Below are 57,260 nucleotides of genomic sequence, written 5' to 3'. Positions count from 1 at the left end.
GGGGCTAAGTAACAGGAACAACGCGCCAAGAACGACGGCGCGGATGAGTAGATCGATACTGAAGGCCATGGCCCTGGAAACAAGGCCGGCGGGGCGCAGCAGCAGGTCGATGCCTTCTGGGGTTTCCATGCGAATGCGAGTGTCCAGCGGCGCAGGTTGCGCAGTCTTGCCGGGCATGGCGTGCGAAGAGTGCATTGTCGGGAGAGGGACACTAGAAAATTAAAGGGTGATGCTAGCCAGCAAGGTCCAGCTAAGCAACCGGACACTTTGCACGCAGGTTGTAAGAAAATGCTTCTTTACTCTAAAACAGGTCCTTTTTCCGGGCGCGAAGCCGGGTTAGTCCTACAGAGGTCGTTCAGGGTGATCTGATAGACTTCGCGCGACTTCTGTTCAGGATCAGACCGTGACCTCAAGCATCTTCTGGTACGACTACGAAACCACTGGGATCAATCCACGCAATGATCGACCGCTTCAGGTAGCCGGCATTCGTACGGACGATCAGCTCAATGAGATTGCCGCCCCCATCAATCTTTACTGTCAACCCAGTGACGATATCCTGCCGCACCCTGCGGCATGTCTGGTGACTGGCATCACGCCTGAGCGTTTGGCCGAGAAGGGGCTGTGCGAAGCAGATTTCATGACCCGCGTGCATGCTGAACTGGCAGCACCCGGAACGTGTGGCGCAGGCTACAACACGCTGCGCTTTGATGATGAGATGACCCGTTACAGTCTGTACCGTAACTTTTTCGACCCATACGGGCGTGAATGGCAAGGTGGCAACAGTCGCTGGGATTTGATCGATGTGGTTCGCACCGCTTATGCATTGCGCCCGGAGGGCTTTGTATGGCCAGAGGAAGAGGGGCGAGTAACGCTTAAGTTAGAGCGGCTTACGGCGGCCAATGGGATTGATCATGGTCAGGCCCACGATGCCTTGTCAGACGTGCGCGCGACTATCGCGTTGGGCCGCTTGATTCGCGATAAACAGCCCAAGCTTTATGACTATCTTTTTCAGTTACGCAGTAAGCACAAGGTGCAGGAGCAAATCCGTCTGATGCAACCGCTGGTGCATATATCAGGGCGTTTTTCGGCGGCACGCAGTTATTTGGGTGTGGTATTGCCGCTGGCGTGGCACCCAACAAACAAAAATGCGTTGATTGTGTGTGACCTTCATCTTGATCATGAACCCCTGTTGCAAGAAACCCACGATACCTTGCGCCGACGCTTATATACCCGCCGCGAAGAGCTGGCCGACGGTGAATTACCGGTGCCGCTCAAATTGCTGCATATAAATAAATGTCCGGTTATTGCGCCCTTAAGCGTACTGCGTGAGGAGGATCGCCAGCGTTTACAGTTGGACATGGGGCTCTATAAAGAGCGTGTTCAGCGTCTCAATGAAGGACAGGCGTTGTGGCAGGACAAGTTGAAATCGGTTTATGCCAGTGAGGATTTTTCGTCTAGCGAAGACCCCGAGCAGCAGTTATATGCTGGCTTTATTAACGACCGTGACCGTCGCCTTTGTGAGCAGGTGCGAGTTGCAGAACCTCAGCAATTAGCCCGCGACCCATGGCCGTTCGATGACGAGCGATTGCCGGAGTTATTGTTTCGGTACCGTGCGCGTAACTTTGCCGAAACCCTGAGCGTCGCCGAGCAGCAACGCTGGCTGAGTTTTTGTCAGACTCGCCTGACCGACCCGCTGGCCGGAGCCCCCAATACGCTTAAAGACTTTACCAAGGCACTGATTGAGTTATCGCTGAATGCGACACCTGCTCAGCTCAAGGTCTTGGGCCAATGGCAAGACTACGCTCAGCAATTACGTTTGCGTCTTGGCTTGTAAAGCGGGATGACAAAAGACTTATGCAATAAAAAACGCCAGCAAGCTGGCGTTTTTTAGAGTCGTACGTTACTGCACAACTGCGATCCCTGATACTTGGTAATCAGTCCAGCAGGGTCGCCCAGCTTTCAACCTCGTCACCGCCCCACTTGGCTTTCCACTCTTTCAGAGTCTTGTGGTTGCCACCTTTGGTTTCGATGATTTCGCCATTGTGCGGGTTCTTGTACTGCTTTACTTTGCGAGCGCGTTTGGTGCCGGTAGTTTTCACGACAGCGCCGCGAGGTGCCTTGTTAATTTTGGACTCTGGGTCCAGCAACGCGATGATGTCGCGAAGGGACTTCTGATATTCGCCCATCAAGGTACGCAGTTTGCCTTCGAACTCGAGTTCGGTCTGCAGTTTGCCGTCTTGTTTCAGGTTTTGCAGACGGGTTTGCAGTTCTTTGATGGCTTCTTCTGTCGCACGGTATTCGTTGATCAGGGACATGAGGGGTACCTTATGTTGTGATGTGCAGGGTGCATGAGCGCAATAATAGTCACAGACTTTGTGCAAGTAAACATTTAAGGAAAGTTTTATTTTTAGCATCTTGAAATACCTGCCGACCTGCTGAATCCGACAAACTAATAGCAGTGCTACACGCGATCAGCACATCTTGCATATTTAGTGCGGGTGCCACATTTTTTTGATGGCGTCATCAATCAGGCGTCTGTTTTGCCGCGCATTGCCGTTGAATGGTGTGGCCGTTTCGTCGCAAGCCAAATCAAGCGCATTCGAATACTGCACAGTCCTTGCGTAATCGCTAGAATGGCCGCCTTTGCGAAGTTATGGAGTTTCCCTCATGCGCACTTTTCGTCTGGTGATTGCTTGCCCGGACCGTGTTGGTATCGTTGCCAAAGTCAGTAACTTTCTGGCGTCCTACAACGGCTGGATTACCGAAGCGAGTCATCACTCGGATACCCACAGTGGCTGGTTCTTTATGCGTCACGAGATTCGTGCCGACACCTTGCCGCTGGAATTGGAGGCTCTGCGAGAGGCGTTCAAGCCCATCGCCGAAGAGTTCTCGATGAACTGGCGTATCACCGATTCTGATCAGAAAAAGCGCGTAGTACTGATGGCCAGTCGCGAATCCCACTGTCTGGCAGACTTGCTGCATCGCTGGCACAGTGATGAACTTGATTGTGAAATCGCTTGCGTCATTTCAAACCACGAAGACCTGCGCAGTATGGTTGAGTGGCACAACATTCCCTATCACCACGTACCGGTCGACCCAAAAGACAAGGAACCAGCATTTGCTGAGGTTTCACGCCTGGTCAAACAGCATGCAGCCGATGTTGTAGTGCTTGCGCGTTACATGCAGATTCTGCCACCACAGTTGTGCCGTGAGTATGCGCACAAGGTCATTAATATCCATCACAGCTTCCTGCCCTCGTTCGTGGGCGCCAAGCCTTATCATCAGGCTTCGCTGCGCGGGGTGAAACTGATCGGGGCGACTTGCCATTATGTGACTGAAGAGCTGGACGCGGGTCCGATCATCGAACAGGACGTTGTCCGTGTCAGCCATCGGGACAGCATTGAAAACATGGTTCGCTTCGGGCGTGACGTCGAGAAAATGGTGCTGGCGCGTGGTCTGCGGGCGCATCTGGAAGACCGCGTGCTGGTGCATGACAACAAGACGGTCGTGTTCGACTAGGCTCGTGATGGTGTGAGTGGTATAGCCATGGATGTTGGCGCGAGGCTTACCTGTGCGAAGAAGTCACTCATTCGACGGGTTCGAATGGGGGCCACTGTCTTTGCGGGCGAGCCTCTAACAGAGCATGTGCATAGGGGATTCTCAGGAGGCTTACATGACCAACCCACTCGATAAAGCCGTATCCCATGCTCCGCCAACGCTTGGTGAAGGTTGCCTGAGCCGTTACGACGTCGATGCCCTAACCCCTGAAGACGGTGCCGAATTTGAAGGCGCGGCCGAGCTCTGGAAACAACTGCAGGAAACGTCTGGCGTCACCCCAAACCCTCTGCCAGACAACCAGAACAACTGATCAGGCTTGTTTCACGCGCATCAGTTTGTTCAGCAATGGGCGGCCGACCATTAACAGAAACACCGGGCCGCCAGCCACCAGATAGAAGTAGTAAGTCACTGCCCGCCAGATCAGAATCGCCGCGGCTGCGGTCGATTTCCCAACCATGGGCGCCAACAAGGCTGCTGAGGTCAACTCTGCCGTCCCGGCCCCCCCTGGTGATAGGCTGAATTGTCCCGCGCTCAGGGACAGCATTTGCACCAGAAACGTCCACGCCCATTGGATATCTGCGCCCAAGCCTTGCAGTGTCAGGTACAGCACGCTATAGCGCAGCCCCCAGTGCAGGCAGGTGAGCACGAACACTTTGAACAGTGTGCGATGCGGCATTTTCCAGGTTTCGGCCAGCGCATCGCGAAAGTGCAGCAGTTTGCGCGCCCATCGCAAGCGGGTGCTGGCTTTGGTGTTGAAGCGCTTGAGCAGCATGCCGTTGAACAGGATGAATCGCCGGTGATAGCGCGCGAAACCTGCGCACATCACTAGTGCTGCAACGATTAGCAACGCACTGACGATCAGCATCCACTCCAGTCGTTCGCTCAGGTTATGAAACAGCGCGTAGATCAGGATACCGATCAGGGCCACGAGGAAAAACACTAAATCCATGAGTTGATCGGTTGCAAAAGCAGCTGTGCTTTTTGCCGGGCCGATGCCATTGCGCGACAGCAAAGCCACAAGCGTCAACGGAGCACCACTGCCGCCCGGTGTCGCGCTGTAGGCAAATTCGGTTGCCATGACCACGCCCAGGCTCTTGCGAATACTCAGGCCATTGGCGCTGTCGCCGAGCAGCAGGCGCAAGCGTGCGGTGTTACAACACCAGCCGACCAGCACCATGGCGAACATGATTAACAACAGGTTCAAAGGAAAGGTGCGCAGGCGCTGAAACATTTCCGTGCCGCCCATGAACAGCGGGATCAGCAACGCTACGATCAGCCCGGCCGAGAGCCATGCAAGTCGCTTCACGCGACGGACCTTAAGCTTGGCGCTTGCGTCGAGAGCCAGGCAAATTTGGTCATGGGTTTGCGGCCTTTCTCAATCAATCGTTGCAAAGTATTCAACCAGTAATCGCGGGAAAATTCATGGCGCATGTCCACCGGATGCAGCCCCAAGCGAATAGTCGCGGCGTTCTCAAGGCGTACTTCGCGGTGATCGCTGATCACCTTGGACAGGCCGCGACGCCACGCACTGCGTGCGCTCCATACGATTCCCGGTGCATCGAGGGCGGTGAAGTCCGGCAGCGTAAAAAGGTGCTGTGGATCGCTGGTGTAAGCCAGTGGCAACGTGCGCAAGGCTGCGCGCGTGCCCTGGCTCATCAGCCAGGCGGGTGCAACGAAGCCGTGTAGCGGCCAATCGTTATGCCTGAACACCTCGATCCCTGCATGCAGTCGGTGCAGTGCCTGCTGTTGACCAAGGGAATAAAACTCACCCTCCCACGTATAGATTCTGCGCATGAAGTACTCATGTGGATTGCGGGGTTTCGGTCCGTCGTCGCAGTGATAATAACCGTGCAACGCCAGTTCATCACCCCGTTCTAGCCGATGATGCATCCTGCGCTGAAAATCGATATCGGTAGCGACGACGTTGCGTCTGTGAAAGTCCGGAACCACCAGCCAGGTGATAGGGATATTTCCCAGGTGATCAACGGCCTGCACGAACGTACGATAGTCCTCCCACGTTTGTGGCGCTACGTCGTGCAGTACCAGCATGACGCTGTGCTGCGCGGGTTCTGTCAAAACCCCTTTCTGCGATTCAACCATGGGCAAGCACCGGCATCGATCCACCAAGAACGGCTCGATAATGTTCAAGCAAGCTGCACACGACGGTGTCCCACCCGTAATAACGTTCAACGTAATCGCGAGCCGCGAAACCTTTTTGGACAACGTCACCGCTGAACAGCTCACGCACCGCTGCGGCCATGGCCTGCCCGTTATTGCGTTCGCACAACAGACCGCAGGTCTGGGGCACGATTTCGGTGAACGCCCCTGCGGCAACTGCCACCACGGGGGTGCCACTGGCCATCGCTTCCAGAATGACCAGGCCGAAGGTCTCTTGATCGCCGGCATGCAAAAGCGCGTCGGCGCTGGCCAGTAGGCGGGCCACTTCATGGGTTGGGCAAAAATGATCAATCACCGACACGTTATCCGGGACCGCGGCGGGCATGTGCGAGCCTACCAGTAGCAGATGATAGTGGTGTCCGAGGTTGCGCATGCAATCGAGCAGCACGGGCAGATTCTTTTCCCGCGAACCGCGACCGGCAAATATCAGCAGTCGGGTGTCATCGCTGATGCCCAGTTCGGCCCTTAACCCTGAGTCACGTTTGCTGGGGTCAAACATCAGCAGATCAACACCCAGCGGCTGCACGTAGACATTTTCAACGCCCAGACGCATGAGCTTTTGCGCCATCACGGTGCTGGGCGCCAATACCCGATCAAAGTTGTTGTAGAGTTTGGCGACGTAGCTTTCAACGTTTGTGCCCATCCAGGTGCCAATGCGGTTGCGGACCAGTAGCGGCAGGTCGGAATGATAAAAACCTATGACCGGAACATTCAGTTGGCGGCGCGCGTCAATGGCAGCCCATGCGGTCAGGTAAGGGTCGCCGACTTCGATCAGGTCGGGCTGCAGATCTTTGATTACGTTTCGCCAAGGTGCCAGGCGTAACGGAAACCGATAACCATTGCCGAAAGGCAGCGCCGGGGCGGGGACTTTGTAGATGCCGTCTGCGTTGCTCAGGCTGGCGCCAGGGATCAGCAGGCTGTGGCGAACACCAGGATAACGTCCCAGGCGACGGTGCTTGGCGTCAAGGTAGGTGCGTACGCCGCCGCTGGCCGGTGCGTAAAACATGGTCATGTCAGCTATATGCACGATGTGCGTCCCTCCGGTATCTCGTCGTCCCTTTGATTGACCACTCACAAGAATAGTTGTTCGGTCGTAAGTGCGTGGCAGCGCACTGGATTAACCGGCTCAAGGATGTGTCGGCTAAAGTGAAGGAACGCTGGCTCGTGTTGGCGTTATCTTACGTGGCAGCGTGAGCGGTTTTTTCTCATCGGCTGTCGGCGTGCTATGAATAACAATCTTTAATCGGCGGGGGATGACATGCCTGATTCTCAACAAATTGTCTTTGGCGCCAGTCTCGACGGGCAGCCGGTCGGGCAAGCGCTACGTCTGTCGAACCGTCATGGCTTGATCGCCGGAGCGACAGGCACCGGCAAAACCGTGACCCTTCAGCGTTTGGCCGAAGCCTTCAGCGATGCCGGGGTTGCGGTGTTCGCGGCTGATATCAAGGGTGATCTGTGCGGGCTCGGTGCGGCAGGCAATCCACAAGGCAAAATTGCTGAGCGAATCGCCGGGATGCCATGGCTGAATCATCGGCCCCAAGGCTACCCCGTTACGTTGTGGGATGTGCATGGTCAGTCTGGACATCCGTTGCGCACAACACTATCGGAAATGGGACCGTTGCTGCTGGGGAGCTTGTTAGAGCTGACCGACAGCCAGCAATCCACCTTGTACGCGGCATTCAAGGTAGCGGACCGCGAAGGGCTGTTGCTGCTGGACATCAAGGATCTCAAGGCGCTGCTTAATCACCTTCGCGAACAGCCGGAGCTATTGGGCGAAGACAGCGCCCTGATGACTACCGGGTCGAGCCAGGCACTGCTTCGTCGTCTGGCGGTACTTGAGCAGCAAGGCGCCGAAGCCCTGTTCGGCGAGCCGGCGTTGCAGCTTGAAGACATCTTGCAACCTGCCAGCGATGGGCGAGGGCGAATTCACTTACTCGACGCCAGTCGTCTGGTGCATGAGGCGCCCAAGGTGTATGCGACGTTCCTGTTGTGGTTGCTGGCAGAGCTGTTCGAGCAATTGCCTGAGCGCGGTGACGCGGACAAACCGCTACTGGCGCTGTTTTTCGATGAGGCCCATTTACTGTTTGCCGATACGCCCAAAGCGTTGCAAGAGCGCTTGGAACAGGTGGTGCGGTTGATTCGTTCAAAAGGCGTTGGCGTGTACTTCGTCACCCAATCACCAAGCGATTTACCGGACGACATCCTTGCTCAACTGGGCTTGCGCATTCAGCATGGTTTGCGTGCATTCACCAGCAAAGAGCAAAAGTCTTTGCGCGCCGTGGCGGACGGTTTTCGTCCCAATCCAGAGTTCGACACGTTGGCGGTGCTGACCGAACTGGGCACAGGTGAGGCATTGGTCGGGACATTACAGGACAAAGGCACGCCGGAAATGGTCAGGCGTGTATTGATCGCGCCGCCGCAGTCGCGCATCGGGCCGTTGAGCGAAGCAGAGCGTGCCAGCTTGATTGCCAAATCGCCATTGGCCGGGCGCTATGACAAGCCGGTGGACCGTGAATCTGCATACGAAATGCTGCTGGCGCGCAAAGTCGCAGCCCCTGAAGGCAGTACCACGCCGACCCAGGAAGCGCAGGGTGGTAGTTTTGCCGATATGGCGGGAGGTTTTCTGGGCGGTTTGGCAGGTCAGGCGATGAAAAACGCGATGCGTACAGCGGCCAATCAGATCGGGCGAGAATTGGTACGCGGTTTGATGGGGTCTTTGTTGGGTACCGGCAAGAAAAGGAAGTAAGACTGGAAGCGGCCCTAAACAACTGAGGGAGCAGATTTTTCTGCTCCCTCAGTTTTGTATACCGTTCGTTGAATCAAGCCAACGCTTTGGACGCTAGCCAGAACAAACCAGCCGACAGCAGGACAGTCGCCGGAAGGGTCAATATCCAAGCCAGCAGGATATTACGCACGGTACCGCCTTGCAGGCCGCTTTTGTTGGCGACCATGGTTCCGGCGACGCCGGAAGACAGAATATGCGTCGTCGACACCGGCAGGCTGAATACATTGGCCGCAGCGATGGCGCAAGCGGTAGTGATTTGGGCCGACATGCCTTGAGCGTACGTCATGCCTTGTTTGCCGATTTTCTCGCCGATGGTCAGCACGACGCGTTTCCAGCCGACCATGGTCCCGACCCCCAGTGCCAGCGCCACAGCGAGGATCACCCAGAATGGCGCGTATTCGGTGGTCGTGGTCAGGTCTTTGCGCAGTTTGTCCAGATCCGATTTTTCACGGGCGTCGAGGTTTGGCAGCTTGCCTACCTTGCGCGCGGTGTCATCCAGGCAAAGCAGGTAACGACGGACTTCGATGCGATGTTCTGGGGCGATTGAGTGGTAATCGGACACGCCTTTCAGGTTGGTGAGCAGGGCGTCGATGGTCGGTTCTGTTTGCTCCGGATTGCAGCTAAACCGCTCGGGCAGATCGCCTTTCTGCGACTTGCCCAATGCCAGGTATTCACCCAGCGTGGCGTTGTTGCGCTGGTAGAACTGGCTCAAGTGCAGCGTGGCATCGCGTGTGCGCTCAATCTGGTAAGTGGTGCTGCTCAGGTCGAGCACGAACTGCGCAGGCACGATACCAATCAACACCAGCATGATCAGACCGATGCCTTTTTGGCCATCGTTGGAGCCGTGTACGAAGCTGACCGCCATGGCGGAAATCACCAGCACCAAACGGTTCCAGAACGGAGGATGCTTTTTGTCGTCGAGTTTGCGGCGTTGTTCAGGTGTCTTGTGCATCTTCGACAGCGGGCGCCAGGTCTTTAGTGCGATCAGCACCAGCGCCGCGACGAAGAAGCCCGCCAGTGGCGAAAACACCAAAGATGCGCCGATATCGATCGCTTTCTGCCAGTTAACGCCTTCACCCAGCGGAATGTCGTTGAGCAGTGCGTTCGCAAGACCCACACCCAGAATCGAGCCGATCAGTGTATGAGAGCTGGAGGCGGGAATACCGAAGTACCAAGTGCCGAGGTTCCAGGTGATGGCGGCTGCCAATAACGAGAACACCATCGCCAAGCCATGACCTGTGTTGACGTTGATCAACAATTCGACCGGCAGTAGGTGAACAATGGCGTAGGCAACACCGACGCCCCCGAGCAACACCCCGAGGAAGTTGAACATACCGGAAAAGAACACAGCCAGATGTGGCGGCATGGCCTTGGTGTAGATGACTGTCGCCACCGCGTTGGCGGTGTCATGAAAGCCGTTGATGAACTCGAAGGTGAGGACAAATGCCAAGGCAAGCACGAGGCTCACAATTACCCAAGCATCCAGTCCGCTGAATAAATCGATCATGGAAGGTTTTCTGACCCGGTATTAAGGGGGCGGGATTATGACAGAAAAAAAACTAATCGATAGGCAAGCTGCTAATTGGTAGCAACCTGCAACGAAATTTCATGTCCGCACACCTGTTGACTTCCTGTCTGAAAACGAAATGCAAGCGTTAACGCCTCAGCCCCAGACGAAACGAGAGGCCTTGGCTGAAACCGGGTAAGAATCGTGCCAACCATTAAGATAAGACGCGCAAAAAAAATCATGGGCGTCGAAGATCAGGACCTTCAGGGTTCTTCTTTAAGCTCTTTTTCCATCTTTTGCAGTTCTTGCTGGAACGCTTGATCCAGCAGGCTCGCTCTTTTGCGCCACGGCTTGCGTTCGGGCTCGGGTTGTGCAGCGTAGGTGGTGATTTCCCCGCCGTATACATCCTTGTAACGTTGTTCCTGGCGCTCTAGTTCCGCGCGCAGTTCATCTTTCGTCACGGTATTACCTTGTTTAGTTTGAATGGATACTGGTGATGACGCAGCGGTGAGAAGTGTTGAATGTTGTCGGCAGTTGAGCTGTCGGATAACAACTCGTAAGGAGCTTTCAACAAAAAAGAATTAATCACTTCTGCCGCATGCGGCTACGGGCACCAGAAAAACAACTGTCGTAGCGACATACTCTTTGGGTTGCCAGGGGGCTGGCTGATCGACCAGGCTTCTGGCCTGTCTATCGCTGCGCATTGCACGTTCACGGTGCATGCGTGTCGTGATGGGATCCACGCCGGTTGGGCAGTGGCGTAATCACGTCGCAGCGTTATAGCGCGTCAATTGATCGCTACTATCTCCAAGACCGCTGAAAGAGTCAACCGCCTATGTTCTCGGCATTCAATAAGCACGGAATAGTAGTGTTTTTTTGTACGAAGGTTCTGAAGTTAAGGAAGGCAAAATTATGACGAAACTTGTTATTTAAATGACAGGCGCCAGCAGACAAATTTCTGACGACGTAATTCCAATGAAAATACCGGCTTCCTGGTGACTTGGTAATTGTTCCTACACGCATCCAGAGCGCCTTTGCAATGGCTTGGATGTCCTGAAAGGAAAAAAACGGCCTTGCGGGTAGCAAGGCCGTGCCTGGGACTTCTCAGTGGGTACCTGACCAGTATTTCCAAGAAGCCACATGTGGCGTGTGAAAGGTATAAGCAACGCAGCGATGGGTCAAATGCGATTATCGGCCAGTCGTTCGATAATCGCCCAAAACGGTCTTGCCAGTGTCGATGAACAAGGCGAGAGTGGCTATCTGTAAGGCTGTGCAAGCCACGACGAACGGTATTAATGATGAACGATGAACTGCGTAATTCTTTCGCCTCACTGGCTCCGCCCATCGTCGCGTCGCCGGCCAAGCGTATTCAGGCGCTGACAGGCGATCCCGACTTCATGACGTCGTTGGCACGGGGGCTGGCTGTGATCCATGCGTTCCAGGAGCGCAAGCGGCATCTGACCATCGCGCAGATCAGTCACCGCACCGAGATCCCTCGCGCGGCCGTACGCCGTTGCCTGCACACGCTGATCAAGCTGGGTTACGCCACTACGGATGGGCGAACCTATTCACTGCTGCCCAAGGTGCTCACGCTCGGACACGCCTACTTGTCGTCGACGCCATTGGCGGTATCTTCTCAGCCTTATCTTGATCGTATGAGTGATCAGTTGCATGAGGCTTGCAATATGGCGACGCTTGAGGGCAATGACATTCTTTATATCGCCCGCTCGGCGACTACCCAGCGCCTCATTTCCGTGGACCTCGCAGTGGGGGGGCGTTTGCCTGCGTATTGCACGTCCATGGGGCGGATTCTCCTGGCGGCGCTCGATGACGTATCACTGCAGGAGTACCTGGAACACGTCGACCTGCAACCCAAGACCAGCCGAACGTTGCGAACCGCAGAGGCCTTGCTTGAATGCCTACAGCAGGTTCGCCAGCAGGGGTGGTGCATCGTGGATCAGGAACTGGAGCAAGGTTTGCGTTCTATTGCCGTGCCGGTCTATGACGCCTCGGGGCAGGTGTTGGCCGCGTTGAATGTCAGTACCAGCGCCGGGCGCGTCACGCGTAACGAGTTGGAGCAGAAGTTTCTGCCGATCATGCTCGACGCCAGTCGGGATTTGAGTACGCAGTTATTTACCTGATTGGACCAGGGTCATTGCAGTGTTATGTGTTCGATTATCGAACACATAGTCGATTATCGGATTGTTCCGCTCTGTGCCCAGGCATAACCTCAATCTCATTCCAGCGCAGCCCACAGCGCTGTTCATCATTGAGATTTGACCCTGGAGCACCTCATGGCTGAAATCATTTCCCTACGCGACGCCGTGAAGCAATTCGTCAACGATGGCGACACCGTTGCGCTTGAAGGCTTCACCCATTTGATTCCTACCGCCGCAGGCCATGAGCTCATTCGTCAGCAGAAGAAAGACCTGACGCTGGTTCGTATGACGCCTGACCTTATCTACGACCAATTGATCGGCGCGGGTTGCGCGAAAAAACTGATTTTCTCGTGGGGCGGTAATCCGGGCGTCGGTTCACTGCACCGCCTGCGTGATGCGGTTGAAAAGCAGTGGCCTCGGCCAATGGAAATCGAAGAGCACAGTCATGCTGACCTCGCCAATGCCTATGTCGCAGGCGCTTCGGGTCTGCCATTTGCTGTGCTGCGCGCTTATGCGGGCTCCGATCTGCCGAAGGTCAACCCGTTGATCAAAACCGTGACCTGTCCGTTTACCGGCGAAGTGCTCGCTGCCGTGCCGGCAGTTCGCCCGGACGTCACGGTGATTCACGCGCAAAAGGCCGACCGCAAAGGCAACGTGCTGCTGTGGGGCATTCTTGGGGTGCAGAAAGAAGCGGCCCTGTCGGCCAAGCGCTGCATTGTTACGGTCGAAGAAATCGTCGATGACCTCAAGGCGCCGATGAACGCTTGCGTTTTGCCGACCTGGGCCTTGAGCGCGGTCTGCGTCGTACCCGGTGGTGCGCATCCTTCCTATGCGCATGGTTACTACGAGCGCGATAACCGTTTTTACCAGGCGTGGGACCCTATCGCTCGCGACCGTGAGACGTTCACCGCGTGGATTGCCGAATACATTCACGGCACCGCAGATTTCAGTGAATTTCAGAGCAAGTTGGCCAGCGCTTCGGAGGCAAAATAATGACTTACACCACCAGTGAAATGATGACCGTGGCCGCAGCGCGCCGCTTGAACAATGGTGCGGTGTGCTTCGTCGGCATTGGCCTGCCATCCAAGGCAGCCAATTTGGCGCGTCTGACGTCATCGCCTGACGTTGTGCTGATTTATGAATCGGGCCCTATCGGCGCCAAACCGAATGTGCTGCCGTTGTCCATCGGTGACGGTGAGTTGGCCGAAACGGCGGATACCGTGGTGTCCACCAGCGAAATTTTCCGTTACTGGCTACAAGGTGGCCGCGTCGATGTCGGCTTCCTTGGGGCCGCGCAGGTTGATCGTTTTGGCAATATCAACACCACCGTGGTCGGTGATTATCACCACCCCAAAGTCCGTTTGCCGGGTGCAGGCGGTGCGCCGGAGATCGCCGGTTCCGCCAAGCAGGTGCTTATTATCCTCAAGCAATCATCTAGGTCGTTCGTCGACAAGCTGGATTTCATGACTTCAGTAGGGCACGGCGAAGGCGGTGATTCGCGTAAACGCCTCGGTCTGCCGGGTGCAGGGCCGGTCGGCATCATCACCGATTTGTGCGTCATGGAGCCGGAGGAGGGCAGCAACGAGTTTGTGGTCACCACCCTGCATCCGGGGGTGACCCGCGAGCAAGTGATTGCGGCCACCGGCTGGGCGCTGCGTTTTGCTGAGAATGTAGTTTATTCCGATGAACCGAGCGACTACGAGCTGACTGCCTTGCGTGATCTGGAAGCGCGAACCGCTGCCGCTCACGGTCAGGCACCAGGAGAAGCATGATGCGTGACGTTTTTATCTGCGACGCGATTCGCACCCCCATCGGCCGTTTCGGCGGCGCTTTGGCGACCGTGCGTGCCGATGACCTGGCCGCATTGCCCATCAAGGCTTTGATGGCGCGCAACCCTTCGGTGAACTGGAGCGAAGTCGATGAGGTATTCCTCGGCTGCGCCAATCAGGCTGGCGAAGACAACCGTAACGTGGCGCGCATGGCATTGCTGTTGGCAGGCCTGCCGGAAACCGTGCCAGGCGTGACTCTAAATCGTCTTTGTGCATCAGGCCTCGACGCAGTCGGCACAGCGTTCCGCGCGATTGCCTGTGGTGAGATGGAGCTGGCGATTGCCGGTGGCGTCGAGTCGATGTCACGCGCGCCATTCGTCATGGGTAAGGCCGACGCTGCATTTGGCCGTGGCCAGAAGCTGGAAGATACGACGCTGGGCTGGCGCTTCGTCAACCCACAAATGAAAGACCTCTACGGCGTCGAAACCATGCCGCAGACCGGTGATAACGTCGCCGAGGATTTCAAGGTCTCTCGCGAAGATCAGGATGCCTTCGCGCTGCGTAGCCAGCAACGCGCGGCAGCAGCGCAAGTATCTGGCTTCTTCGCCGAAGAGATCGTGCCCGTGCGCGTCACCCATAAAAAGGGCGAAACCATCGTCGACAAGGACGAGCATCCGCGTGCCGACACCAATATCGATGCGCTGAGCAAGCTCAAACCCGTGAACGGTGCGGGTAAAACCGTCACGGCAGGTAATGCGGCAGGGCTGAACGATGGCGCAGTGGCGATGATTCTCGCGTCTGCCGATGCGGTGAAAAAACATGGCCTGACGCCACGCGCTCGTGTGCTCGGCATGGCCAGTGCTGGGGTTGAGCCTCGGGTCATGGGCATCGGTCCTGTGCCCGCAGTCCGCAAATTGGTCGAGCGTCTGGGGTTGGCGATATCGGATTTCGACGTCATCGAACTCAACGAAGCCTTTGCCAGCCAAGGCCTAGCAGTGATGCGCGAGCTCGGAATTGCTGACGACTCACCCAAGGTCAATCCCAATGGCGGTGCCATTTCGTTGGGCCATCCGTTGGGCATGAGTGGCGCACGATTGGTACTGACCGCATTACATCAGTTGGAAAAAACCGGCGGCAGCAAAGGCTTGGCCACGATGTGCGTTGGCGTAGGACAGGGGCTGGCGTTGGCGATAGAACGATAAAACGGCTACCGGAACTTGGTCACCCAACGCTGCGATATGCCTCCAGGACAGGCGAATCGTGGACTTGGGTGATTGCGCTTGTGGTGAAAGCGAGTTACTGCTTAAGTCTTAGTGTTACAGGTTATGTCGTAGACTGGCGACTTAGGGCCGGTCGTTTAACCGGCCGTTTTTTAAAACTGGGGAAAAATAATGACAACGACTCACTACACCGGGGAAGAGCGGCGTAAACGTATCTTTGCGATTGTGGGGGCCTCTTCAGGCAACCTCGTTGAATGGTTCGATTTTTACGTTTATGCGTTCTGCGCGATCTACTTTGCTCCGGCGTTCTTTCCGTCCGATGACCCGACCGTTCAATTGCTCAACACGGCGGGTGTATTCGCTGCCGGCTTTTTGATGCGTCCTATCGGTGGCTGGTTGTTCGGCCGTGTGGCCGACAAGCATGGCCGCAAAAACTCCATGATGATTTCGGTGTTGATGATGTGCGCCGGCTCGCTGGTGATCGCTTGTCTGCCGACCTACGCCTCGATCGGCGCCTGGGCGCCAGCGCTGTTATTGGTAGCGCGCTTGTTCCAGGGGTTGTCGGTGGGTGGTGAATATGGCACTACGGCGACCTACATGAGTGAAGTGGCATTGCGGGGGCAGCGCGGCTTCTTCGCCTCGTTTCAGTACGTGACGCTGATTGGCGGTCAGTTGCTGGCAGTGCTGACCGTGGTCATCCTGCAGCAATTCCTAAGTTCTGATGAGCTCAAAGCCTACGGCTGGCGTATCCCGTTTGTTGTCGGTGCTATTGCGGCTGTGATTTCGCTGTTGCTGCGTCGCACATTAAAAGAGACCACGACGGCCGAAGCGCGTCAGGACAAGGACGCCGGCAGTATGTCGGCACTGTTCAAGCACAACAAAGCGGCGTTCATTACCGTTCTCGGTTATACCGCTGGCGGCTCGCTGATTTTCTACACCTTCACCACGTACATGCAGAAATACTTGGTAAACACCGTTCACATGGACGCCAAGGTCGCCAGTTACATCATGACCGGCGCGCTGTTCCTGTATATGTGCATGCAACCTGTGTTCGGTGCTTTGGCTGACAAGATCGGTCGTCGTGCTTCGATGCTGTGGTTCGGCGGGTTGGGTACGTTGTGTACCGTGCCGTTGCTGATGACGCTGAAAACCACCACCAGCCCGGTTATTGCATTTGTGCTGATTACCCTGGCGCTGGCAATCGTGAGTTTCTATACCTCGATCAGCGGTCTGGTGAAGGCCGAGATGTTTCCGGTTCAGGTCCGTGCGCTGGGGGTGGGTCTGGCCTATGCCGTGGCTAACGCGATCTTCGGTGGTTCGGCCGAGTATGTGGCGCTGGGCCTGAAAAGCATGAATATGGAAAACACCTTCTATTGGTACGTCACCGCGATGATGGCAATCGCCTTCCTGTTCAGTCTGCGTCTGCCTAAACAACCGGCTTATCTGCACGAAGATCACTGATTGAGCTACGCGCGCCGCTGTTGGGGCGCGCGTCATCCATACTTCATTGGTTTTCGATCACGCTGGTGCTCAATAAAGAGGAGTCGCTATGGCATTCGTACAACTTGATGACGGTGAAATGCACTACCAGATAGAGGGGCCCCAAGGTGCTCCGGTATTGGTGTTATCCAATTCGCTCGGCACTGATCTGCACATGTGGGACGCGCAGATCGCTGCTTTCAGCAAGTCGTTCAGGGTGGTGCGCTATGACACCCGTGGGCACGGCAAGTCGCTGGTCAGCCAAGGCCCTTATACCATTGAGCAATTGGGTCAGGATGTATTGGCACTGCTTGATGCGTTGAATATCGAGCAGGCGCATTTCTGCGGATTGTCGATGGGCGGGCTGATTGGTCAATGGCTGGGGACTCATGCCAACGACCGTTTGCACAAGCTGATTGTGAGTAACACCGCGGCGAAAATCGGGACGCCCGAGATCTGGAATCAGCGCATTGGGCTGCTGGAACGTGAAGGCGAGCAGGGTATGGCTTCGCTGGCGCAAACGGCGCCGCAACGCTGGTTTACACCGGAGTTTGCGACCAACCACACCGATACGGTGAAAGCCGTGACCGATGTACTGGCCGCTACCTCACCACAGGGTTATGCCGCATGCTGTGCAGCGGTACGCGACGCGGACTTTCTCAAGCACGTCGGCTCTATCACCGGGGACACACTGATTATTTGCGGCAGCCACGATTCGGTTACAACACTTGCTGATGGGCATTACTTGCAGAACCATATTCATGGCTCGCAGCTGTCTGATTACTATGCGGCGCATTTGTCCAACGTCGAGTTGGGCGAGGTATTTTCGTTGCGGGTGATGGAGTTTTTGTTGAGTTGAAGGGAATCGATTCCCATAAAAAACCCATCAATCGATGGGTTTTTTATGCAGCATTTAAATCAGAACAGTCGAGTCGAAGGCACATCGCCTGAGGTCGGTTGCTTCTGACCGGTCGGGGTTTTTTCGTACCAACCGCCACCCAGCGCTTTATACAAGTTGACCTCGCTGGTCAATTGCGACAGACGATCACTGATCAACGACTGCTGCGCGCTGAACAACGAGCGCTGGGCGTCGAGGAAGGTCAGGTTACTGTCGATCCCGATGCGATAACGACGCTCAGCCAAACGGTAGTAATCCTGGTTGGCGGTGACGAAATCGTTTTGTGCCTGCAACTGCTCGCGGAAGGTTTTGCGCGAAGCCAGGCCGTCGGAGACTTCCTGGAATGCTGTCTGAATCGCCTTCTCATAGTTGGCGACGCCGATGTCCTTCTGGATTTTTGAGTAATCCAGGCTCGCACGCAGGCTGCCGGCGTTGAAGATCGGCAGATTGATTTGTGGCGTGAACAACCACGTACCCGAGCCCCCTTTGAACAGACCGCTAAGATCACCGCTGGCAGTACCGGCACTGGCCGTCAGGCTGATGCTCGGAAAGAACGCTGCACGAGCGGCGCCGATGTTCGCGTTCGCCGCTTTGAGGTTGTATTCCGCTTGCAGGATATCGGGACGACGTTGCAGCAAGTCGGACGGCAAGCCCGGTGGCAACTCGGTCAGCAGGTCGTTGCTCAGAGGCCGACCGGCTGGCAGGTTGTCGGGCAGGGTAGTGCCGAGTAATAGCGTCAGGTTGTTCAGGTCCTGAGCGACAAAGCGTTGGTATTGCGACAGCTTGACGCGAGCGCTCTCGACGGAAGTCCGCGATTGCGCAAGGTCCAGTGCCGAGGCCACGCCAACTTCGTTGCTGCGTGAGGTCAGGCGGTAACTTTCTTCGAATGTACCCAAGGTGTCCTGAGTCAGTTTGAGCAGCTCTTTGTCCGCCTGCCAGGTCAGATAAGCATTGGCGACGCTGGCCACCAGGCTGATCTGCGTGCTGCGACGAGCCTCTTCGGTGGCGAAGTACTGTTGCAAGGCTTGTTCGCTGAGGCTGCGGATACGGCCAAACAGGTCCAGCTCATAAGCGCTGACTCCCAAGCCCACTGAGTACTGGCTGGAAATACCGGCCTGGCCGCTTGTCGACAAGTCAGCTGGAACCCGCTGACGGGTGCTGGTGGCTTCGGCACCTACCGCCGGGAACAGGTCGGCACGTTGAATGCGGTACTGCGCTCGGTAGGCATCGATGTTCAACGCCGCGACACGCAGGTCGCGGTTATTGACCAGCGAAGTCTGAATCAACTGCTGCAGTGCCGGATCATGGAAGAACTGACGCCAGCCTTGCTCGGCCGCCGCAACGTTTGCCGCTTCGGTCGGCGAATACGCGGAACCTTGCGGATACTGTGCGGCGACCGGGGCGGCAGGCTGGTTGTAATCGGGGATCAACGAACAGCCGCCGAGAATAAACGCGGTAACTGCCAGCGAGATCAGGGACTTGCTCATTGGCCAGCCTCATCGTTTGGAGTGTGTTTCTGTTTGCTCTTGAACAGTCCGGAGACCGATACGAAGAACAGCGGTACCCAGAAGATCGCCAGGACCACGGCAGTGATCATACCGCCGATTACGCCGGTACCGATCGAGTGTTGACTGCCCGAACCTGCACCGGTGGAAATCGCCAACGGCACAACGCCGAGGATGAACGCCATGGACGTCATGATGATCGGTCGCAGACGCATGCGGCAGGCTTCAATAGCCGAATCGACCAGACTTTTCCCTTGCTCGTGTAGCTCTTTGGCGAACTCGACGATAAGAATAGCGTTTTTCGCCGCCAGCCCCACCGTCACCAACAGGCCCACCTGGAAGAACACGTCGTTGGACAAACCGCGCAAGCTGGTTGCCATCAACGCACCGATAACGCCAAGCGGGATAACCAGCAGGACCGCGATCGGAATCGACCAGCTTTCATACAACGCTGCCAGACAGAGGAAGACGACCAGGATCGACAAGGCATACAACGCTGGTGCCTGCGACCCGGACAGCCGCTCTTCATACGACAAGCCGGTCCAGGAATAACCAATGCCCGCTGGCAGTTTCTTCACCAGTGCTTCGACTTCGGCCATCGCTTGACCCGAGCTATAGCCCGGCGCTGGAGTTCCCAGCACTTCTTCGGCTGGTACGCCGTTGTAACGCGACAGTTTAGGCGAACCGAAGACCCATTGGCCGCTGGCGAACGACGCAAATGGCACCATATCGCCTGCGCTGTTGCGAACGTACCACTTCTCAAGGTCTTCAGGCTTCATCCGCGCATTGGGTTGACCCTGCACATAGACTTTCTTCACCCGACCGCGGTCGATGAAGTCGTTGACGTAGTTGCCACCAAACGCCACAGACAGCGTGGTGTTGATGTCCGTCAGTGTCACGCCCAAGGCACTGGCGCGTTCGTCGTCGATCAGCAGTTGGTACTGCGGTTCATCGTTCAGACCGTTCGGCCGCACGCCAGCCAGTATCTTGCTCTGGGCAGCCATGCCCAACAGTTGGTTACGCGCTTCCATCAGCTTGTCGTGACCTACGCCACCCTGATCCTGCAGATACAAGTCGAAACCGGTGGCGTTACCCAGTTCCAGTACTGAGGGCGGAACAACAGCAAACGACAGTGCATCGCGGAAGGTGAAGAAGTGCGCTTGAGCACGTTTGGCCAGGGCGAACACGCTGTTGTCGGCGTCACGCTCATCCCACGGTTTGAGCATAATGAACGCCAGGGCAGAGCTCTGACCACGACCAGCGAAGTTGAAGCCGTTCACCGTGAACACCGACTTGACCGCGGACGACTCTTTGTCGAGCAGGTAGCTGCGCGCCTCATCCAGTACTGCCTGGGTTCTTTCCGCCGATGAGCCTGGTGGCGTCTGTACCTGGGCGAAGATCACACCTTGGTCTTCTTCCGGAAGGAATGCGGACGGAATGCGGGTGAACATCCAGATCATGCCGGCGAAGATCAGCAGATAAACCAGATACGCGGGAAGCCTGTGGCGCAGCATGTTGCCGACGCCGCGCTCATAGCTCTTGACGCTACGGTCGAAGGTGCGGTTGAACCAGCCGAAGAAACCGCGTTTAGGCTGACCGTGTTTTTCATGGTCAATCGGCTTGAGCAGGGTGGCGCACAAGGCCGGAGTGAAGATCAACGCAACCAGCACCGACAGTGCCATGGCCGACACAATGGTGATCGAGAACTGTTTGTAGATCACACCCGTCGAACCGCCGAAAAAGGCCATCGGCAACAGCACCGCCGAGAGCACCATGGCGATACCGACCAGTGCGCCTTGAATCTGCTCCATGGATTTGATCGTGGCTTCTCGCGGACCAAGTTTCTCCTCGGCCATTACCCGCTCGACGTTTTCCACCACCACGATGGCGTCGTCCACCAGCAAGCCGATGGCCAGGATCATGCCGAACATGGTCAGGGTGTTGATAGTGAAGCCGGCCGCCGCAAGGATGCCGAACGTACCCAACAGCACCACGGGCACGGTCATCGTGGTGATGATGGTGGCACGGAAGTTCTGCAGGAACAGGTACATCACCAGGAACACCAGGACGATCGCTTCGCCCAAGGTATGGACTACCCCGGAAATCGATTCACTGACCACTGGCGTGGTGTCGTACGGATAAACGACTTTCATGCCGGGCGGAAAGAACGGTTCCAACTGGTTGATGGTCTCGCGGATTGCTTTCGCCGTATCAAGGGCGTTAGCACCTGTGGCCAGTTTGATCGCCAGACCCGAGGCGGGTTTACCGTCGAACTGCGAATCGATGCTGTAGTTTTCGGCGCCCAGACCGACGGTGCCGACATCTTTCACGCGCACTTGCGAACCGTCACGATTGACCTTGAGCAAGATGTTGCCGAACTGTTCGGCAGTCTGCAGGCGGGTCTTGCCGATGATGGTAGCGTTGAGTTGTTGGTTTTTAGTCGCTGGCAGGCCGCCCAACTGACCGGATGAAATCTGAACGTTCTGCGCCGCAATGGCGGTTTTCACATCCACCGGCGTCAGCTGGAAGTTGTTCAGTTTGGCAGGGTCGAGCCAGATGCGCATGGCGTACTGAGCACCAAACACCTGGAAGTCACCCACGCCGGAGGTCCGGGAAATCGGATCCTGCATGTTGGACACGATGTAGTTGGCCAAGTCTTCCTTGGCCATGCTGCCGTCTTCGGACACAAGGCCGATCACCATCAGGAAGTTTTTCACTGCCTTGGTGACCCGAATACCTTGCTGCTGCACTTCTTGCGGCAGCAGAGGCGTTGCCAGGTTCAGTTTGTTCTGGACCTGAACCTGCGCGGTATCCGGGTTGGTACCCTGGTTGAAAGTGGCTGTGATGGTCATGCTGCCATCGGAGTTACTTTCCGAGGCGACATAACGCAGATTATCGATACCGTTAAGCTGTTGCTCGATCACCTGGACCACGGTGTCCTGCACGGTCTGTGCAGAGGCACCTGGATAGGTCACTTGAATAGCAATGGCCGGCGGCGCAATGGCCGGGTATTGGTTGATCGGCAATTTGAGGATCGATAGAGCCCCGACCAACATGATCACGAGGGCGATAACCCACGCGAAAATCGGACGGTCGATAAAAAATTTCGACATGGATTACTCCCCTTTACTGCCTGCGGCTTTTTCGGTTGCCGGGGCAGTGGCCGGGGCGGGAACTGCAGATTTGACGTTAGTCGCATCGGCGACTTTCACTTGCGCGCCCGGCTTGACGAATTGCAGACCTTCGGTGATCACACGGTCACCTGCACTCAGGCCTTGCTCGACCAACCAATCGGTACCCGAGGTACGGTTGGCGACCAGCGTGCGCTGCTCCACTTTGTTGTCGTTATTCACGATCAGCGCGGTTGGCGTGCCTTTCAGGTCGCGAGTGACGCCTTGTTGTGGCACCAGAATCGCCTGAGCGTTTATACCGGCTTGCAATTGGGCGTGAACGAACATGCCTGGCAGTAGACGGTGCTCAGGGTTCGGGAACACGGCGCGTAAGGTAACGGAGCCGGTGGTCTGGTCGACCGAGACCTCCGAGAACTCAAGCTTGCCTTCCTGTCCGTAGAGAGTGCTGTCTTCCAGGATCAGTTTGACCTTGGCGGCATTGTCGCCCGCTTTCTGCAACTTGCCGCTTTCCAGTTCGCGGCGCAGACGCAGCATGTCGGCCGAGGACTGAACCACGTCAACATAGATCGGATCGAGCTGCTGGATAGTTGCCATGGCGTCGGTCTGGGCATTGTTGACCAATGCGCCTTCGGTGACCGAGGAGCGCCCAATGCGGCCAGAGATCGGCGCATAGACCTTGGTGTAACGCAGGTTGATCTCGGCGGTCTGTACAGCAGCCTGAGCTTCACGCGCGGAACCGACGGCGGTGTCGTATTCCTGACGGCTGACCGCTTGCTCGTTGATCAATTGCTTGTAGCGAGTGGCCAGCGAGTTAGTCGACTGGAAAGTGGCCTTGGCGCTGTCGAGAGTCGCTTGATAGATCGAGGGGTCGATCTGATAAAGCTGTTGGCCTGCCTTGACGTCAGCACCTTCGGTGAACAAGCGTTTGAGGATAATGCCGTTGACCTGTGGACGGACTTCCGCGATGCGGAACGCAGTCGTGCGACCAGGGAGTTCGCTGGTCAAGGTATAGGCTTGGGTTTGAAGAGTAACTACGCCGACCTGAGGAGGCGGTGGTGCAGCGGCCGCCTCTTCCTTTTTGCTGCATCCGCTGAGCAGCGATGCCAAGGCGACGGCAGTGACCAGTACGGTAACAGCTGGCTTGAATTGCATGAAGATCCTCGGGTCAGGAGCTGACGCTCATGAAAGTGGAAGGGGCGAAAATATTTTTCGACTGGATAAGTAGTAGGCTAACGAATATACTTACATTCGCGGTTGTTTGTAAATAGCCCAGTCTGTGACAATCGGACGCAGCAAGCAATCGATTGTAAATACGGGACAAGGCAAGACAAAGGCCGCCCGGCATTCTATTCAGGCCGTTAGACCTGAAAGCCTGAAGCAATTTCATTGAGGTTTTACTGCCATGGTCCGACGCACCAAAGAGGAAGCTCAGGAAACCCGCAAGCAGATTCTGGAAGCGGCGGAAAAAGCTTTTTATGAGCGAGGTGTTGCCAGGACTACCCTGGCGGACATTGCGGCACTGGCGGGAGTGACCCGCGGCGCGATTTATTGGCATTTCAGCAACAAGGCGGATTTGGTGCAGGCGATGCTCGACAGCCTGCATGAGCCGCTTGAGGATATGGCCAGAGCCAGCGAGAGAGAGGATGAAATCGATCCGCTGGGCTGGATGCGAAAACTTCTGATTCATTTGTTTCAACAAGTTGCAATAGACCCAAAAACCCGTCGTATCAATGAAATTCTGTTTCATAAATTCGAATTCACCGACGAAATGTGTGACATGCGTCGCCAGCGCCAGATTATTTTTCTGGACTGTAACGAGCGGATTGCCTTGACTCTAAGTAACGCCGTGCGTCAGCGGCAGCTACCCTCCGATTTGAATCCCGTGCGCGGAGCGATCTGTTTGCATGCGTATGTCCACGGTGTTCTCGGTCAGTGGTTGCTGGTCCCGGATAGCTTTTCGCTGTACGAGGACGCCGAGCCATTGGTAGACACCGTCCTGGACATGCTTCGCTTCAGCCCGGCCTTGCGGGGTTAGCGATTAAATCAGTATCGATCACGTTCATGCATGAGATCAGGATGTCATTGCTGCTTCTTGAAGCAGGGCATCGATCCGGTCGACTATAACGGTATGGCGCTTAGCCTGTATCTATACCTTTCTTACTGCTATTTGAATAGTTGGTTTACCTACCCTTTACTTATTCTCCGTGCTCCTTCAGCCGACGGACAGCTTTCCAGGTTGAACGTCGTGAGTGGTTCGAGCAGTGTCTGATACGTCTGCCTCTTCGATTTGATGCCTGGCGCTAATACGTATTGGCTGTGAGAATACTTCCCCATTGCCATATCGCGTCTAAGCTCTGAGCCAACTGTTCCAACAAGACTAATAACAACGAGGGTCGGTGATGGTGCTTGTATCAGGAAGTCATATTCTCAGAAACGCTATAGTCATGGTGTTTGCATGTCTGTGTTTCGGTCAGGTGTGGGCCGCTGGCGATCAAGAGCAGGAAGCAAACGCTGCCAAGGCGTTGTTGGAAAAGGCCGTGGCCCGTTTCCGTCAGGAAGGCGACAAGGCCTTCGCTGAGTTCAGTCGGCAAGGTGAGTTTGTCGATGGCGAGCGCTACGTCTTCGTCACTGATACCAACGGCATCATGCTGGCCAGTGGCGGTCCGTCGGTGGTGCTGATTGGGCGCGACGTGTCCTCGGTGCTGGACCCAGAATTGCAGAAGAGCTTCAGGCAGGTACTGCAAACACCGGAAAGCGCGGGCATTCAGCAGGCCGAATACCGGTGGAAAAATTGGGCTGACGGCAAGGTCGAGCGCAAACGCGTTTACTTTCAGCGCGTAGACAATCGAGTATTGGCTGTGGGCTATTACCTACCGCGCGCAGCACCGGAACAGGCTAAAGCTTTACTCGATAAAGCGTCCAAAGCGCTGGTCGCGGATGAGAAGGGTACACTCGACGCCATCAACAGCCTGAAAGGCGGATTTTTACAGGACGATCTCTACGTGTTCGTCGTCAATACCGCCACCAAGCGCTATGTCGCCCACGGCATCAACCTGCGGCTGGTCAATACCGACTTTAGCAAGGTCAAGGACCCGGAAGGCAAGCCGGTTGGCTTACCCATGCTGGAGATGATCAAGAAGCAGAGCGAAGGCGAGTACGAGTATCGCTGGCGTAACCCTGTTACCAACAAGATCGAACACAAGCACGCGTACATACGCAAGGTGGGCAGTTTTCTAGTCGCAGTGGGTTATTACAACGGCTGAAGACGGGCAGGGAGCAGGGAGTCCCTGCTCGGCTTTTTTAACGGTCGTTGTCGGCGCGGCCGCGCAACAGATTGTTCGGCATCGCCACAGCAGCCGCCAGACCGAACAATGACACTGCGGCGCTGGTGAGCAGCAGGTGTTGAAAGGTCATCGACAACTGCCCACGCAGCAACTCAAGTGCCGGACCGCTCGCAGCATGCAGGCTGTCCATCAACAGATTGCCGGACATGCCCTCGCCAGCGATTGGAGTATCGCTCGGATTAGTCAGTCCTGAACCTGCCAGCATCGCCAGCAATAGTGCCGACATCAAGGCCACACCGACAGCGCCACCCAGTGAGCGGAACAGGTTGGTAGTGCTAGTGGCGACACCCATGTCTTTGGCCTCGACCGAATTCTGCGTGCCCACCAGCGATGTAGGAAATTGCAGCCCGCTGGCTATCCCCGTCAGCACCATGAACAGACTGATCAGCACTACCGATTGTGGTGGTGTGAAGGCGATGCCAAGAATCGCCAGCGGCATCAGCAGTGCGCCTGTGAGAATGATCGGCTTGTAACGACCGGTCAGCGAGGTGCGACGACCTCCGAAATAAGCGCCTATCGGCATGCCGATGGCCAGTGGCAGCAAGTGCAGCGCTGCACTGTCAGCGCCACCCCCGGTTACGGTCTGGAAACGCAATGGCAGCAGCACGATGAGCGAGATTGCCTGAAAACTGGTGAAGAAAATCGTACACCAGCACAGCACCGCACTGCGATTGGCAAAGAGGTGCATGGGTAACAACGGCTCGCGGGTTCGGCGTTCGTAAACGACGAAAACCGCCAGCGCCAGCAATGCGACGCCCAATTGAGCGAGGACGTGTGGGTCGCGCCAACTGTGGCCTTGACCGATTTCGGTGATGCCCAGCAGCAAGGCGGTCAAGCCGATAATCATCAGCACCGTACCAAGGTAGTCAATGATCGGCTTGCGTTGTGGGATGGGCAGCCCGACCAGTGTTTTGCGTGCCACCCACCAGGCTGCGAAGCCCAGCGGCAGGTTGATGAAAAACACCCAGCGCCAGGACACATATTCGGTCATGAAGCCGCCAAGCACCGGGCCTGCGACACTGGCCGCAGCATACATGCCGCTGAAATAACCCTGATAGCGACCGCGTTCGCGCGGCGGGACGATGTCGCCGATAATCGCCTGACTGACCGAGACCATGCCGCCTGCACCAATACCCTGAAGTACCCGAGCCAACACCAGTTGCTCCATGCTTTGTGCCATGGCGCAGAGCAGCGATGCCAGGGTGAAGGTGCCGAGCCCGAATAACATCAAGCGGCGCCGGCCATAAAGATCACCCAGCTTACCGTAAATCGGCACGGCCACAGTCAATGCCACCATGTAGGCAGAGATCACCCAGGCGAGCAGATCGAAGTCATTGAATTGAGCGGAAATGGCGGGCATCGAGACCGCAACAATGGTCTGATCCAACGCACTGAGAAATACCGCCATCATCAGCGCGAACAATATGCTGCGGATGTTCGGTCTGGTTTGATTGAGACTGGTCAAGGCTGGAACCCAAACTGGCAGATTGCCCCACCGAAAACATCAGCAGGAAAGGTTGCTCAGTCTAGTCCGTTAGCTTGCTAATCGATAGCTTCCCTTGCCGTGCGATCAGGCGTTTATGGGGGAACTCATCGCAATGCACTGAAGCTTGCATCCGTTGGATTACAGTGACCAAAGCTGCAAACGGCCACGCGTGGTGTCTGCCGTAATTGTTCGATTCGATACGCGCCAGCACCGTATAGGGAAAGCACGAAAGCAACAGCCAGTACATAAATGCATTGTCTTTTTATTGTGGTTTTCATGCCGAGTACCTTTATCCGACTTAAAAAGATTTTTAAACGGGACAAAGTGAGTGTAGGCCGGGATTGGGATGATGGTGAGCCGATGGCACATTGAAAGTTTTTATCAGCGCCAATGTCGTTGTGGGAACACTTGGCGTTAGGCTTGCTCTCTGGCAGACGCCTGAGCCAGCAACCAGTCAAGTAACTCCTGCAATTGCGCAGATGCTCCCGAACGGTTCGGGTGGACGAAATAATACGCAGCCCCGGTTCTGACCCTAAGATCGAAAGGCATAACCAGACGACCGGCGCTCAAGTCCTCGCCAATCAGTGCCCAGTCACCAATCGCTACGCCAGCTCCTTGGGATGCTACCGTCATCGCCAAATCCAGTGTGTCGAAATGCTGACCTTTGCCGATGTTACTCAAGGTTGTACCGGCAGCTTTGAGCCACTGTTCCCAGTCGCGTTGGTCTCGGGTTGGATGCAAAAGCATGTGTTGCTCAAGATCGCTCAAGGCTTTAAGTGGCACTGGGCCGTCAAGCAGTTGCTGAGAGCAAACAGGGGTCAGTTGTTCGTCAAAGATGTGATGCACCTGCATCGAACCATCAGGGCGGGCGCCATACACAACTGCGGCATCGAATTCCTCGCGGCGGAAATCCACCGCGTGCTGCACGGTGGTCGTCAGTTCTACCGGCACGTCAGGCCGATCCTTCTGCCATTGCAGTAGTCGCGGCAGCAGCCAACGCATCATGCAGGTCGGCGCTTTGAGTTGCAGCGCCTCGCGCTTGACGCCTACTTGATCCACTGCTTCATCGATCAGCGTGAAAATCTGCTGAATCCTCGGGAATAACTCGCGACCCTGCGCAGTCAGACTCAAGCCTCGGGCCTGACGCTGGAACAGGCTGTAACCCAAATGGCTTTCCAGCCCGGAAATTTGCCGGCTCACCGCGCCCTGAGTGATGTGCAGCAGTTCTGCTGCGCGCGTGAAATTGCAGCACTGAGCCGTGATCAGAAAAGTATGAAGAGCAGGGAGGGGAGGCAGCCGTTTCATCAGTGGGCGCAGGCATGAGTTGAGAACATGCCTAAGCATGACATTTTTTGCGTTGTCACAGATATGGCTGCACGGTTCCAATTACCCTCACTGCTGTTTGTGCCCTACCTGTGAGATGAGAGCAGTTGAACGGTTCCGGCATCCAGCAATATCCGAGACAAGGACTCAGAGACATGGCGACCTGCGGTGAAGTGTTGGTGAAGTTACTCGAAGGCTATGGCGTCGAGCGGGTGTTCGGAATTCCGGGCGTACACACTGTTGAGCTGTATCGTGGGCTGGCCAGCTCGACGATCAATCACGTCACGCCGCGCCACGAGCAGGGCGCAGGGTTCATGGCCGATGGCTATGCACGCACCAGCGGTAAACCGGGCGTGTGTTTCATCATCACTGGGCCTGGGATGACTAACATCACCACGGCCATGGGCCAAGCGTACGCCGACTCGATCCCGATGCTGGTGATTTCCAGCGTGCAATCGCGCAATCAGTTGGGTGGTGGGCGGGGCAAGTTGCATGAACTGCCTTCGCAAAGCGCACTGGTGGCTGGCGTCGCAGCGTTTTCCCACACGCTGATGTCTGCCGGCGAACTGCCATTGGTGCTGGCGCGCGCATTTGCCCTGTTTCAGGCAGGTCGCCCGCGCCCGGTCCACATCGAAATCCCGTTGGACGTGTTGGTCGAGGACGCCGACGAACTGCTGAGCAGCGAGCCAGTCAGCATTAGTCGCGCCGGTCCCGCGCCTGCGGCCATCGCGAGAATGAGCGCGCTGTTGGCAAGCGCCAAGCGTCCGCTGATCCTCGCTGGCGGCGGCGCTGTTGACGCAGCGGCAGCGCTGACTCGTCTGGCCGAGCAGTTGGACGCTCCTGTCGCGCTGACCATCAACGCCAAAGGCATGTTGCCGTCGAATCATCCGCTGCTGATCGGCTCGACTCAATCTCTGGAACCGACCCGCGAGATGATCGAAGCCGCCGATGTGGTGCTGGCCATCGGCACGGAGCTTGCCGAGACCGACTACGACATCACTTTTCAGGGCCGCTTCAGGATTCCTGGCGCGCTGTTGCGTATCGATATCGACCCTGATCAGACGGTACGCAACTTCGCGCCAAGCGTGGCCTTGGTGTCCGATTCGAAGACTGCCGTTGAAGCGTTGATCGCGAACCTGCCCGAACACACTCCAGAGGCACGCGTTGATGACTGGGGCCGTGTGCGTGTGGCAGCCCTGCGCGCAACCCTGCAAAGCGCTTGGGATGAGGCAATGCGCGGGCAGACGCTGTTCCTGAAAACCGTGCTTGAGGTGTTGCCAAACGTTGTGTTGGTGGGTGATTCGACCCAGCCGGTCTATACCGGCAACCTGACGCTGGACCTCGATCACCCGCGCCGCTGGTTTAACTCGTCTACCGGCTACGGCACCCTGGGGTACGCTCTGCCCGCTGCTGTCGGCGCATGGTTAGGCAGTCAGGACCGCGGGGAACGTAACCCGGTGGCGTGCCTGATCGGTGACGGTGGCTTGCAATTCACACTCTCTGAATTGGCCAGTGCCGTGGAAGCGCGGACACCGATCATCGTCTTGTTGTGGAATAACCAGGGCTACGAAGAGATCAAGAAATACATGGTCAACCGCGCTATCGAGCCGGTAGGCGTGGACATCTACACCCCGGATTTCATTGGTGTTGCCAGAGCGTTGGGTTGCGCGGCCGAAGCGGTATCGGGTGTCGAGCAGCTCAAAGTGGCATTGAGAGCGGCCAATGACCGCCAAGGCCCGACCTTGATCGAAATCGATCAACGCAACTGGATGAATGGATTGACCGCATCGTGAGTGACGCCACCGTTTGCGGCCGGTAGTGGCTGGCGAGTACGTTGCTGGGCAATTTTTTGCAGACCGCTGTGTTCACCGAGGTGCCCCTCGACAGTGCGCTGGCGCGTGAACAGACTTTCTACTTGATGCGGTGCGGGCACGGTTTTGCCCGCGAGGCCCAAGCCATCACTCTGGCCAACGACAACCTGTGCAGTCTGGTTACTAATCTCGTCAGTTGTGACACAAGCGCTGTCGAACGCGCTGCAGGCGGGGCTTTGTGCGGCACAGCAGAGCTTCTCGCAGACCGCTTGGGGCGGCGACTAACAAAGCCGCCTCGAACGCGAACAGAGCGTGTGGGGCTTGCAGGCTTTTCAGGAATCAAACACGTCATCCGCACCTTTGGATTCGCTCCCAAATGGCTCACGCATGCCTCGTGAGAAGGCATGCGTCGAGCACATGGCTTCAATGAAAAACTTTCGATTGTTGAGGGTCCTGCACCCCCGCAGGATGACCCCGCCGACTTGCTGCAGTGCCCGGAGCGCGGGTACTACAACAAGGCCCTGGTGCGCGCTCAGGTGCGATTTCCCTCAACCACGCAGCCGAAAAAATGGAGTCCGACGTGGGTAAACATGATCTGAACAGAAGGCAATTCATCAAGGCAGTGGGTGTTGCGTCGGTGGGGGCCGCGGCCCTGTCCATGCCTTTCATCCGAGCGAGCGCAAGTGACACCAGGTTCCAGGGCAAAACCCTGCGTCTGTTGACCTGGTCAGACGACACCGGCCTGGCGGCGCTACGCAACATCGCAGCCACTTTTGAAGCCAAGACAGGCGCCAAAGTAATTGCCGACCGTACCGGCAGCACCTCGGAAATGGTTGCCAAGCTCAAGGCCGGTGGTGATCGTCCGCAATACGACATCATCACCTTGGCGGGTGTCGGCGCTGAAGGTCTCGCTGCAGCGGGCCTGCTGGAAAAACCGGACCTCAACCGCATTCCCAACATCGTCGACGTGCCGGAGAAATACCGCACCGGTGCCAATGGTCACGGCGTCGGTTATCTGTTGTGGTGCAACAGTCTGATCTACAGCACTCGCACCGTGAAAGAGGCGCCGGATACCTATGCGGCGTTGTGGGACAAGGACATGGCGCCGAATATTTTCCTGCCACCGCCGAACTGGACGGAGGCAATGGACCTGATCATCATCGCCGCCAAACTGGCCGGTGGCGATGAGCACAACATCGAACCAGGCTTCAAAAAACTGGCCGAGCTGAAAGATCGCGTGGTGACACTGGGTGAAAACCCGAACCAGATCGCCGAACTGTTCCGTACAGGCTCGTTGGACATGGGTGGGCTATACGCTCCAGCGTTTTTCCCAAAACAGATTCGCGATCCGAACTACGGTCTGGGTGCCACTTTCGGCATGAAGGAAGGCTTCTATACCGACCTGATGCAGTCGGTGATGCCGAAGAATCGTCCCGGCGACACAGATCTGGCCTACGCTTTCCTCGACCACTCTTTGGACCCGGTGGTGCAGGGCAAGATGGCCGAAGACATCTACAACGGCCCGGTCAACGCCAAAGCAGTGATCTCCGCCGAAGCGCGCAAGAGCCCGTACATCCTGACACCAGAGCAAATTGCCGATAAAGCGATCATGCACGACAACGTGTTTTTGGCGACGGTGCATGAAGAGTGGATTCGTCGGTATACCGAAATCTTCTCGTCCTGATTATTTCTTGAGTTTCTGTAGGAATCGCCGAAGGCTGCGAGGGGTGCACACAGTGTTTCGGATGGCCCCTTGAAGGTCCTGTGGACTTTATCGCAGCCTTCGGCAACTCCTACAGAAAATCTCTTTTATTCAGATAGTTATATTTGTATTTGATGAGCACGCGCTTACCCGCGATGACATGGGTGCAGGCAACTGATGCGTCTCAGACACACCGCTTAACCCGAGATCACTCCCATGGAACAACAACCCATAACAGGCCAGGTCGTGACGCCACGCTCGCCACGCGCCAGGCCTTTTTCTGCAACGGCGCGCGCGTGGTTGTTTCTCACGCCTTCGATGCTGTTTCTTGCAGTCCTGATCGTTGCCAGCCTGCTGGTCCTGCGCATGAGTGTCGGTACCAAAGGCGCGGAATGGTCAGGCTTCAGCCTTGCCAGCTACGCGCAGCTGTTGGAGCCCTATTACTTGAAATCATTGTTGCTGACCCTGCGTCTGGCCTTGATCAGCGCAGCCATCGCCGTGATCCTGGCGATTCCGGTCGGCTACACCATGTCGCGCCTGCAATCGCCCTTTATCCGCCGCATTTTTCTCGCTGCGGTGTTGCTGCCGTTGCTGGTTAACCTATTGCTGCAAAGTTACGGCTGGTTGGTGATCCTGGGGCCTGCAGGCATGCTCAATCAGGCGCTCAAGGGCTTGGGCTTGATCACCCGACCGATCATGATGCTGTACAACGAAAACGGCGTACTGATGGGGCTCGTGCAGACTGCATTCCCCTTGGCCGTGTTGCCGATTGCCAGCGCCATGCGCGGCGTATCGCGCAGTTACGAAGAGGCCGCCGCCACTTTGGGCGCCAACCGCTTCCAGATTTTTCGTCAGGTAATTCTGCCGATGAGCCTGCCTGGCATCATCACGGGGGCAACACTGGTGTTTGCTTACAATGCCAGCAGCTTTGTCGTGCCGTTGCTGCTCGGCGGACGTCGGGTGCCAATGCTGGCCGTGATGGTCCACGACCAGATTGCGCCTCTGATGAACTGGCCCGCAGCTTCGGCGGCAGGCGTTGTATTGATCGTCACTACGCTTGCGATCATGACCTTTTCGGAATTCATCACCGGTCGCCGTCGGCGCATGCTGGAGGCTTCGTCGTGAGCGTATCAAGCAAAAAACGGTTTCGTTCACAGCCGCTGCTACCTGGCGAGACCGGTCGCTTTGCCGCGATCCTGTCGGCGGTGATTCTATTCCTGGCTGTGACGCCGATCCTGACCATGATCGTGATGTCGTTCAGTGGCGCATCTAATCTGGACTTCCCGCCCAGCAGCTACAGCCTGCAGTGGTACAAGGCCGCGTGGCAGACCATCGTGTCCCCTGACTCCAGTGATGTATTGAGTCTGGGCAAGGCCATGGGTACGAGCCTGTTGGTGGCGTGTCTGACCATGGTCTTCGCTACGCTGATCGCAGTGCCCGCGTCCTATGCGCTGACCCGCTGCGACTTTCGCGGCAAGGGCTTTGCGATGCAACTGATGTCGTTGCCGCTGGTATTTCCCATGGTGGTGTTGGGGTTGGCCTTGTTGCTGGTCTTCGACAGCTTGCCATTTCATCTGGATACCTCGCGGTTAGTGATCGCCCACGTGATTCTGGCATTGCCGTTCGTGATCAAAAACTGTAGCGCGGCGATGATGACCGTTGGTAGCGAGGTCGAAGAGGCTGCGCAAATGCTTGGTGCGTCACCGACCCGCGCCATCATTGATGTGGTGGTGCCGCTGATGAAGTCGGGGATTCTCGCCGGAATGCTGCTGGCTTTTATCGTCTCGTTCAACGAGTTCACGGTGACCTACTTTCTCTACAACATCGACGTCATGACCGTGCCGATCTGGATGTACAGCCGTACGGTTTCGTCGCTTGATCCCACTGTTTTCTCGTTCGCCGTGCTGATCGTGCTGATCGACTTCGTGCTGATTTGGGCGCTGGAGAAGCTGGTCGGTGAAGGTGGCGTTTCGTTCTGAATTGAGGCTTGAACAATGACCGGACTGATTCTGGAAAATGTCGAAAAATACTACGGTTCGGCCTGCGCAGTGACTGACGTCAATCTGCATCTGCCGCCAGGCAAGCTTGTGTGTTTTCTTGGCCCCTCAGGCTGCGGCAAAACCACGTTGCTGCGCATGATTGCGGGGCTTGAAACCGTGACCAATGGCGAGATTCGTCTGGATGGCGAAGATATCAGCCATACGCCCGCACACTTGCGCAATTTCGGGATGGTCTTTCAATCGCTGGCTCTGTTTGCACACATGACAGTGGGCGAAAACATCGCCTATCCGCTAAAACTGCGCGGTGTTACCAAAGCCGCGCAAAAAGCACGGGTAACTGAGTTGCTTGAGCTGATTCAGTTACAGCAAATGGTTGATCGTCCGGTCGCGAAACTTTCAGGCGGACAGCGCCAACGGGTCGCCATCGCCCGCGCTATTGCCTCGCATCCCAAGCTGTTGCTGCTCGATGAGCCCTTGTCGGCGCTGGACGCCAAGCTGCGTGAATCGATGCAGGTGGAAATCCGTCAATTGCAGCAGCGGCTGAACATCACGACTATTTTGGTGACCCACGATCAGCGTGAAGCGATGACCATGGCCGACATCGTGGTGGTATTGGGTGAACACAAGGTTCAGCAAGTGGGCACGCCGATCGACATTTACCGCAACCCGGCTAATGCTTTTGTTGCGGATTTCATTGGTTCGGGGAATATCTTCCCGGCTCGGGCGCTGGGCAATGGTCGCGTGGCGTTGCCTGGTGGTGAGTCGATTCAGGTGCCGATTGGAGACTCAGTGGCGGTGGGGGCCGAGGTAAAAATGCTGGTGCGTCCTGAGGATGTACAACTGTCGCACCCGCAGGCGGCCGAGGGTAATCGTCTGCTGGGCACGGTGACGTTCGTGAGGGACATCGGTGCCACCATCGAGACGACGGTAAGCTGCGGCGGCGTTTCGTTTACTGCACTGAGCACGCCCAACCAAAGTGTGGGTTTGGGCATTGGCCATCCGGTGTCGATCACCCTCCCGCACGATGCATGCCGGGTGCTAGGGGCTGTTCCCGTTTGACACCCCGCAACCGTGGCTCACAAGCAAACGGAAACAGCCCCTGGGTGTTTGATTAAACGGTCTTGCGCAGGCGTGCCAGATCCCTTAATGGCGGCGCGCCGAACAGTCGGCTGTATTCGCGACTGAATTGTGACGGGCTCTCATAGCCGACTTTGTAGCCGGCGGCGGACGCTTCAAGTCCGTCGTTGAGCATCAGCCGACGCGCTTCCTGTAAACGCAGCTGCTTTTGATATTGCAGCGGACTCATCGCCGTCACCGCCTTGAAACGATGGTGCAGGGTCGAGACGCTCAGGTTCACCTCCTTGGCCAACTCATCAATGCGCAATGGCTGCTGATAGTGCTCGTTGAGCCATTTGATCGCCTGCGTCACCCGGTGTGTCTGACAGTTGGTAATGGCGATTTCGTACAGCCGATGACCTTGTTGCCCGCGCAGCAGGCGATAAAGAATCTCGCGGTTGATCAACGGCGCCAGCATTGGAATGTCTTTAGGGCTGTCCAGCAAACGGATCAGGCGAATGACCGCATCAAGCAGGGTGGTATCGATGCGCTCGACGTACAGTCCACGTCCGCTAGGCCTGGCGGGTACGCTTATGGGACCCGCTTCGGCGATCAGTGCGTTGATCTCAATGGGGTCGATATCAATACGCATCGCCAGGTGCGGTTCTTCTTGCGAGGCATATACGATCTTGCCGCTGATGGGCATTGCCACTGACAGCACCAGGTAATTGAGCGGGTCGTAGGTGAAGTAGGCATCACCCAGTTTCACGTCCTTACTGCCTTGGGCCATGATGCATAGCGCAGGCTGGACCAGCGTCGGTATTGATTGGGTCGGGTAGTCATGGCGCACCATGTGCAGTGACTTGATTGCCGTTGGCTGGCTACCTTCGCTTTTCGCGTGACGCCCAATCAGGCCGGCCAGCTCCATGCGTTGCTGCTGCATCTGCGCGCTCAGTCCGGGCAGAGCCGGTTGTTCCATTGACACGCTGGGGCTGGCTGATTGCGACATGGATGAATCCTCTGACGGGCGTTCAATGGAGCACAGCTTATTTTTGTGCAAGCAACAGTGGTAGACGAATTCTGCTGGATGATTGCCTGATTCTGTCGCGGCCTTGCCGATGGGGCAATGAAACGCCTGGCTGGTGCGCCGAACTTGCTTAAAAGTGCTTGCGGCTTAGGCTTGATTTCCCCGTCTCTGGCGACCTCTCCACACGCTTGTGCGCAGGATCGGGCAATAACCACGCAGTAATTGGCTAACGAAACCTTGACTTCACCCCCTAATCTTCACTCCTGGCCGCACTGTCTACTTTGCAGCGGCTGATCAAAGGAGCGTAGAGCATGTCCAGATCTCCCTTCGTGAGCCACCACGTTTGTGTTCGAGCCCTTGCGGGACACAGTGAACAACTGGGCGCCTGCTTGGGCCCGCTGATTGCGTTGGCGTCAGATGCTCAGGGTTGTCTGCATTTCGCATTGCACAAATCCATGACCGATAGTGATCTATGGGTCATCAGTGGGCAGTGGTCCGATGAACAGGCGATGAATGCTTGGTTCTGCTCGCCTGATTTGACGATTTTTTCCGAGTTGCTGGAAAAACGCATCGTTGGCAGTTTTGATTTTCAGACCTTCGTTGATGTGAGTGCAGGTGAGGCTGAGGCGGCTTATGGCTTGCCGCAGGAACGGATGGCGGGATGATAAATCTGCACAGAAGAGCGTGGTTGCGACGACCTAAATGCCTCCAGCCGGTTTAGAATTCCCGCCTTTAACTCCAGGCAGGGACCCAGCCCCATGGCACGCAAAGAATTCCAGTACTTCGAAGCCGTTTCTGCAGCGTCCCCCGGCGAGGGTGGTTACAGTGCCGCGATCGCGGTAAAGGGCCTTGGCGCTGGCGGCGCACCGACATTTCATCGCGTACTGCAAGAGCAGAAATTCAAGACCGCATTGGAGGCAGACCAAGCCGCCGTCCAAGAGCTGGGGCGGCTGATCGACGTGACGCCGGAAGGTGAGTTGATGTTCTCTCAGGACTGATCAGACTTTGGGGCGGTACATTTTGAACAGTGCCTCAGGACCCAGTTGGAAGTAATCGGCCGGGCCACCGCCGCGCAGGATCGGTTCGCCTGCGGCAGTGTCGTAAATCCCGTCTTTGAGCAAGCGCTTGGCAATATGCACTGCCACCACTTCCCCCAGGATCAGCCAACTGGGCACCGTTGTTTTGTCGGCACGTTGCAGTTGAATGATCTGCGTGACCCTGCATTCAAACGCCACTGGCGTTTCTTTCACTCGGGGCACCGAGACGATGCGCGACGGCTCTGCTGTCAGCCCCGCCAGCTCGAACTCGTTAACGTCCGGCGCCACGGGCGCGCAGCTTAAATTCATCTGTTCGGCCAGCGGCCGTGTTGCCAGGTTCCAGACGAACTCGCCGGTTTGCTCGATATTGTTCAGGCTGTCTTTGCGACCGACACTGCAAAAACCAATGATGGGTGGAATGTAGTTGAAGGCATTGAAGAAACTGTATGGGGCGAGATTAAGCTTACCTTCGGCATCATGCGATGAAATCCAACCGATGGGGCGCGGGCCGACGATGGCATTGAATGGATCATGCGGCAGTCCGTGGCCGTTGGCGGGTTCGTAGAAATAAATATCGTCTGGCATGGCGCGCTTTCCTGAGGGGGCTGACAACGACGGTCTGAAGGAATAAAGGTCGTCATAGTGCAAGGCATTGACGACGGATTCCAGGCCTTCCGGCAAGCTGCTTCTACAAAAAGGTTACAAAAGCATGGTCCTGAAACGATCAAGCCCGGCAAAAGCCGGGCTAGTAATGGTGAAGCGAACGCAAGGCTATGTTAGCTGACGCGGTTTGCACCTACGTGATCAGCACCATCAGAAGCAAGGCGGTTGGCACCGACATGGTCAGCGCCATCAGCAGCCTGGCGATTTGCACCTACGCGATCAGCACCGTCAGAAGCAAGGCGGTTTGCCCCGACGTGGTCAGCGCCATCAGCAGCTTGGCGATTTGCACCTACGCGATCAGCACCGTCAGAAGCAAGGCGGTTTGCCCCGACGTGATCGGCACCATCAGCAGCTTGACGATTTGCACCTACACGATCGGCACCGTCAGAAGCCTGACGATAAGAGCCGGTATGCGAAGCGTTGGTGTGAGAAGAACCGCCTTCAGCAACAACAGTGCTGTTCACTACAGAGTGAGTATCGCTAACTGGCAGAGCAAACGCGCTCGATGCCAAGATAGAAAGAGTAAGGCCGAAAATCAATTTATGGGTTTTCATGGTAATTGCTCCTGCAGAGCCAAATAAGTTGTTAACTCGGTATGGAATGCAATGTTACGCGCGTAAAGATTAAGTAGAAGTTAACGAGGTTGCTAATGGACATCGCTAAAAATGATAGTTCGCTGCAGCGCCCGATTTTAAAGCGTCGTAGCGGATTTTGTACCAGGGTGGGGCGTTTTTTGCCAGTTTCGGCAAATTTTACTATTGACTTATTTATTGTTTTGTGAATTCTATTTCATTCGTTTGACTGAGTATGCCGCTGTGTCCATCCAGACTCAGAGCTGGGTCGGCCACGATTGCTCAGAGGGTTAAAGAGATCGCGGCAGGGACAGCGCTTTAGGCAGCGGGTTTCAGCGATTTATGCAGGTTGAAAAAAACTAAGCCCGGCAGAAGCCGGGCTGGGGCAAGAGCTGAATATCGATCAGCTCAAACGATTTGCACCCACATGATCGGCACCGTCAGCAGCAACACGATTTGCACCAACATGGTCTGCACCATCGGCAGCAACACGATTTGCCCCAACATGATCAGCGCCGTCAGAAGCGAGGCGGTTGGCACCCACATGGTCCGCGCCGTCAGAGGCCAAGCGGTTTGCACCGATGTGATCAGCGCCATCGGCAGCTTGACGGTTTGCCCCGACGTGAGCAGCACCGTCAGAAGCAAGGCGGCCAATATTAGTATGAGAAGAGCCATTTTCAGCAACAACCTGCGCATTAGTGTGTTGAGCGGCATCAACACTTGGAAGTGCAAATGCACTGCTTGCCAAGATGGAGAAGGCAAGGCCGAAGATCAGTTTATTAGTTTTCATGACAGTTGCTCCAGATCGATTAATTAGTAGGTAACTCGGTGTGGAGTTAACTTTACTCGGCTCTGGATTATTAAGAACTCAATCCTATTGTTAACGATCATCGCTGAAATTGATATTGCAAAACTGACCGCTAATTCAGCGACTTAACGGCTGCGGCTGAAGAAAAAGGGCAGTTCACTTGCGTGGCTGCCCCGGTTTTCTGCTGAAAAGGTAGTCGTCGGTCAGTCGGTTTCGATCCGCGAGTGCTTGCGGGTGTCTTTCATGAATACGTAAACCAGCAGCGAGCAGGCGATGCAAGCGGTGACGTACCAGTAATAGCCGGTCTCCATACCGATGCTTTTGAACCACAGCGCAATGTATTCAGCAGTACCGCCGAAGATCGAAACGGTCAATGCGTAAGGCAGGCCGACACCCAAGGCGCGGATTTCGGTTGGGAACAACTCGGCTTTCACTACAGCGTTGATGGAGGTGTAACCACTGACGATGATCAATGCCGCCATGATCAGGAAAAACGCACCCCACCAGCTTTGTATGGTGTGCAGTGTGGTGAGGATTGGCACCGTGCATAGCGTGCCCATTACGCCAAACGCGATCAGGATTGGGCGTCGGCCGACCTTGTCGGACAGCGCGCCCACCACGGGTTGCAGCAGCATGAACAGGAACAACGTGGCTGCAGAAATGCTGGTGGAGTCGGTGATACTCATGCCGACGGTGTTCACCAGGTATTTCTGCATATAGGTGGTGTAGGTATAGAACGCCAGCGTGCCCCCCATCGTCAGGCCGACGACGGTCATCAGCTCTTTGGGATGGCGCATCAGTGTGCGCATCAGGCTTTCTTTAGGTTTGTCTTTTTTGCGCGTGAACGACTCGGTTTCTTCCATTCCACGACGCAGGAATAGCGCGACCACGGCACACAGCGCGCCGATGCCGAAAGGGATACGCCAGCCCCATGAGGTCAGTTGTTCAGTGGTCAGTGTTTGCTGCAAAACGATCAGGACCGCGAGTGCGATCAGTTGACCGGAGATCAGTGTCACGTATTGGAAGCTGGAGAAGAAGCCGCGACGTTCCTTGGTTGCCATCTCACTAAGATAGGTGGCCGAGGTGCCGTACTCACCGCCGACCGACAGGCCCTGCAACAAGCGAGCGAAAACCAGGAGGATCGGCGCTCCGACACCAATGGTTTCATAGCCTGGAGTAAGGGCAATGATTAGCGAGCCGAAGCACATCAACAGCACCGAGGCCATCAATGCTGCCTTGCGGCCTTTGCGGTCAGCATACAAACCCATCAGCCAGCCGCCGATAGGGCGCATCAGAAAGCCAACAGCGAAGATCGCAGCGGTGTTCAGCAGTTGGGCGGTGGTGTCGCCCTTGGGGAAGAAGACTTTGGCGAAGTACAGGGAGAAGGCCGCGTAGACGTACCAGTCGTACCACTCGACCATGTTGCCCACCGAACCGCTGAAAATGGATTTCAGGCGACTCTTGGTGGTTTTTTCGGCTACGGGGGCAGCAGCCGACCCTTTTGACAGAGCGTTGGGGATATCCATGAGGTTCCTGCTAGTGATTGTTTTTAGAGGGCGCGCGCAAATGCGCTCAGGCTCTCCTGATAGCAGGAGATGTGCCAGCGTGCAGGTACTTGATTTAAAAGGGTTTGTGACGTTTTTTGAGCGGTAATTCGCTTATGACGCTGAGATAGATGAGCGGAAAATTGCCGACCAAGCCAATTCCCAAGAAACTGATGAGCCTGTCATCTGCTGCCACAGTGCGGCGTTGCGACGAAGCGGCTCACTCCTCCAGCAATTCCTTCACCCGAATCGAGAGTACCGGCATTGAAAACGGCTTGGTCAGCACGTGCATGCCGGGGGCGAGGGTGCTTTCGCCCAGGACGGCGTTTTCGGCGTAGCCGGTGACGAACAGCACTTTCAACGCTGGGTGCAGCGAGCGTGCGGCGTCCGCCAATTGCCTGCCGTTCATCCCGCCTGGCAGGCCAACGTCGGTGATCAGCAGGTCGATGGCCTGTTTTGATTGCAGTACGTTAAGTGCCGACGGGCCGACTTCCGCTTCCAGCACCCGATAACCCAACTCCTCCAACACCTCACACACGGGGGGGCGCACGGCAGGCTCGTCGTCGACCACCAGCACCGTTTCGCTGCCAGTGATTTGCGGCTGTCCCTGCAGAGTTCGCGGTTCGATTTCTTCGACAATGGTGCTGCCGATGCGCGCTGGCAGATAAATGCACACAATCGACCCTCGCCCAGGTGTCGAAAAGATCTGCACACCGCCGCCAGACTGTCGTGCAAAGCCGTAGATCATCGACAAACCAAGCCCTGTGCCCATGCCAATCGGTTTGGTGGTGAAAAACGGATCGAATGCACGCTTGACCACCTCAGGGGTCATGCCGGTACCCGTGTCGCTGACGCACAGGGCGACATAGTCACCGGCTGGTAGCTCCAGCTCGCGAGCAGTTATCGGACCAAGCTGCTTGTTACTGGTTTCAATCAGCAATTGACCGCCATCGGGCATGGCGTCGCGAGCGTTCAGGCATAGATTGAGCAGCGAGTTCTCCAGTTGATGCGCGTCCACCAGTGTTGACCACAGAGCATGAGTGGCGATGATGTCCATGGTAATCGAGGGGCCCACAGTGCGGCGGATCAACTCGGCCATGCCCTCGACCAAATGATCGATGTCGGTCGGCTTGGGATCCAGTGTCTGGCGGCGTGAAAACGCCAACAGCCGGTGAGTCAACGCGGCTGCGCGGCGTAACGCTTCCAGTGCTGCATGGATGTAACGATCGAGATCGTCGGTTCGACCTTTCGCGACGCGGTGTTTAAGTAATTCAATGTTGCCGCTGACACCCATCAACAGGTTGTTGAAGTCATGCGCCAAGCCCCCGGTCAATTGCCCGACTGCTTCCATCTTCTGCGACTGACGCAAGGCTTCTTCAGCGATACGCAGCGCTTGGGAGCGTTCCTTTTCGGCAGTCATGTGCTTACCGAGGGCAAAGATTACCTCACTGCCCGGCGCGGCGGTCCAGCCGATCCAGCGGTAAGTGCCGTCATTGTGCCGGTAACGATTCTCGAACAGCGGAAGCGCTTGTCCAGTGGCCAGCCCAAGTGCGGCGCGCGACTTCTCGAGGTCATCGGGGTGGACCAGCGTCAGCATATGGGTGCCGATCAGCTCTTCAACATCGCGACCGAGCACGTGGGTCCAGGCCGGATTCACTCGCAGGAAATGCCCGTCGAAGTCCACCATCGCCAGTAGATCCGGGGATATCTCCCACAGCCGATCAAGCTCTTCGGTGCGTTCGCTCAGTTCAGCCGCTTGCTGCTTGGTTGTCGTCACATCCCGAGCGCTGCAGTACATCTTGCCGCCTTCCGGGACTGCAACCCATGACAACCAGCGATAACTGCCATCTTTGCGCCGGTAGCGGTTTTCGAAATTGAGTACTGGATGATTGTGCGCCAAGGCCCCGAACGCCACTTGGCTGCGTGCCAAATCATCGGGGTGAACGAGGTGCCAGTAGGTGAAGCCCGATAATTCCTCATCCGACCAGCCCAGCACTCGTCGCCACGCCGGATTGGTGGTTTCGAAGCGCAAGTCGTCGGCCAATACGGCCAGCAGGTCAGGGCTGACTTGCCAGGTCAGGCCGCGTTGGTGCGAGCGCTCGATGACTTTTCGCTCAAGGTCGGCAATCAGGTCCATGCGACGACTTTCGCTTGATCGCAACGCTCGCTGATCAAGCACGCGACGGGTGGTTTCATTGGTTGTGCAGAACAGTCCGACCACTGCGTTGTTTTCGTCGATCATTGGCGAGAAGGAAAATGACCACCATGTACGCTCCATCTCGCCAAAGCGCGCCATCGTCAGCGGCATGTCATGGCATTGGTAGGGCACTCCGCGCATTGCCTGCTCGGCGAAAGGCAGAACCTGATCCCACACGTCCGCCCACAGCTCAGAGATCGCAGCGCCTTGAGCATTCGCAAGCCTGGGCCCGAGAAGGGGTGCATATGCATCATTGTGAAAAAACAACAACTCCGGTCCCCAGAGCAGATACATCGAATCAGGGGAATTGAGGATCAGGTTCAAGTGGATCTTGAGCACTGCCGGCCATTGGGAAATGGGTCCAAGCGTCGTTGTGCTCCAGTCGATTTTCGCGATGGCGCGTCCTGCCTCACTTTCGCCTGCAGGAAAACCTTGGTATGTGTTCAACGGACAAGCTCCCTATAATGGCCGAACGGGTACCGACAACGCACCGACAGCGCCAAATGCATCCATATGAATATAAATACTGTCGTTTGTTGTTTTTAATCTATTCATATGAGTGTTAGTTGAGCGAAAAAACTGAAAGCGTCTGTAAAGGGTTGACCGTTGAAAGTTGCAAGTGTTTCGCGCAGTTCAATGCCTTCTATCAGGCGCTGGGTATGCAGCACTGGAGAGTGTTGACACCCATTGATTTGGATAGTTGGCGTTCCGACACCGAACCCTCTCTGAGCAAGTGACAGTCTGGAGCAAGGTTTGCCCGCGAAGGCGCCCGTGCCACACCTCGCCTCAATGTTTGAACATCACATGCCGCACGGTGGTGTAGTCCTCCAGCCCATACATCGACATGTCCTTTCCGTAACCGGACAGTTTCTGTCCGCCGTGGGGCATTTCGCTGACGAGCATGAAGTGCGTATTCACCCACGTGCAGCCGTACTGCAAACGTGCCGAAAGGCGATGAGCACGACCGACGTCCTGGGTCCAGACTGACGACGCCAGACCGTAGTCCGAATCGTTGGCCCATTGCAGCACTTGTGCTTCATCATCGAATTTGGTCACTGAGACCACTGGCCCGAATACCTCACGGCGAACGATTTCATCGTCCTGTTGCGCGTCGGCGAGCACGGTGGGTTGGAAGAAGAAGCCGTTGCCGTCGATGGCTTTGCCGCCGGTGATCAAGCGGATGTGCGACTGCGCCATCGCACGCTCGACAAACCCGATCACTCGATCACGGTGCTGCGCAGTAATCAGGGGTCCCAACTCGGTCTGCGGGTCATTCTGCAAGCCGACTTTGATGCTGCTGACCGCTGCTCCGAGCTTCTCGACGAATTTCTCGTAAATACCTTTTTGCGCGTAGATCCGACACGCTGCGGTGCAATCTTGGCCGGCATTGTAGAAGCCGAAGGTACGAATGCCTTCGACCGCTGCATCGATGTCGGCATCGTCAAAGATGATCACCGGGGCTTTGCCACCCAGCTCCATGTGCATGCGTTTGACGCTGTCCGAGGTGCTGGAAATGATGTTTGAGCCAGTGGCAATTGAACCGGTCAGCGAGACCATGCGCACCTTCGGATGCTTCACCAGCGGATTGCCGACAGTCTGCCCGCGCCCGAACACCAGGTTGAGCACGCCAGCCGGGAAGATCTCATTGGCCAGTTCCACCAGACGTAGTGCGGTCAGCGGGGTTTGTTCGGACGGTTTCAGTACCACGGTATTGCCGGCTGCCAGCGCCGGCGCGATTTTCCAGGCGACCATCATCAGCGGGTAATTCCACGGCGCAATCGAGGCCACGACGCCGACCGGGTCGCGGCGGATCATCGAGGTGTGTCCGGGCAGGTATTCGCCCGCTGCCGAACCCCCCATGCAGCGGCTGGCACCGGCGAAGAAGCGAAACACGTCAGCGATTGCCGGCATTTCGTCGTTCAGGGCCGCAAGATACGGCTTGCCGCAGTTGTCGGATTCAAGTTTTGCCAGCTCTTGGGCGTTGGCGTCGATGGCATCAGCCAGTTTCAACAGCATCAGAGAGCGGTCTTTGGGTGCAGTTTGCGACCAGCTATTAAAGGCGGCATCGGCGGCGCGCACAGCGCTGTCAACCTGTGCCTCGCTGGCTTCGTTGATTTCCACCAGCACCCGGCCCAGTGCCGGATTGAACACAGGTTGAGCAGGACCGTCACCGGCGACCAGTTGGCCATTGATCAGCAATTTGGTTTGCATGGTTTGTCCTCTTTTTTGGAGCGAAATAGTGCTCGCAACGATTGCCTTGGTAGACAGCAAACTCCCCGCCGTCCAGACGCCGCCCGGCTCTCCCGCAGGTTATTTATCGTCTGTCCAATCAATGATTTATTTTGAGGGCGGGGCATGGCGGATAACAGATACAAAAACGGCGTGTTCTCACACGCCGTCCTTCTTCTTAAAGCACGTTAGGCGATGTCGCGCAACTCGCGCCGCAGGATCTTGCCGACCGGCGTCATTGGCAGTGACTCACGCAACACGATCTGCTTGGGGATCTTATAGCCGGTAAAGTTCTCCTTGCAGTAGGCCTTCAACTCTTCGCAGGTCAGGCCTGGCTCTCTTGGCACCACGAATAACTTCACCGCTTCCCCGGAGCGCTCGTCGGGAATGCCAATGACCGCGCAGTTGGCGACTTTCGGGTGGCGCATGATCACGTCTTCGATTTCGTTGGGGTAGACGTTGAAGCCAGATACGATGATCAAGTCCTTTTTGCGGTCGACGATGCTGATGAATCCATCCGTATCAATCACTGCGATGTCGCCGGTCTTCAGCCAACCCTCGGCATCCAGTACTTCGGCTGTAGCGTCCGGGCGATGCCAATAACCAAGCATGATCTGCGGGCCTTTGAGGCACAGTTCGCCGCGTTCGCCGATTGGCAACTCAGCGTCTTCGTCATCAATGATTTTCGCCAGCGTACCGGGGAGGGGAATGCCCACTGTGCCCAATCGGCCCTGGTCGCCATAAGGGTTGGCGGTGGCGACCGGCGAGGTTTCGGTCAAGCCATACCCTTCGACTATTGGGCAGCCGGTGAGCTTTTTCCAGCGCTCGGCAGTGGACTTGACCAGCGCCGTGCCGCCTGAGTTGGTCAGGCGCAACGTGGAAAAATCCAGGGTTTTGAACTCTGGATGCTCCATCAACGCTACAAACAGTGTGTTGAGCCCGATCATGGCCGAGAAACGCCACTTCTTGAGCTCCTTGATGAAGCCGCCGATATCGCGTGGATTGGTGATCAGCAGGTTGTGATTGCCGCTGACCATCATGCACATGCAGTTCACAGTGAACGCATAGATGTGGTACAGCGGCAGCGGCGCAACCATGATCTCGCTGCCTTGCTTGAAGATCGGCAGGCCGTCGGGGCCGTGTTGCAACATGCAGGCATAGACCTGTTGCATGTTCGCCACCAGATTGCCGTGGGTCAGCATCGCGCCTTTCGGCGAGCCAGTGGTGCCGCCGGTGTATTGCAAAACCGCGATGTCCTCAAGATCCAGTTGCACGCGCTGTAAATGGTCGCCACGCCCCAGTTTCAATACACGCTTGAATGACACGGCCTGGGGCAAGTGATATTCGGGCACCATCTTTTTGATCTTGTCGACGACCGTGTTGATCAGCCAACCCTTGGCGGCTGACTGCATGTCGCCCATTTTCACTTCGATCAAGTACTCAATCTCGGTATCGGGCAGCACCTCCTGCACGTTTTTGCCGAACAGGTTCAAGTACACCAGCGCACGCGCGCCTGAGTCCTTGAACTGATGACGCATCTCGCGCGGGGTATACAGCGGATTGGTATTGACCACGATCAGCCCCGCCCGGATCGCACCGAATACGGCGATGGGGTACTGAATCAAGTTAGGCATTTGCACAGCGATGCGATCACCGGGCTTGAGTTCGGTGTGTTGTTGCAGGTAGGCGGCGAAGGCTGCGGAGTGGCGATCCAGCTCGGCATAGCTGATGGTCACGCCCATGTTGCTGAACGCTGGACGGTCTGCGTATTTTTTGCAGCTGCGCTCGAAGACCTCGACCACTGACTTGTATGCGCGCAGATCCACCTCGGAGAGTACGCCCGCCGGGCGTTTATCGTTCCAGAAGTCAGGTTGCATATTGTTTTTTTCCTCTTACCTGAGAGTGCTGGCCGCGTATCGATACGCGGGTGCTTGCCGGACGTTAGCAGCTAACCCCCGGAAGGCAAATAGACCGCACAGCGTCATCAGCAATGTGAATCTTGCCGGTGTCGGACGGTCATCTGTCATCGGCTATACACTCATATCAGAGGACCGACACGCGGCTTTTCAAAACAAATTCTTACAAGGCCATGGAAATGCCATGAAACACGAAGCGTTTTGGCTCGATGCCAGTGACCACACCCGTTTTTACGTCAATGCCTGGATTCCCCTGACAGGACCGAAGGCGATCATCATGCTTGCCCACGGCATGGCCGAACACAGCGGTCGTTACGCTCGACTGGGCTCGGCGCTGAGTAAGGCAGGGTTTGCGCTGTATGCCCATGACCAGCGTGGTCATGGCCGAACCGCCGCCCACGGCGTGCTCGGGCATTACGCCGATCAGGATGGGTGGATCAAAGTGGTGGGCGATATAGCCAGTCTCTGCCAGGACATCGGTCAGCGGCATCCCGGATTGCCGGTTTTTTTGCTGGGTCACAGCATGGGCAGCTACATCGCCCAGGCTTACCTGCTGCATCACAGCGCAAGCCTGCAAGGCGCCATACTCAGTGGCTCAAATTTCCAGCCGGTCTCGTTGTATCGCAGCGCGGCGATCATCGCCCGACTCGAACGTTGGCGCCAAGGCGCCACAGGTCGTAGCACGCTGATCGAGTTTTTGTCATTTGGCTCATTCAACAAGGCGTTCAAGCCTGTACGCACATCATTTGACTGGCTCAGCCGCGACGCAGCCGAGGTCGACCTGTATATAAAAGACCCGATGTGCGGGTTTCGCTGCACCAATCAATTTTGGTTGGATATGTTGGGCGGGCTGCAGCAAGTCAGTAAAACCGCCGAACTTGCGCAGATCGACCGCAGCCTGCCGTTACTGATTATGGGCGGCGAATGTGATCCGGTGAGTGAGGGCAAGCGTCTTAAGGATCTTGCCGGCGCCTTCAAGGACACGGGTCATCAGTCAGTAACGCTGAATATCTACCCGCAGGCGCGGCACGAAATCTTCAACGAAACCAACCGCGACGAAGTCACCCGTGATTTACTCGCCTGGCTCGAACAGGCGCTGGCCGAGCCACGACCGCGCCGAACGGAATGATCGTCAAGGATTTCGATTTTTTCATTTTGAATATTTATGTCACAGGATCACCTAATGACCGAAGTCACCAACACCCCGTACGAGGCTCTCGAAGTTGGCCAGACCGCCAGCTACAGCAATACCGTGCAAGAGCGTCACATCCAGTTGTTCGCCGAAATGTCCGGAGACCGCAATCCGGTTCACCTGGACGCTGAATTCGCAGGCAAAAGCATGTTCAAGGAACGTATCGCGCACGGCATGTTCAGTGGCGCGTTGATCAGTGCTGCGGTGGCCTGTGAACTACCTGGGCCGGGCACGATTTACCTGAGTCAGCAGATGACCTTCCAGAAGCCGGTGAAGATCGGCGACACCTTGACCGTGCGTCTGGAGATTCTGGAGAAACTACCGAAGTTTCGCGTGCGCATTGCGACGCGAGTGTTCAATCAGAATGATGAGTTGGTGGTCGATGGCGAAGCCGAGATCCTGGCGCCACGCAAGCAGCAGACAGTGCATCTGACGGAGCTGCCAACGATTACGGTGAGTTGACGTAGGAGTCAATGGGTTGGCTAGGCGGCTGACAGGTTGTATCAGGTGCGCCGCCTCGCGAATAGATTCTCCCCTACAGAATGTGTGTGTTTCTCCTGTAGGGCGAGCTTGTTCGCGTAGGAGATGACTTGGCCCAAGCAAAATCCAGGCAAAAAAAATGGGCAACCGAAGTCGCCCAAAATGCCTTGCGTGCTCTTTTTATCAAAGCAGATGCATAACCGCGTGCTCTGCTGTAACCCTGTTCGATGGATGTAGATTAACCAGAGACGACTTGGAGGGTGTTGACCCAAATCAATGCCGTAGCTCACTCCATGGGAGGAACTCGGCAAGACGGAGCAGGGATCAAAACAGCGGAAGGAGGTTCAGCGTTTTTTCGGTTTGCTCTTGGGCTTCTTCTTGCTTTTGCCCATCGGCAGTGCTTTCTCGAAGGCCTGGCGTACTTCGTTGAGACGTTTGTCGTTGAGGTCATGCGCACGCTTGGCACGTTCGGCGCTCAGGTCTACCAGTTTTTCGTCATCGCTCATGGCGGGCGGCTCTCGCATTCGTAATGCAGGCAATAATGCGCAATCGCGCCTCGCCTGACCAGCGTCGTCCGCTTTCAGACTTTTAAATCCAGCCACAGCCCCTTGCGCGGCTCGTCGTCGATGATCGGTACGACCGGTACGGTGTTGTCCGCGTTCAACGATTCCCCAGGCACCGCCAGCGGTTCCTCTTCTTGTGCAGAATGGCGATCGGCGGCGCGGCGGTCACTGCGTCGGCGTTGTTGCCTGCGCTGTTCTTCACGCAGCAGCAACACGCCCTGTTCGGGATCACGCTCACCCAGATCGATGGTGGTTTCACTGGAACTCGGCTGTACCGGCGTCACTGGCGCAATATTCGGGGTTGACCTGGCCGGGTCTAGCTGCGAAGTCACGGGTGCTGCACTTAAAGGGATTAACGGTGGCAGCATGTTAATGGTCTCCTGATACCAAGCCTGTCGGCAGCTTTCCCGTCGACTTGAGTCGTGCGACGCGCAAGTTTCGACTATGTTTTTTTCAACAAGTGCCGACTCGTGGGCAACAGCCCAACAAATACGGGCGTTTTTACAATGTATCTTTGGCCTGAGCGCCTTGTTCCGTTACCATAGTCGGCTTTTTCACGGCGGGAGTCAGGCAGCATGGCGCAGCAGTATCAACCGGGGCAACGCTGGATTAGCGACAGCGAAGCCGAGCTGGGTTTAGGCACCGTTCTGGCACAGGACGGTCGGTTGTTGACCGTGCTCTATCCGGCCACTGGCGACACGCGCCAATACGCGTTGCGCAATGCACCGCTCACACGCGTGCGGTTCTCCCCTGGCGACGTGATCACGCACTTCGAGAACTGGAAAATGACCGTGCGCGAAGTCGACGATGTCGATGGCCTGCTGGTCTACCACGGGCTCAATGCACAGAATCAACCTGTGACGCTACCCGAAACTCAGCTGTCGAACTTCATCCAGTTTCGTCTGGCCAGTGACCGCTTGTTCGCCGGGCAGATCGACCCGCTGCCATGGTTTTCACTGCGTTATCACACGCTGGAACACACCAGCCGCCAATTGCAATCCTCGCTGTGGGGCCTGGGCGGCGTTCGTGCGCAACCCATCGCGCACCAGTTGCACATTGCCCGTGAAGTCGCCGACCGCATTGCGCCGCGTGTCTTGCTGGCGGACGAAGTCGGCTTGGGTAAAACCATCGAAGCCGGTCTGATCATCCATCGCCAACTGCTCTCGGGCCGGGCCAGCCGTGTGCTGATACTGGTGCCGGAAAACCTCCAGCACCAATGGCTGGTCGAGATGCGCCGCCGCTTCAATCTACAGGTCGCGTTGTTTGACGCCGAGCGCTTCATCGAGAGCGATGCCGGCAACCCGTTCGAAGACACCCAACTGGCGCTGGTGTCGCTGGAATGGCTGGTCGAGGACGAAAAGGCTCAGGACGCACTTTTTGCAGCGGGCTGGGACATGATGGTGGTCGACGAGGCTCATCATCTGGTCTGGCACGAAGACAAGGCCAGCCCTCAATACTCGCTGGTCGAGCAACTGGCCGAGGTCATTCCCGGCGTGCTACTGCTGACCGCGACCCCGGAACAACTCGGTCAAGACAGCCATTTCGCGCGCCTGCGCCTGCTTGACCCAAACCGGTTCCATGACCTACAGGCCTTCCGCGCCGAGAGCGAAAACTATCGCCCGGTGGCCGAAGCCGTTCAGGAACTGCTCGATCAAGGTCGCCTGTCGCCCAAGGCTCATGAAACCATTCACGGTTTCCTCGGCGTCGAAGGTGAAGCTTTGCTGGCGGCCGTGGCCGATGGCGATACCGAAGCCAGCGCCCGCCTGATTCGCGAATTACTCGATCGTCACGGCACCGGCCGCGTGCTGTTCCGTAATACCCGTGCCGCCGTGCAGGGATTCCCGGAGCGCAAGCTGCATCCCTATCCGCTGCCTTGCCCTGCCGAGTATCTCGAACTGCCGATTGGCGAGCATGCCGACCTGTATCCGGAAGTCAGCTTCCAAGAGCAAGTGGATACCACCGAAGACGAACGCTGGTGGCGCTTCGATCCACGCGTTGACTGGCTGATCGATACGCTAAAGATGCTCAAGCGCGTCAAGGTCCTGGTGATTTGTGCTCACGCTGAAACCGCGATGGATCTGGAAGACGCGCTGCGTGTGCGCTCCGGCATCCCGGCCACGGTTTTCCATGAAGGCATGAACATCCTTGAGCGCGACCGCGCCGCTGCTTACTTCGCCGACGAAGAGTTCGGCGCGCAAGTGCTTATCTGTTCGGAAATCGGCAGTGAAGGGCGTAACTTCCAGTTCGCACACCACTTGGTGCTGTTCGATCTGCCAGCTCATCCAGACCTCCTGGAGCAGCGTATCGGCCGTCTGGACCGGATTGGCCAAAAGCACATCATTGAACTGCACGTGCCCTATCTGGAAACCAGCCCGCAAGCGCGCCTGTTCCAGTGGTACCACGAAGCGCTGAACGCGTTCCTCAACACCTGTCCGACCGGCAACGCCCTGCAACACCAGTTCGGCCCGCGCTTGCTTGCGCTGCTTGACGGTGGCGATGACGACGAGTGGCAGGCGCTGGTGGACGAAGCCCGCAACGAGCGTGTGCGCCTGGAAACAGAACTGCATACAGGTCGTGATCGTTTGCTGGAACTCAATTCCGGTGGCGCTGGCGAAGGCGATGCCCTGGTGGAGGCGATCCTTGAGCAAGACGATCAATTCACCCTGCCTATCTACATGGAAACGCTGTTCGACGCATTTGGCATCGACAGCGAAGACCATTCGGAAAATGCCCTGATTCTCAAGCCCAGCGAGAAAATGCTCGACGCCAGCTTTCCACTGGGCGACGACGAGGGCGTGACCATCACCTACGACCGCAACCAGGCACTGTCGCGCGAGGATATGCAGTTCCTTACCTGGGAACACCCGATGGTGCAAGGCGGTATGGATCTGGTATTGGCGGGTTCGATGGGCAATACCGCCGTCGCGCTGATCAAAAACAAGGCGCTCAAGCCTGGCACCGTGCTGCTTGAACTGCTGTATGTCAGTGAAGTCGTTGCGCCACGTTCGTTGCAGTTGGGTCGCTATCTGCCTCCTGCTGCGTTGCGCTGTCTACTGGACGCCAACGGCAACGACCTGTCGGGCCGTGTGTCATTCACCACCTTGAATGAGCAACTGGAGAGCGTGCCACGTGCTAGCGCCAACAAGTTCATTCAAGCTCAGCGCGATGTGCTCAATCCGCAGATCAACGCCGGTGAAGCCAAGATTGCGCCTAAGCATATCGAGCGTGTCGCCGAGGCGCAGCGTCGATTGGCGGCGGACACCGAGGAAGAACTCGCGCGCCTGACCGCGTTGCAAGCGGTCAACCCGACCGTACGCGACAGCGAACTGGCCGCACTGCGCGAATTGCGTGAGCAAGGTCTGGCGATGCTGGATAAAGCAGCGCTGCGTCTGGAGGCCATTCGGGTGTTGGTGGCCGGATAAGGCCTTCGTTTTATAGGCGCGTGTTTGCCCATGATGGCGTCAGGCCGGTGTTGAGTTATCGACTGACACGCCGCATTCGTGGGTAAGCGCGCTCCAGTTAGCCGCATTCTCCCTGCGAGAGACGCTTTCTTTATAAATGTCCGCGAACACTCTTTTCAAACACACTATAACTATCTGAATAAAAGAGATTGTCTGTAGGCGCTGCTCCGTGTTTGCTGCACGATAGCGCGGCGTCTGGACGAGGGGCGATCTCTCATTTCAAAATAGTTGGAAGAATGCCCCAACAACAACTGGCTAACTCAAACGCATATCTATAATAATAGTGAAGTGCCACTATTCGTGCGAACGATGGAAACTTTGGTTTAAGGACGGATGGGGCAGGCTATGGATTGGCTGGGCTTACACTTTATCTCTGCGCTCCCTGCTGACGGGCGTTTGTTGCTGAACTGCAATCACAACCCCTATCTGGTTTTACTTGCCTATCTGGTCGCATGCTCAGCGAGTTTCGCCATGCTGGACATCGCCGAGCGAGTGGGGCACGTGGAGAGCGCCAGCGCCAAGCTGCGCTGGCGAACGCTGGGCGCGTTGTGTTTGGCCGTGGGTATCTGGGCCATGCACTTTATCAGCATGTTGTCGTTCCAGGCGTCTCTGGACATCCATTACGAACTGCCGATCACGGTCGCATCGCTGGTTATCTCATTAGTCGCCGGGATAGTGGCGATGCAAGCGCTGAATCAGGTTTCATTGCGGTCGGGTCAGTACCTGCTGGCCGCCACTTGCATGGGCCTGGGCATCAGCGCCACGCATTACGTCGGCATGTCGGCGATGCGTTCTAGTGCAACCCAATACTACGATCCATTGTTGTTCGGCCTTTCGATCCTGGTCGCCATTATTTCGAGTCTTGCTGTATTGATCCTGGCAATGCACCTTCGCAAGGGCAGTGGCCTGATTCATCAACTGCTGAAATACGTTGCCGGCCTGGTACTTGGCGCAGGGATCGTCAGTACGCATTTCATCGGCATGTGGGCGCTATATCTGGTGGTGCCCGTGGATGCCAAACTGCACATGTCCGGTACCCAGAACGGGCTTGAACTCAGCTTGACCGTTGCATTGATTGTCCTGCTGATCATGGCCGGCAGTATTAGCGCTGCATTGGCCGACAAGAAACTTCAAGGCAAGGAGCATGACCTCAGACGCGTCAATGCCCTGCTCAGCCAACTCGATCAGGCCCGCGTTTCGCTGCAACAGGTGGCGCACCAAGACGCCCTGACCAATCTGATCAACCGTCGTGGCTTGAATCAAATCTTCGCCGAACGGCTGACGGAGCAAAAGCTCAACGAGGGTGGGCTGGCGGTGATGTTTCTCGACATCGACCATTTCAAGCGCATCAACGACAGCCTGGGGCATCACGCGGGCGATGAACTGCTGAAAGTCATCGCCGAGCGCATACGCAGTGCAACTCGTGCGCATGATGTCGTTGCGCGTTTTGGCGGTGACGAGTTCTGCATCCTCATCCCTCTGCACCATGCCGAGGAAGCGCTGCATCTGGCGCAACGCATCATGCAAAAGATGAAAGAACCTATTGAGCTGGCGGGTCGGAGCATGGTCATGAGCACCAGCATTGGTGTCAGCGTGTACCCCGAAGACGGCGACACCTGGGACGAATTGCTCAAGCACGCTGACCTCGCGCTGTATCAATCCAAGGGCCTGGGACGTAATACGGTGAACTTTTTCAGCCCAGACCTGAAAATCAAGGCCAGCCTGGAACTGCACCTGGAGGAGCAATTGCGTAATGCGTTGCACGAAGAAGACCAACTGCAGTTGTATTACCAGCCCATTGTCGACCTGCGCACAGGGCATATTGCCAAACTGGAAGCGCTGGTCCGCTGGCAACATCCGATCCATGGGCTGCTGACGCCGGAGCGTTTCATCACGATTGCCGAGAACAATGGCTTGATCGCCGAGGTAGACAATTGGGTCCTGCGGCGCGCTTGCCATGACCTTGGTCAATTACGCAGCGTCGGCTTTGAGACGCTGACCATCGCGGTGAACTGCTCACCTCTGAATCTGGCGCGCGACGCGCTGGTGGACGAGATCAGGCAGGCACTCAGTGAGGCTGACGTTCCAGGACACAGGCTTGAGCTCGAAATCACGGAAAGCGCGCTGATGGGCAATATCAGCCACACCATCGTGCTGCTTAAGGAAATCCGCAAATTGGGTGTTGCTTTGTCAATCGACGACTTTGGCACCGGCTACTCGTCGCTGGCCTACTTGAAGCGTTTGCCGTTGGACACTGTAAAGATTGATCGCTCGTTTATTCTCGATATTCCCGCCTCGCCGCAAGACATGGAAATCGTTCAGGCGATCATCCTCATGGCTCACACCCTGCGCCTCAAAGTCATCACCGAAGGGGTAGAAACCGCAGAGCAATTGGAGTTTCTGCGCGAATATGGCTGCGATTACGTACAAGGTTATTTGTTCGGCAAGCCTGCGCCGCTTGCCGATTTGAGACCTTTGATGCAACAGCTTAATCAGTGCAAACCCGTCGGCGTCTGGCCTTCGGGCACGGTGTTTGAAGCCGCGCGACTGAGCATGAACGTGTTACCCCTGCAAGATATCGCAGGGACTGTAGACCCTGGGGCAGACCGCTTTCGTTCGCCCCCGATACGCTGACGCTATGACCGACCACTCAAGAACGCGCTCGCGCACCTCAAAACATCTCAAGAAACCTGACGAAACGCCGACAACCCGAGGGTTACCCCTGAGTCGAGGCTAGGGTTAAACCCTATCGCCGATGGCTGATATCCCACTGTACAGTCGGTTTTTCTTTTTTGTGATGGCGCGATGACATCTAAGCGTCCTCCTTCAGGCAATGGCGCGCAATGACCAATAAAATCGAGGCTTCTGGCACTGTATCTAAACTGCTGGAAAATGTGCTGGCCGAGCACACCGTGGTGCCGCAAGGTGCTTATCTTCCTCAGCCGACCCCTGCCAAGTCGTACCTGTATTTCACTGAGACCGACACTGATCGCATTCTCGACAACCTGGACGGTCTGCGCGACATCGTGTTCCCGCCCTCGCTGCATTTTGAAGACAGTGAGGCGCGCAACGACCAACAGTTTCCGTCGGTTTGCCTGATCGGCCTGGGTCGCTGCGGCTCCAACATCGCACTGGATGTAGCTGAGTTGGTGTACAACGCGCGTAAATTCTATCTGAATCAACTCAACAACGATGACCGGCTCAGGGAGGACAAGGGTTACAGCCCTGGACGCTGGATTCGCAACAACCTGCGTCTGGTCCAGAGCAAAGCCAGCAAACCGGTGTTCCTGGTCGAACCGCTGGTGATGCTTGGCGACCTGGACAAGGACATCGCCGGGCGCATTCGTTTCTCGCGCAAGGGCGAGAAAAGCGGTTTTATCAAGGACTACAGCAAGATGAAAATCATGGACCTGTCGGAGGTTCATGCGGGCGGTTCGGGTAACGCGCCGATCCTCGGTCAGTATTTGGCCAAGATCATCCTGAACAAAGACACCGAGCATTTTTCCAGCGCCGACTGGAAGCTGATCCACTCTTATCTGATTGACTCATGTGGCATCAAAGCCAACCAGTCGCGCCTGTACTTCTACATTTTCAGCGCTGGTGGCGGTACCGGTTCGGGCATGGCCTCGGAATTCGGCCTGGCCCAGCAGTTCTCGTACATGAACAAGACCTTCGACACCAAACCCGCCAGCGAGAACGACAGCAAGCGCGGTCGCTCCTTCGTCTTCGAGCCGATTTTCACCAGCGGCATTTGCGTGCTGCCGAACATTTCCGATCACCGCAGCGAAATGTCCGAAGCACTGCACATCAACGCCGGGCGCCTGCTGTGCAAGTACTTGGCTGAGGAGTGGGACTTCTCCTACAACTTCGAAAATGAAGACAGCAGCGAAGCCAGTGTCATGGGCCGTATTCGGCCCTGGAACGCGATGATGCTGATCTCCAACGACATCATGCGATACGCCGAACAAAGCGATGACGGCACCATCGAGAACATCGACGTCAACGCCATGGAGCGTCACGCCAACCAATACATCTCGCAGCAGATTTTCAACATCCTGACGGCGCAGGCGGTTACCACCGACTACGACCAGAATTATTTCCGTCGTGCCGGTATCGACATCGGTGAAACCATTCGCCTGGACGCCAACGACCTGTTCATGAGTCTTGCGGGGCCAGTGGCCATTGCCTACGCCGAATCGGTGGTCCCGGAAACACCCGCAGCTGGATCGGACAAGCTGAAGATTTTCGAGAAGGAGCCGCCGCGACTGGACATCGACGACCTGTTCTTCCGCTCTATCGACCTGCCGCATTTCAACAAGATGACTCAGGCAATCGAGGGTATCAGCCTTCTGCCGATTGAGTCGCGGCGCTATCGTGCGGCGCTGGATCAGTACAAGACATCGGGTTACGACGCTGCAGCGCTACACGATCTGCACTTCTTCAAAAATTGCTCGTCGGTGGTCTCGATCGTCTCGCTGCCCAAGGATTACAAGCTGTCCTACATGGACCTGAACCGCTTGAAGACCCACCTCAACAGCCTGTTTCCCAACACCACGCTCAAGCGTTATGCATTGGTGATCGGCGCTTCGGCCAACCTGTCGCTGACCACCTTGATCGCCAAGAGCCCGTGCCTGTCGGATGACTTCCTGACGCTGATCGT

General features: G+C 56.5%; 45 protein-coding genes and 1 pseudogene. 24 read left to right on the top strand and 22 right to left on the bottom strand.

Annotated elements, in window-relative coordinates; genetic code table 11:
• Positions 1-195 (bottom strand): annotated as a pseudogene (locus tag VGC62_RS16035) (RDD family protein); the annotation flags it as partial.
• Positions 196-403: 208 nt separating this feature from the next.
• Here VGC62_RS16035 and sbcB point away from each other — a divergent pair.
• On the top strand, positions 404-1,834 hold the full coding sequence (gene sbcB, locus VGC62_RS16030) for an exodeoxyribonuclease I (RefSeq protein ID WP_331188060.1): 1,431 nt from the start codon (positions 404-406) through the stop codon (positions 1,832-1,834).
• Between the two features lie 100 nt (positions 1,835-1,934).
• On the opposite strand, the gene mvaT is transcribed toward sbcB, so the two are convergent.
• On the bottom strand, positions 1,935-2,315 hold the full coding sequence (mvaT, locus tag VGC62_RS16025) for a histone-like nucleoid-structuring protein MvaT (protein ID WP_331188059.1): 381 nt from the start codon (positions 2,313-2,315) through the stop codon (positions 1,935-1,937).
• Between the two features lie 352 nt (positions 2,316-2,667).
• Here mvaT and purU point away from each other — a divergent pair, with 352 nt between their 5' ends.
• Together purU and VGC62_RS16015 are read left to right on the top strand one after the other, a co-directional pair.
• Complete coding sequence (purU, locus tag VGC62_RS16020) at positions 2,668-3,519, top strand: formyltetrahydrofolate deformylase (protein ID WP_331188058.1); 852 nt, start codon at positions 2,668-2,670, stop codon at positions 3,517-3,519.
• Positions 3,520-3,673: 154 nt separating this feature from the next.
• Complete coding sequence (locus VGC62_RS16015) at positions 3,674-3,868, top strand: hypothetical protein (RefSeq protein WP_331188057.1); 195 nt, start codon at positions 3,674-3,676, stop codon at positions 3,866-3,868.
• Here the strand turns inward: VGC62_RS16015 and VGC62_RS16010 are convergent, their stop codons facing one another.
• From VGC62_RS16010 to VGC62_RS16000, 3 genes are read right to left on the bottom strand one after another with little or no spacing between them, the layout of a single operon-like run.
• Positions 3,869-4,864, bottom strand: a complete 996-nt coding sequence (locus VGC62_RS16010; protein ID WP_331188056.1) for a lysylphosphatidylglycerol synthase transmembrane domain-containing protein — start codon at positions 4,862-4,864, stop codon at positions 3,869-3,871.
• Positions 4,861-5,658 carry a polysaccharide deacetylase family protein gene (locus VGC62_RS16005; RefSeq protein WP_331188055.1) on the bottom strand — a complete coding sequence of 266 codons (798 nt, stop codon included), beginning with the start codon at positions 5,656-5,658 and terminating at the stop codon, positions 4,861-4,863. The genes VGC62_RS16010 and VGC62_RS16005 overlap by 4 nt, the downstream gene beginning before the upstream one ends.
• Positions 5,651-6,742 (bottom strand): glycosyltransferase family 1 protein, encoded by a 1,092-nt coding sequence (locus VGC62_RS16000; protein WP_331188064.1) that lies wholly within the window; start codon positions 6,740-6,742, stop codon positions 5,651-5,653. Before VGC62_RS16000 ends, VGC62_RS16005 begins: the two co-directional genes overlap by 8 nt.
• A gap of 252 nt (positions 6,743-6,994) precedes the next feature.
• Between VGC62_RS16000 and VGC62_RS15995 the strand changes: the two genes are divergently transcribed.
• Positions 6,995-8,482 carry a helicase HerA-like domain-containing protein gene (locus VGC62_RS15995; protein WP_331188054.1) on the top strand — a complete coding sequence of 496 codons (1,488 nt, stop codon included), beginning with the start codon at positions 6,995-6,997 and terminating at the stop codon, positions 8,480-8,482.
• A 73-nt stretch (positions 8,483-8,555) separates the two neighbouring features.
• On the opposite strand, the gene VGC62_RS15990 is transcribed toward VGC62_RS15995, so the two are convergent.
• Positions 8,556-10,028: an inorganic phosphate transporter gene (locus VGC62_RS15990; RefSeq protein ID WP_331188053.1), complete on the bottom strand. Its 1,473-nt coding sequence runs from the start codon at positions 10,026-10,028 to the stop codon at positions 8,556-8,558.
• Positions 10,029-10,291: 263 nt separating this feature from the next.
• Positions 10,292-10,489: a hypothetical protein gene (locus VGC62_RS15985; RefSeq protein WP_331188052.1), complete on the bottom strand. Its 198-nt coding sequence runs from the start codon at positions 10,487-10,489 to the stop codon at positions 10,292-10,294.
• 837 nt (positions 10,490-11,326) lie between these two features.
• On the opposite strand from VGC62_RS15985, the gene pcaR reads away from it, so the two are divergent.
• The 6 genes from pcaR to pcaD all read left to right on the top strand — a co-directional run bounded on the left by pcaR (position 11,327) and on the right by pcaD (position 17,514).
• A complete protein-coding gene (pcaR, locus tag VGC62_RS15980) occupies positions 11,327-12,169 on the top strand; it encodes a pca regulon transcriptional regulator PcaR (RefSeq protein ID WP_331188063.1) in 843 nt (280 codons plus the stop codon).
• Positions 12,170-12,322: 153 nt separating this feature from the next.
• Complete coding sequence (locus tag VGC62_RS15975) at positions 12,323-13,180, top strand: CoA transferase subunit A (protein WP_331188051.1); 858 nt, start codon at positions 12,323-12,325, stop codon at positions 13,178-13,180.
• The gene (locus VGC62_RS15970; protein WP_414705810.1) at positions 13,180-13,959 is read left to right on the top strand and encodes a CoA-transferase subunit beta; all 780 of its coding nucleotides are present in this window, start codon (positions 13,180-13,182) and stop codon (positions 13,957-13,959) included. The genes VGC62_RS15975 and VGC62_RS15970 overlap by 1 nt, the downstream gene beginning before the upstream one ends.
• Positions 13,956-15,158 (top strand): 3-oxoadipyl-CoA thiolase, encoded by a 1,203-nt coding sequence (gene pcaF / locus VGC62_RS15965; RefSeq protein ID WP_331188050.1) that lies wholly within the window; start codon positions 13,956-13,958, stop codon positions 15,156-15,158. Before VGC62_RS15970 ends, pcaF begins: the two co-directional genes overlap by 4 nt.
• Before the next feature lie 189 nt (positions 15,159-15,347).
• Entirely contained in the window at positions 15,348-16,637 is a 1,290-nt protein-coding gene (locus tag VGC62_RS15960) for an MFS family transporter (protein ID WP_331188049.1), read from the top strand.
• Positions 16,638-16,725: 88 nt separating this feature from the next.
• Positions 16,726-17,514 (top strand): 3-oxoadipate enol-lactonase, encoded by a 789-nt coding sequence (pcaD, locus tag VGC62_RS15955; protein ID WP_331188048.1) that lies wholly within the window; start codon positions 16,726-16,728, stop codon positions 17,512-17,514.
• Between the two features lie 59 nt (positions 17,515-17,573).
• On the opposite strand, the gene adeC is transcribed toward pcaD, so the two are convergent.
• The 3 genes from adeC to VGC62_RS15940 are packed head-to-tail and all read right to left on the bottom strand — an operon-like array spanning position 17,574 to position 23,341.
• Entirely contained in the window at positions 17,574-19,040 is a 1,467-nt protein-coding gene (gene adeC, locus VGC62_RS15950; protein ID WP_331188047.1) for an AdeC/AdeK/OprM family multidrug efflux complex outer membrane factor, read from the bottom strand.
• Positions 19,037-22,171, bottom strand: a complete 3,135-nt coding sequence (locus VGC62_RS15945) for an efflux RND transporter permease subunit (RefSeq protein ID WP_331188046.1) — start codon at positions 22,169-22,171, stop codon at positions 19,037-19,039. Before VGC62_RS15945 ends, adeC begins: the two co-directional genes overlap by 4 nt.
• Positions 22,172-22,174: 3 nt before the next feature.
• On the bottom strand, positions 22,175-23,341 hold the full coding sequence (locus tag VGC62_RS15940; RefSeq protein WP_331188045.1) for an efflux RND transporter periplasmic adaptor subunit: 1,167 nt from the start codon (positions 23,339-23,341) through the stop codon (positions 22,175-22,177).
• 250 nt (positions 23,342-23,591) lie between these two features.
• On the opposite strand from VGC62_RS15940, the gene VGC62_RS15935 reads away from it, so the two are divergent.
• Both VGC62_RS15935 and VGC62_RS15930 read left to right on the top strand, forming a co-directional pair.
• Positions 23,592-24,224 carry a TetR family transcriptional regulator gene (locus tag VGC62_RS15935; RefSeq protein ID WP_331188044.1) on the top strand — a complete coding sequence of 211 codons (633 nt, stop codon included), beginning with the start codon at positions 23,592-23,594 and terminating at the stop codon, positions 24,222-24,224.
• Positions 24,225-24,633: 409 nt separating this feature from the next.
• The gene (locus tag VGC62_RS15930) at positions 24,634-25,452 is read left to right on the top strand and encodes a cache domain-containing protein (RefSeq protein ID WP_331188043.1); all 819 of its coding nucleotides are present in this window, start codon (positions 24,634-24,636) and stop codon (positions 25,450-25,452) included.
• Positions 25,453-25,489: 37 nt separating this feature from the next.
• Here VGC62_RS15930 and VGC62_RS15925 read toward each other — a convergent pair whose 3' ends face one another.
• The gene (locus tag VGC62_RS15925; protein ID WP_331188042.1) at positions 25,490-26,998 is read right to left on the bottom strand and encodes an MDR family MFS transporter; all 1,509 of its coding nucleotides are present in this window, start codon (positions 26,996-26,998) and stop codon (positions 25,490-25,492) included.
• A 435-nt stretch (positions 26,999-27,433) separates the two neighbouring features.
• Positions 27,434-28,324 (bottom strand): LysR substrate-binding domain-containing protein, encoded by an 891-nt coding sequence (locus tag VGC62_RS15920; RefSeq protein ID WP_331188041.1) that lies wholly within the window; start codon positions 28,322-28,324, stop codon positions 27,434-27,436.
• 173 nt (positions 28,325-28,497) lie between these two features.
• Here VGC62_RS15920 and VGC62_RS15915 point away from each other — a divergent pair, with 173 nt between their 5' ends.
• The 5 genes from VGC62_RS15915 (at position 28,498) to VGC62_RS15895 (ending at position 34,914) form a co-directional block, all read left to right on the top strand.
• Entirely contained in the window at positions 28,498-30,135 is a 1,638-nt protein-coding gene (locus tag VGC62_RS15915; RefSeq protein ID WP_331188040.1) for a 5-guanidino-2-oxopentanoate decarboxylase, read from the top strand.
• 598 nt (positions 30,136-30,733) lie between these two features.
• Positions 30,734-31,837 (top strand): ABC transporter substrate-binding protein, encoded by a 1,104-nt coding sequence (locus tag VGC62_RS15910; protein ID WP_331188039.1) that lies wholly within the window; start codon positions 30,734-30,736, stop codon positions 31,835-31,837.
• Positions 31,838-32,071: 234 nt separating this feature from the next.
• The gene (locus VGC62_RS15905; protein ID WP_331188038.1) at positions 32,072-32,980 is read left to right on the top strand and encodes an ABC transporter permease; all 909 of its coding nucleotides are present in this window, start codon (positions 32,072-32,074) and stop codon (positions 32,978-32,980) included.
• Positions 32,977-33,834, top strand: coding sequence for an ABC transporter permease (locus VGC62_RS15900; protein WP_331188037.1), 858 nt, complete (start codon positions 32,977-32,979; stop codon positions 33,832-33,834). The genes VGC62_RS15905 and VGC62_RS15900 overlap by 4 nt, the downstream gene beginning before the upstream one ends.
• 15 nt (positions 33,835-33,849) lie before the next feature.
• Complete coding sequence (locus VGC62_RS15895; protein ID WP_331188036.1) at positions 33,850-34,914, top strand: ABC transporter ATP-binding protein; 1,065 nt, start codon at positions 33,850-33,852, stop codon at positions 34,912-34,914.
• A 52-nt stretch (positions 34,915-34,966) separates the two neighbouring features.
• Here VGC62_RS15895 and VGC62_RS15890 read toward each other — a convergent pair whose 3' ends face one another.
• On the bottom strand, positions 34,967-35,890 hold the full coding sequence (locus VGC62_RS15890) for an AraC family transcriptional regulator (protein ID WP_331188061.1): 924 nt from the start codon (positions 35,888-35,890) through the stop codon (positions 34,967-34,969).
• Between the two features lie 359 nt (positions 35,891-36,249).
• Here VGC62_RS15890 and VGC62_RS15885 point away from each other — a divergent pair, with 359 nt between their 5' ends.
• Entirely contained in the window at positions 36,250-36,603 is a 354-nt protein-coding gene (locus VGC62_RS15885; protein WP_331188035.1) for an antibiotic biosynthesis monooxygenase family protein, read from the top strand.
• 93 nt (positions 36,604-36,696) lie between these two features.
• Positions 36,697-36,936 (top strand): hypothetical protein, encoded by a 240-nt coding sequence (locus VGC62_RS15880; RefSeq protein WP_331188034.1) that lies wholly within the window; start codon positions 36,697-36,699, stop codon positions 36,934-36,936.
• Here VGC62_RS15880 and VGC62_RS15875 read toward each other — a convergent pair whose 3' ends face one another.
• The 7 genes from VGC62_RS15875 to fadD2 all read right to left on the bottom strand — a co-directional run bounded on the left by VGC62_RS15875 (position 36,937) and on the right by fadD2 (position 46,865).
• Positions 36,937-37,560, bottom strand: coding sequence for a flavin reductase family protein (locus tag VGC62_RS15875; protein WP_331188033.1), 624 nt, complete (start codon positions 37,558-37,560; stop codon positions 36,937-36,939). It lies immediately after the preceding gene.
• 191 nt (positions 37,561-37,751) lie between these two features.
• Positions 37,752-38,192, bottom strand: a complete 441-nt coding sequence (locus VGC62_RS15870; protein WP_331188032.1) for a hypothetical protein — start codon at positions 38,190-38,192, stop codon at positions 37,752-37,754.
• Between the two features lie 421 nt (positions 38,193-38,613).
• Positions 38,614-39,000, bottom strand: a complete 387-nt coding sequence (locus VGC62_RS15865; protein ID WP_331188031.1) for a hypothetical protein — start codon at positions 38,998-39,000, stop codon at positions 38,614-38,616.
• Between the two features lie 221 nt (positions 39,001-39,221).
• Positions 39,222-40,544, bottom strand: a complete 1,323-nt coding sequence (locus VGC62_RS15860) for an MFS transporter (RefSeq protein ID WP_331188030.1) — start codon at positions 40,542-40,544, stop codon at positions 39,222-39,224.
• A gap of 238 nt (positions 40,545-40,782) precedes the next feature.
• Positions 40,783-43,206, bottom strand: coding sequence for a PAS domain S-box protein (locus VGC62_RS15855; protein ID WP_331188029.1), 2,424 nt, complete (start codon positions 43,204-43,206; stop codon positions 40,783-40,785).
• Positions 43,207-43,545: 339 nt separating this feature from the next.
• Positions 43,546-44,970: a gamma-aminobutyraldehyde dehydrogenase gene (locus VGC62_RS15850; protein WP_331188028.1), complete on the bottom strand. Its 1,425-nt coding sequence runs from the start codon at positions 44,968-44,970 to the stop codon at positions 43,546-43,548.
• A 206-nt stretch (positions 44,971-45,176) separates the two neighbouring features.
• Positions 45,177-46,865 carry a long-chain-fatty-acid--CoA ligase FadD2 gene (gene fadD2 / locus VGC62_RS15845; RefSeq protein WP_331188027.1) on the bottom strand — a complete coding sequence of 563 codons (1,689 nt, stop codon included), beginning with the start codon at positions 46,863-46,865 and terminating at the stop codon, positions 45,177-45,179.
• A 223-nt stretch (positions 46,866-47,088) separates the two neighbouring features.
• On the opposite strand from fadD2, the gene VGC62_RS15840 reads away from it, so the two are divergent.
• Positions 47,089-48,033 carry an alpha/beta hydrolase gene (locus VGC62_RS15840; RefSeq protein WP_331188026.1) on the top strand — a complete coding sequence of 315 codons (945 nt, stop codon included), beginning with the start codon at positions 47,089-47,091 and terminating at the stop codon, positions 48,031-48,033.
• Positions 48,034-48,087: 54 nt separating this feature from the next.
• Entirely contained in the window at positions 48,088-48,558 is a 471-nt protein-coding gene (locus VGC62_RS15835; protein WP_331188025.1) for a MaoC family dehydratase, read from the top strand.
• Between the two features lie 362 nt (positions 48,559-48,920).
• Here the strand turns inward: VGC62_RS15835 and VGC62_RS15830 are convergent, their stop codons facing one another.
• Positions 48,921-49,082: a hypothetical protein gene (locus VGC62_RS15830; RefSeq protein WP_331188024.1), complete on the bottom strand. Its 162-nt coding sequence runs from the start codon at positions 49,080-49,082 to the stop codon at positions 48,921-48,923.
• A gap of 74 nt (positions 49,083-49,156) precedes the next feature.
• On the bottom strand, positions 49,157-49,507 hold the full coding sequence (locus VGC62_RS15825) for an aspartate-semialdehyde dehydrogenase (protein ID WP_331188023.1): 351 nt from the start codon (positions 49,505-49,507) through the stop codon (positions 49,157-49,159).
• 207 nt (positions 49,508-49,714) lie between these two features.
• On the opposite strand from VGC62_RS15825, the gene rapA reads away from it, so the two are divergent.
• The 3 genes from rapA to VGC62_RS15810 all read left to right on the top strand — a co-directional run.
• Positions 49,715-52,561 (top strand): RNA polymerase-associated protein RapA, encoded by a 2,847-nt coding sequence (rapA, locus tag VGC62_RS15820; protein ID WP_331188022.1) that lies wholly within the window; start codon positions 49,715-49,717, stop codon positions 52,559-52,561.
• A 384-nt stretch (positions 52,562-52,945) separates the two neighbouring features.
• A complete protein-coding gene (locus VGC62_RS15815; RefSeq protein ID WP_331188021.1) occupies positions 52,946-55,234 on the top strand; it encodes a bifunctional diguanylate cyclase/phosphodiesterase in 2,289 nt (762 codons plus the stop codon).
• A gap of 209 nt (positions 55,235-55,443) precedes the next feature.
• A partial coding sequence (locus tag VGC62_RS15810; protein ID WP_331188020.1) for a hypothetical protein occupies positions 55,444-57,260 on the top strand: 1,817 nt, incomplete at its 3' end.

Source organism: Pseudomonas sp. (genome assembly GCF_036404235.1).
Classification (GTDB): domain Bacteria; phylum Pseudomonadota; class Gammaproteobacteria; order Pseudomonadales; family Pseudomonadaceae; genus Aquipseudomonas.
This window is presented reverse-complemented; position numbering and strand designations above follow the sequence as displayed.

What these genes read in the sequence shown, in the direction of transcription:
- mvaT (WP_331188059.1), bottom strand. Translation starts at nt 2,315, where the DNA reads ATGTCCCTGATCAACGAATACCGTGCGACAGAAGAAGCCATCAAAGAA.
- purU (WP_331188058.1), top strand. Translation starts at nt 2,668, where the DNA reads ATGCGCACTTTTCGTCTGGTGATTGCTTGCCCGGACCGTGTTGGTATC.
- VGC62_RS16015 (WP_331188057.1), top strand. Translation starts at nt 3,674, where the DNA reads ATGACCAACCCACTCGATAAAGCCGTATCCCATGCTCCGCCAACGCTT.
- VGC62_RS16005 (WP_331188055.1), bottom strand. Translation starts at nt 5,658, where the DNA reads ATGGTTGAATCGCAGAAAGGGGTTTTGACAGAACCCGCGCAGCACAGC.
- VGC62_RS16000 (WP_331188064.1), bottom strand. Translation starts at nt 6,742, where the DNA reads ATGTTTTACGCACCGGCCAGCGGCGGCGTACGCACCTACCTTGACGCC.
- VGC62_RS15995 (WP_331188054.1), top strand. Translation starts at nt 6,995, where the DNA reads ATGCCTGATTCTCAACAAATTGTCTTTGGCGCCAGTCTCGACGGGCAG.
- VGC62_RS15990 (WP_331188053.1), bottom strand. Translation starts at nt 10,028, where the DNA reads ATGATCGATTTATTCAGCGGACTGGATGCTTGGGTAATTGTGAGCCTC.
- pcaR (WP_331188063.1), top strand. Translation starts at nt 11,327, where the DNA reads ATGAACGATGAACTGCGTAATTCTTTCGCCTCACTGGCTCCGCCCATC.
- VGC62_RS15975 (WP_331188051.1), top strand. Translation starts at nt 12,323, where the DNA reads ATGGCTGAAATCATTTCCCTACGCGACGCCGTGAAGCAATTCGTCAAC.
- VGC62_RS15970 (WP_414705810.1), top strand. Translation starts at nt 13,180, where the DNA reads ATGACTTACACCACCAGTGAAATGATGACCGTGGCCGCAGCGCGCCGC.
- pcaF (WP_331188050.1), top strand. Translation starts at nt 13,956, where the DNA reads ATGATGCGTGACGTTTTTATCTGCGACGCGATTCGCACCCCCATCGGC.
- VGC62_RS15960 (WP_331188049.1), top strand. Translation starts at nt 15,348, where the DNA reads ATGACAACGACTCACTACACCGGGGAAGAGCGGCGTAAACGTATCTTT.
- pcaD (WP_331188048.1), top strand. Translation starts at nt 16,726, where the DNA reads ATGGCATTCGTACAACTTGATGACGGTGAAATGCACTACCAGATAGAG.
- adeC (WP_331188047.1), bottom strand. Translation starts at nt 19,040, where the DNA reads ATGAGCAAGTCCCTGATCTCGCTGGCAGTTACCGCGTTTATTCTCGGC.
- VGC62_RS15945 (WP_331188046.1), bottom strand. Translation starts at nt 22,171, where the DNA reads ATGTCGAAATTTTTTATCGACCGTCCGATTTTCGCGTGGGTTATCGCC.
- VGC62_RS15940 (WP_331188045.1), bottom strand. Translation starts at nt 23,341, where the DNA reads ATGCAATTCAAGCCAGCTGTTACCGTACTGGTCACTGCCGTCGCCTTG.
- VGC62_RS15935 (WP_331188044.1), top strand. Translation starts at nt 23,592, where the DNA reads ATGGTCCGACGCACCAAAGAGGAAGCTCAGGAAACCCGCAAGCAGATT.
- VGC62_RS15930 (WP_331188043.1), top strand. Translation starts at nt 24,634, where the DNA reads ATGGTGTTTGCATGTCTGTGTTTCGGTCAGGTGTGGGCCGCTGGCGAT.
- VGC62_RS15920 (WP_331188041.1), bottom strand. Translation starts at nt 28,324, where the DNA reads ATGAAACGGCTGCCTCCCCTCCCTGCTCTTCATACTTTTCTGATCACG.
- VGC62_RS15915 (WP_331188040.1), top strand. Translation starts at nt 28,498, where the DNA reads ATGGCGACCTGCGGTGAAGTGTTGGTGAAGTTACTCGAAGGCTATGGC.
- VGC62_RS15905 (WP_331188038.1), top strand. Translation starts at nt 32,072, where the DNA reads ATGGAACAACAACCCATAACAGGCCAGGTCGTGACGCCACGCTCGCCA.
- VGC62_RS15895 (WP_331188036.1), top strand. Translation starts at nt 33,850, where the DNA reads ATGACCGGACTGATTCTGGAAAATGTCGAAAAATACTACGGTTCGGCC.
- VGC62_RS15890 (WP_331188061.1), bottom strand. Translation starts at nt 35,890, where the DNA reads ATGGAACAACCGGCTCTGCCCGGACTGAGCGCGCAGATGCAGCAGCAA.
- VGC62_RS15885 (WP_331188035.1), top strand. Translation starts at nt 36,250, where the DNA reads ATGTCCAGATCTCCCTTCGTGAGCCACCACGTTTGTGTTCGAGCCCTT.
- VGC62_RS15880 (WP_331188034.1), top strand. Translation starts at nt 36,697, where the DNA reads ATGGCACGCAAAGAATTCCAGTACTTCGAAGCCGTTTCTGCAGCGTCC.
- VGC62_RS15875 (WP_331188033.1), bottom strand. Translation starts at nt 37,560, where the DNA reads ATGCCAGACGATATTTATTTCTACGAACCCGCCAACGGCCACGGACTG.
- VGC62_RS15870 (WP_331188032.1), bottom strand. Translation starts at nt 38,192, where the DNA reads ATGAAAACCCATAAATTGATTTTCGGCCTTACTCTTTCTATCTTGGCA.
- VGC62_RS15865 (WP_331188031.1), bottom strand. Translation starts at nt 39,000, where the DNA reads ATGAAAACTAATAAACTGATCTTCGGCCTTGCCTTCTCCATCTTGGCA.
- VGC62_RS15860 (WP_331188030.1), bottom strand. Translation starts at nt 40,544, where the DNA reads ATGGATATCCCCAACGCTCTGTCAAAAGGGTCGGCTGCTGCCCCCGTA.
- VGC62_RS15850 (WP_331188028.1), bottom strand. Translation starts at nt 44,970, where the DNA reads ATGCAAACCAAATTGCTGATCAATGGCCAACTGGTCGCCGGTGACGGT.
- fadD2 (WP_331188027.1), bottom strand. Translation starts at nt 46,865, where the DNA reads ATGCAACCTGACTTCTGGAACGATAAACGCCCGGCGGGCGTACTCTCC.
- VGC62_RS15840 (WP_331188026.1), top strand. Translation starts at nt 47,089, where the DNA reads ATGAAACACGAAGCGTTTTGGCTCGATGCCAGTGACCACACCCGTTTT.
- VGC62_RS15835 (WP_331188025.1), top strand. Translation starts at nt 48,088, where the DNA reads ATGACCGAAGTCACCAACACCCCGTACGAGGCTCTCGAAGTTGGCCAG.
- VGC62_RS15830 (WP_331188024.1), bottom strand. Translation starts at nt 49,082, where the DNA reads ATGAGCGATGACGAAAAACTGGTAGACCTGAGCGCCGAACGTGCCAAG.
- VGC62_RS15825 (WP_331188023.1), bottom strand. Translation starts at nt 49,507, where the DNA reads ATGCTGCCACCGTTAATCCCTTTAAGTGCAGCACCCGTGACTTCGCAG.
- rapA (WP_331188022.1), top strand. Translation starts at nt 49,715, where the DNA reads ATGGCGCAGCAGTATCAACCGGGGCAACGCTGGATTAGCGACAGCGAA.
- VGC62_RS15815 (WP_331188021.1), top strand. Translation starts at nt 52,946, where the DNA reads ATGGATTGGCTGGGCTTACACTTTATCTCTGCGCTCCCTGCTGACGGG.